Source organism: Cupriavidus sp. FW306-1B-F12B (assembly GCF_058781795.1).
In genome coordinates, this window is sequence record NZ_JBYSXC010000004.1 from 280,152 (window position 1) to 337,623 (window position 57,472).

The following is a 57,472-nucleotide window of genomic DNA, read 5'->3' on the forward strand; positions in this document are numbered from 1 at the left end:
GCCGACGCGCACGCGGAGCGTGTCAGTCATGGCGGTACCTCGGAATTCAGGAAAAGCAGGGAAATCGGGAAAGGGGGGCAGGCCGGCATCGGGCCGGCCTGCCGGAGCCGTCAGGTGATCACCGTCAGCTTGGCAGCGATCCACACCACCAGCCCGCCGACGACCAGCGCCACGTAGGGCAGTACGCCGGCGCGCGCATTGGGCAGCTCCATGTCGCGGCGCATCGACTCGGGGAAGCGGCCCTTGTCCTGGATGTAGTGGCGGTACACGAACACCGGCACGATCAGCAGCGCGGCGATCAGGCCGTTGCGCAGCGTGTGCTCGCCCTGGAAGTTGGCGCCGGCGCCGACGAAGGCCAGGTCGAAGAAGCCGAAGAACGCGCCCAGTGCCAGCAGCCAGTTCTTGCACTTGTACGGGCGGGCCCAGTCCGGGCGGTCCATGCGGTGGATCCAGCCCGACTGCAGGTTCAGGAACACGAAGATCATGTAGCAGACGTTGCTGATCGACAGCACCGCCATGTAGTTCGACATCAGCAGCAGGAACAGGTTGAACACCAGATCAGTCCACATCGCGCGCGTGGGCGAGCCGTGCTCGTTCACGTGCGAGAGGTAGCGCGGCAGCCAGCCGTCGACCGAGGCCTGGTACAGCGTGCGCGACGAACCCATCATCGAGGTCATCACGATCAGCAGGATCGCCAGCACCAGCATCACCACGATCACGTTGAACACCACCGCGCCGCCGCCGACGAACCTGGCCATGGCCGCGCCCACGCCGGAGCCGTCGACGATGGCCGGTTCCAGCATGCCCGACAGGCCCAGCGAGCCCTGGAAGGCGATCGGCACCGCGATGAACATGAACAGGCACAGCACGCCGGACCAGAAGATCGCCTTGAAGGTGTCCTTCTGCGGATCCTTGAACTCGCGCGTGTAGCAGACCGCGGTCTCGAAGCCGAAGGTCGACCAGCACGCCAGGAACATCGCGCCCATGGCGGTGCTGATGCCGGCGGCGTTCCAGCCGCCCAGCACCGGGGCGCCTGCGGCGTCATGGGTCAGCGGCAGCAGCGGCAGGAAGTTGGTGGACGGCATGTCGCCGGTGAACATCGGCACCAGCGCGATCAGCACCAGCGGCGTCAGCGAGGCAATGCCCAGGATCCGCTGCGTGGTGGCCGCGGCGGAAGCGCCGCTGTGCTGCAGCTTGAAGGTGACCAGCAGGAAGGCGGTGGCCAGGATGAAGGTGGAGTTCACCCGCAGCGTCAGGCCCTTGCTGACAAAGCCCAGGTCCACCAGCGTCAGTTGCCAGGTGTTGATGACCGAATCGGGCGGGAACAGCGCGCTCAGCATGTAGCCGGCGGCGAGGCTGGTGCCCAGCGCCAGCATCGGCGACCAGGCCACCCAGTTGCACCACACCGAGACCGGTGCGACAAACTTGCTGTAGCGCACCCAGCCGAGCGCGCCATACACCGAGGCGCCGCCGGACTTGTGCGGATACAGGCCCGAGATCTCGGCATAGACGAAGCACTGCGCAAAGCCGACCAGGATGGCGAGGATCCAGATCACCCAGGCCGGGTTGCCGATGGTGGCGGACACGCCGCCGATGGTGAAGAGCACGCCCGCGGGCACGCCGCTGGTGACCCAGAAGGCATCCTTCCAGGTCAGGGTGCGCTGCAGTTCATGCGATTGGGTTTGCTGCTGCGATTGGGCGGGGGCGATCGGCGCCTGCGCGCCGATCGACAGCACGTCTTTCTGTGAATACACGATGTCTCCTTGCTTCCCGGGTTGCCGTTTATCTGGAGCTGCGCTCCGTCACGGTCTGCCGTCTGCGGTCTGGGTGGGTACGTTGCGGTACTGCCTGCCGGGGTTACGACGGTCGGGAATGTCTGGCGGGGATTCTGGGGGCGTTTCTCATCCTTGTCTCCTGTTGTCATCCCGGGGTTGCCATGCGGCCCGTTACGGGTCTCAGGCATGCGGGTTTCTTGTCGATTCACCATAGGTTAATTAGATTACCAATGGTGTATCGGGGTGAGTATAGAAACGGCTGGGAGCCAAGGCAACGGAAGTTTTGTATCGTCGTTGCCAAGCGCCCTGGCCGCCTCTTCGTTACTGCTGCACGGGCTGTCCCGGGCGCGGTCCGCCCAGCGTTTCCACCACCGCATGCCCCGCCCGCCGGTTGCGCCACCAGCCCAGCAGCGTCAGCCCCAGCCAGAAGCACTGGGTCAGGAACGACGCCAGGTTGAAGGCGCCGGTCAGCGAGATCAGGATGCAGCTCGGCCCGATCACGTTGAGGACGACGGCCAGCCTGCCGGTCGGGGATTTGTGCAGGACCTGCACGGCAAAATGCGCGGCAACGTAGGCGGCAACGCCGACAAGTCCGGTCGCGTCGGTAAGACCCAGGGAGGCCATGGTGGTAGGAAGCGGTAAAACAGCGGTTGAAGATTGCCGTCAGAACGTCTTGGTCACCGAGACCAGGAACGTGCTTTTCAGCGGGTTGGAAACGGACGGGTTGCCGGACGAATCCAGCGCCCCGGTGGTGTACTTGTCGTAGACGTCGGTGCGTCCCCAGCCGCGGGTATAGGCGCCGGTCACGGTCCAGCCGCCCTCGAAGGCCTTGGACAGCGCCACGCGCACGTCGCGGAAGTTGTAGGCGGCAAAGTTGCGCACGCGCTCCTGGCCGTAGTGCAGCAGCAGCGTGACGCCATGGCCCAGGTCGAAGGTGCCGTTGATATCCAGATAGCCGGAGCCGCGGCTGTGCAGGTCATTGCCGGCGAGCAGCGAGGCGCTGTTGTAGCCGAAGTAGTCGGGCGTATAGGTCAGCCAGTACTTGACGTTGAACCACTTGTACGTCAGCGACGCGACGGCCTCGCCGTAGTTGTACTTGGTCTGCGCGTACTGCAGTTTCGCGCCCGGGTACAGGTAGTAGTAGACCTGCCCGGCATAGGTGAGATCGCCGACGGTGCCGGTGTAGCCGGCATACAGATCCCATTCGACGGTGCCGCCCTCGATGAACTTGTCGCTGATGCTCGACATCCACGTACCCGCGGAAAAGCCGCTCGGGTGGGCGTAGTCGATGCCGCCCTGCACCGCAGGCCTGCCCCAGGTCTGGCGGAAGCCGCGCGATACGTATTGCGATGTCAGGGTCAGGTTGGCGCTCAGCGGCGCTGGCGATGCAGCCTCGGCCGGCGGCACGGTTGCCGTGACCTGCGGCACCGGCGCCACGGCCAGCGTGGTTTCGGCCCCGGCACTGGTCTGCGCCTGCGCGCTCAGCGCCTGGCACAGCAGCAGGGGCAGGGCGCCTTGCAGGGCCCGTTTTGAAGCAAAGCATTTGCGCAGCATGGAAGTCTCCTCCTTGCAGCCGGTCTGGGTTTGTTCTGGGTAGCCGGCTTTGTGGTGTGGGTGCGCGGCGCGCCGACCGGACGCACGCTGCCCGCCGGGGACCGAAGTCCCGGCAGCACATGCGTCGGTCAGGGGTTCTGGCGGGAAGCCCGCGCGCCGCGCCGCCTGGTCAGGCGGGCATCGGCATCGGCATCGGCATTCGCGCAGTGGCTGGCGGATGCCGCACCGCGTCTGCCTGCGCCCCGCCACGCGCGGTGGCGGCCTTGTAGTAAGGCGCCGTCGAGCGTTGCAGCGGTGCGCGGCCGCGGATCACGTCGGCCAGCTTCTCGGCCATCATGATGGTGGGCGCGTTCAGGTTGCCGGTGATGATCTTCGGCATGATCGAGGCATCGACCACGCGCAGGCCCGACAGCCCGTGCACGCGGCCCTGGTTGTCGACCACCGCCATCGGGTCGGAAGCGTCGCCCATCTTGCAGGTGCAGGACGGGTGCAGCGCGGTCTCGGCATGCTCGCGCACGAAGGCGTCGATTTCGGCATCGCTCTGGATCATCATGCCGGGCTTGATCTCGCGGCCGCGGAACTGGTCCAGCGCCTGCTGACCGATGATCTCGCGCGTCAGGCGCACCGCGGCGCGGAACTCGCGCCAGTCGACGTCGTGCGCCATGTAGTTGAACAACAGGCGCGGCTTCACGCGCGGGTCGCGGCTGGCCAGCTTGACAAAGCCGGTGCTGGGCGAGCGCATCGAGCCCACATGGCACTGGAAGCCATGCGACTGCACCGGGTTGCTGCCGTCGTAGTTCATCGCCAGCGGGATGAAGTGGTACTGCAGGTTGGGCCAGGCAAAGTCATCGCTGCTGCGGATAAAGCCGCCCGCCTCGAAGTGGTTGGAGGCCGCGGTGCCGGTGCCGCGCAGGTACCATTCGATGCCGATCGCGGGCTTGTTCCACCACTTCAGCGCCGGGTACAGCGATACGGGCTTGGTGCATTCGTACTGCAGGTACATCTCGAGGTGGTCCTGCAGGTTCTCGCCGACGCCCTTCAGGTCTGCCACCGACTCGATGCCAAATGCGCGCAGCTCGTCCGCATTGCCCACGCCCGAGCGCAGCAGCAGTTGCGGCGAGGCGATCGCGCCGTTGCTGACGATCACTTCCCGGCGCGCACGCGCTTCGCGCACATGGTCGCCCTGGATGTACGAGACGCCGATGGCGCGCTGGCCGGAGAACAGGATGCGGTCCGCCAGCGCGCGCGTATGCACGGTCAGGTTGGGCCGGTCCTTGGCCTGGTCCAGATAGGCCAGCGAGGTGCTGCAGCGGCGCCCGCGCGCGGTGGTGGTGCGGTCCATCGGGCCGAAGCCTTCCTGCTTGTAGCCGTTCAGGTCATCGGTCTGGCCATAGCCGGCCTGCTCGCCGGCCTTGATAAAGGCGCGGAACAGCGGGCTGATATCGGCCTTGGGCGTGGTCACGTGCAGCGGGCCGTTGCCGCCGTGGTAGTCGTTGGCGCCCTTGTCATAGGTCTCGGCCTTGCGGAAGTAGGGCAGGCAGTCGGCGTAGCTCCAGTTCTCCAGCGACTTGTTTTCTGCCCAGCCGTCGTAGTCCATCGCGTTGCCGCGGATATAGACCATGCCGTTGATCAGCGACGAACCGCCCAGCCCCTTGCCGCGGCCCTGCGTCATGCGCCGGTTGTTCATATGCGGCTCGGGCTCGGTCACGTAGGCCCAGTTGTAGGTGGTGCCCTGCAGCGGATACGCCAGCGCGGCCGGCATCTGGGTGCGCCAGTCCAGGCGCCAGTCGGGGCCGCCGGCTTCCAGCAGCAGCACCGAGACATCGGCATCCTCGGTCAGCCGCGCGGCCAGCACGCAGCCGGCCGAGCCCGCGCCGACGATGATGTAGTCGTACTCATGGATTGCCTGCATGGTGCAATCTCCTTGTTTGCTTGACGCCGTGCGTGGCGCCCGGGGGCGGGCCTGCCGCGCACGCGATTGCGAAGTCAGCTGCGCTCAGGCGCCAAACCAGCCCATCGCCTTGGGGGCCAGGTTGATATAGCTGTGCTTGAGTTCGGTGTACTCGTCCAGGCCGACGCGGGCCAGCTCGCGGCCGATGCCGCTCGCCTTGTAGCCGCCCCACGGCGCTTCCGGGAAGTACGGGTGGTAGTCGTTGACCCACACCGTGCCGAAGCGCAGCCCGCGCGACATCCGGTTGGCCTTGTCCAGGTCGCGGGTCCAGACCGCGCCGGCCAGGCCGTACGGGGTGTCGTTGGCGGCATGCAGCACCTCTTCCTCGGAGCGGAAGCGCTCGGCCGTGATCACCGGCCCGAAAATCTCCTCCTTCGCAATCTTCATGTCGGCCGTCACGTCGGCCAGCAGCGTCGGTTCCAGCCAGTAGCCCTTCTTGAAGACGTCGCCCGCCGGCCGCTTGCCGCCGTGAACCAGCCGTGCGCCCTCGGCAATGCCGGCCTGCACCATGCCCAGGATCTTCTCGTGCTGTTGCGCCGACTGCACCGGGCCCATCTGGGTCTCGCCGTGGAAGCCGTTGCCGATCACGATGCGCGGCAGGCGCTCGGCCAGCCGGCTGATGAATGCATCATAGATGCTGTCCTCGATCATCAGGCGCGAGCCGGCGGAGCAGACCTGCCCGGCGTGGAAGAACGCGGCATTGAGCGCGTAATCCACCGCTGCGTCCAGGTCGGCATCGGCAAAGACGATGTTCGGGTTCTTGCCGCCCAGCTCCAGGCCGATGCGCTTGAAGTTGCCGGTGGCGGCCTTCATGATGCTTTCGCCGGCATAGGCGCCGCCGGTGAACGAGACCAGGTCCACGTCCAGGCTCTCGGCCAGCTCGGCGCCGACTTCGGCGCCGCCGGTCACCAGGTTGAACACACCGGGCGGCAGGTCCAGCTCGGCCACCAGTTGCGTGAAGTGGTGCGTGGTCAGCGGCGTCAGGTTGCTGGGCTTGATCACCACGGTATTGCCGGCGCCCAGCGCGGGCGCGATCTTCCATGCGGCCTGCAGCAGCGGGTAGTTCCACGGCGTGATCAGGCCGCACACGCCAACCGGCTCGCGCAGCGTGCGGCTGATCACATGGTGCGGGGCTTCGTTGACCGCGCCCGACTCGGATGCGACCAGCCCCGCGAAGTAGCGGAAGGTGGCGGCGATATCGCCCATGTCGGTCCGGCTCTCGGTCAGCGTCTTGCCGGTGTTGAGCGACTCCAGGTGGGCGAGCTTCCCGGCATCGCGGTCGATCAGTTCGGCGATCTTGTTCAGCAGCCTGGCGCGGTCACGGATCGTCGTCTGGCGCCACGGGCCGTCGAAGGCCTTGCGCGCAGCGGCGATGGCCAGGCGCGCGTCGGCGCGGGTGGCTTCGGCGGCCTGGGCGATCACGGACTCGTCGGCGGGGCTCAGGATGGCGCGCGTGCCTTGGTCGATGGGCGACTGCCACTGGCCGTCGATATAGAGCTGGGTCTGGATCATTGCTGCGGTTCCGGTTCGGTGGTTCGTTTCAGGCGGCCAGGGCGTCGAGCACCATCTGCTGGAAGTGCTGCACGCCGTGCTCGCCGATGGCGGAGGTCTTGTCGTCGGTGACCAGCAGCGGGCCCTGCCCGTTGCGGTAGCCGCGCGACTTCAGGCCGCGCTGCACCGATTCGACGATGCTCAGGTCTTCGGGCTTGAGCACGTTCTTGTAGTACTCGATCAGTTGCTCCTGCTCGGCCGTGGGCGTGCTGTCGCGGAAGTAGAACTCGAAGTGCTGGATGGTGGTGTCGGCATCCACCGGGAACATGTAGAACACGCCGTAGTTGCCATCTCCCGGCAGCACGTTCAGCGTCACGTTGGGCCACAGCCAGTAGGCGGCGAAGTCGGTGTTGGGGGCGTCGCTGTCATAGGTGAAGGCGTCGCTGCCCGAGCGCGTCTGGCCGACCTGGCTGGTGTAGAGGCCGCGCACTTCGTGCTTGTAGGTCTCCATCCTGATCGACTCGACCAGCGCCGGGTGCGCGGTCTGGCAGTGCAGGCATTCCAGGTAGTTGTCGACCACCACCTTCCAGTTGGCCTTCATCTCGTAGCTGAGCTTGTGCGCCGGCACCAGCTTGTCGACGTCCGGGCAGCGCGCGCGGATTTCGTGGTTGAGGCCGCCTGCCAGCTCGGCCAGCGGTTTCGCGTCCATGTCCAGGTTGACGAAGACCAGGCCGCAGAACTCTTCCACGCGCACCGGCGTCAGGCCGGCGTTGTCCTTGCAGAAGCCCGGCACGTTCTCGGCGTTGCGCACGTGGATCAGCTTGCCGTCCAGGCCGAACGACCAGGCGTGGTACGGGCAGGTGATGACGTTCTTGGCCTTGCCCGCGCCATCCGCAAACAGCTCATGGGCGCGGTGCGGGCAGACGTTGTAGAACGCGCGCAACACGCCGTCGCGGCCGCGCACCACGAACACGTTCTCGCCGGCCACTTTCACCGTGGCGTACTGGTTGTTCTCGGCCACCTGGCTCTTGTGCATCACGCACACCCAGCTGCGCGCGAAGATGGTCTTCTTCTCCTGCTCGAAGACTTCCTGCGAGGTGTAGTAGTGGGCCGGCAGCGTATAGGCCAGCGGCGGGGTGGTGCCGCAGGCGGGGGCAGTGGTCTCTTGCATGGGGTTGTCTCCTCGTTGGTCTCGGTGCTTTATCGATTCACTAGTAGTTAATTAAATTACTATTGGTGATGTGAGGTGAAGTCTAGTGAGGAGCGTAGGGGTACTGCAATTCAAAAAAACGATTAAATCTTCTAACTTGATGGTCTGTAGCTATCAATTCGCGCGATTTGCTGGGATGGTGTAAGGTTCGAGTAACTCAATTCACCATCGGTTGAAAAAAAGCAGAGGGGATGCCCATGACGGAAGACACTTTTGCCACGCGCCTGAAGGGGGTGCTGGAAGGCAAAAGGATCATGCTCAAGCAGGTGGCAGAGGCGCTGTCGGTATCGCCGTCGGCGGTGCACAAGTGGACCCGCGGCGGCGAGATCGAATACGAGCGGCTGCTCGCGCTGGCGCGCTTCCTGGGCGTCAACTGGCTGTGGCTGCGCTACGGCGAGCAGGCCATCGCCGACCTGGAGGCCAGCACCGCCTCTGACCCGCACATCAAGGAACTGCGCCAGAAGCACCTGGCGGAGATCATGGAGAGCGAGGCGCGCATGAAGTTCGCGCAGGAGGTCTCGGGCATCGTCACCTGGGAATGGAACGTGCTGACCGATGGCCTGACCTACTCGTCCAACGACGTCACGCTGTTCGGCCGCCATATCCGCAACATGGACGACTTCTGGGCCTGCGTGCATCCGGCCGACGTTGCGCGCCTGCGCGAGGTGCTGGCGCGCACGCTGGGCGCGCAGGAGATGCACGAGTGGGAGTTCCGCGTCGTGCACGGCGACACCACGCGCTGGATCTCGTCGCGGGCCACGCTGGTGCGCGACTTCGACCAGCGCCCGGTCAAGATGATCGGCGTCAGCCTGGACATCACCGAGCGGCGCCGCGCCGAGGCTGCGCTGCGCCAGAACGAGGCGCTGCTGGCCAAGGCGCAGGAGATTGCCCACCTGGGCGGCTGGTACTGGAATATCCAGACCGACGACTGCGCCTGGACCGACGAGGCCTACCGCATCTTCGGCTGGGCCCCGCAGGCGTTCAAGGTGACCATGGAGCGCTACCTGGCGTCGATCGTCGAGGAAGACCGCGCCCGCGTGCAGGCGGCCATCCGCGCGGCCATCGTCGACAAGGCGCCGTACAGTGTCGACTACCGCATCCAGCTGCCCGACGGCAGCCATCGCGACATCCATGAGGAAGGCGAGGTCACGCTGGACGAGCACGGCAACGCCCTGACCATGGTCGGCGCCTCGCAGGATGTCACCGAGCCGGCAGCGCCGCCGGCAAGAGGCGGCGGCAAGGCCCCGCGCAAGCGTGCGGCGGACAGGCCACGCACACCAGCCTGACAGCACCACAGGGCGGCATGCATTGCCGCCCTTTTTCTTGGGGCGGGTCTTCCGCGTCACTTGAAGGAATAAGACCGTTTGTTTCAGCGTAAACGTTAGTGGAACGTTTGTTTCATGTTCCGCTATGATGGCATCTCCATGGCGCCGGATCCCGCGCGCCTGTACAAGGAGGAGATCCATCATGTCCCTGGCCAAGCCAGCCATCCCGCAGTCCCCGGGCCACGCCGCCTTGCTGCCGGACGCCGCCGCCACGGCGTTCGCCAAGGTCACGCGCCGCATCGTGCCGTTTATCGTGCTGTGCTACTTCTTCAGCTACCTGGACCGGGTCAACGTCGGCTTCGCCAAGCTGCAGATGCAGCAGGCGCTGGGGCTGAGCGACGTGGTCTATGGCCTGGGCGCCGGCATCTTCTTCTGGGGCTACATGCTGTGCCAGGTGCCCAGCAGCCTGCTGATCTACCGGCTCGGCATGCGCCGCAGCATGGCGGCCATCATGATCCTGTGGGGGCTGGTATCCGCCGCGACCATGTTCGTGACCACGCCGATGGAGTTCTACGCCGCGCGCTTCCTGCTGGGCGTGACCGAGGCCGGCTTCTTCCCGGCCGCGGTGATGTACCTGAACAAGTGGTACCCGGCCGACCGGCAGTCGCGCATCATGTCGATCCTGTTCCTGGCGATGCCGCTGGGCATGGTGCTGGGCGGCCCGATCTCCGGCGCGCTGATGTCGGCCACGCATGACCTGCACGGGCTGCAAGGCTGGCAGTGGATGTTCCTGATCGAGGCGCTGCCGGCCATCGTGCTGGGCCTGCTGCTGTTGCGCATGCTGCCCGAGTCGCCGGAGGCCGCGCCGTGGCTCACGCCGGCCGAAGCGGGCGCCATCACGCGCACGCTGACCACCGAGAACGCGAAGAAGAACACCCGCTTCATCGCCGCGCTCAAGTCGCCGATCCTGTGGATGCTGATGGCGATCTGCCTGCTGTTCAATATTGGCAACTACGGCCTGGTGTTCTGGCTGCCCACCATCATCCAGTCGACCGGGATGTCGTCGCCGCTTGAGATCGCCATGCTGACGGCGATCCCGTATGCGGTCGCGTGCGTGGCGATGAACGTCAACGCCACGCACGCCGAGCGCACCGGCGAGCGCCGCCTGCACTCCGCGCTGCCGCTGCTGGTGGCCGCCGTTGGCATGTGGGCGAGCACGCTGTTTCCGCACAACACGGTGATGGCGATGGTGTTCCTGACTATCGGCATTTCCGGCCTGATGGCCACGCTGTCGATGTTCTGGGGCCTGCCGGGCCGCGTGCTGGCCGGCACCGCCGCGGCTGGCGGCATTGCCATGATCAACAGCGCGGCCAGCCTGGCCGGCCTGATCGGCCCGGTGCTGATGGGCGGCATCAAGCAGAGCACCGGCAGCATCTCGCTGGGCGTGCTGGCGCTGGCCGGGCTGATGCTGGCCGCGGCCGTGCTGATCCTGGCGATTCCGCGCCAGCTGATGCAATCGCGGAGCTGAGGGATGGCGCAAGCAACCATGGCACAAGCAAGCGACGACGCTCCCGCCGGCCTGGTGGCGCAAGCCGCCGCGAGCCTGCAGGTGCCGGTGGCACCTCAGGATTGCGAGCAGGCCGCCGCGCTGCTGGCCGGCATGGCGGCCATGGTGGCGGGCCTGCGCCAGGCGCTGGCGCAAGCGGAGGGGCAGCATGGCTGCTGACACGCTGATCGCCGCCGCCATGGCCGCGCAGGTACGCAGCGGCGAGCGGCTTGCCCTCGACCTGGTGCAAGACGCCCTGCAGCGCGCCGAAGCCGCCGCGCCGCTCAATGCCTGCTCGGCGCTGCTGGCGGACAGTGCACTGGCGCAGGCCGCCGCGCTGGACCGGCTGCGCGCGCAGGGCCGGCCGCTGCCGCCGCTGGCGGGCGTGCCGTTCGTGGTGAAGAACCTGCTGGACGTGCGCGGCCACGCCACGCTGGCCGGCGCCGCGCCACGCGCGCAGGAGCCGCCGGCACCGCGCCATGCCGATACGGTCGAGGCGCTGGTCGCCGCGGGCGCGGTGCCCGTTGCGCTGGCGGCGATGGACGAATACGCGTGCGGCGCCACCGGCGAGAACGTGATCGGCGGTCCGGTGCGCAATCCGCTCGATCCGTCGCGCATCACCGGCGGCTCGTCGGCCGGCACCGCGGCGCTGGTGGCTGCCGGGGTGGTGCCGTTCGGGCTGGGTTCGGATACCAATGGGTCGATCCGCGCCCCGGCAGCGTTCTGCGGCATCTGGGGGCTGCGCCCGACCACGGGGCGGTTGTCCCTGGCCGGATGCGTGCCGTATGCGCAGAGCCTGGATACGGTCGGCCCGATGGCCGGCAGCGCCGGTGACCTCGCGCTTGCCTATGCGGCCATGCTCGGCGTGGACGCGCCTGCTGATCCGCAAGGCCGTGGTGCCGCGACGCTGCGCGTCGGCGTGCTCGGCCGCGGCTTCTCTGATTTTGCCGAGCCCGCGGTGCAGGCGGCAGTGCTGCGCGTGGCTTCGGCCTTTGGCGCGGTGCGCACCATAGACCTGCCCGACGCCGACACGGCGCGCGACGCCGCCTCGGTGATCTCCGCCTACGAAGTCGGGCGCAACCACCAGGCCATGGGGTTCTCCGAGCGCCATGGCGGCTACAGCGCCTTCGTGCGCCAGCGCATCCTGGCCGGGCTGGCGATGCCGCGCGGCTGGTATGACATCGCGCGCCAGCACCAGTCGGCGTGGCGGCAGCGGCTGCTGGCGCTGTTCGATGACGTCGACCTGCTGCTGGCCCCTTCAACCCCCTATGCGGCCACGCCGATCGGCGCCGACACCGTCAACGGCACCGGCCGCATCTATCGCCCGCGTGCCGATGCCGGGCACCTGACCCGGCCGTTGTCGCTGGCGGGCCTGCCCGTGGTGGCCGCGCCGTGCGCGGGCGAGGGCTTGCCCGCAGGCATCCAGATCGTGGCCGCGCCATGGCTGGAGAACCAGGCACTGGCGGCGGCGCGCTTCCTTGAGGCGCAGGGGCTGTGCCGCAGTGCGACGCCCCGATGGCTGTAACGACTGTTTCATGGAGTTCGGGGCCGTTGCGGCAAAGGCATTCGCGCCGGCGTCGCATCGTTGTTGTTTCATAATAATGATTAAGGAAACAAATGTTGCATTGACTCGGGCCATGCCCCTATACTGCAAACGCGTAGCCGGGTCCAACCCAGGTACTGAACGGGATAACGAGATGCAAGAGCAAAGGCAGCAGCAAAAGCGACGGCTCATGGCCACCCTGTTGTGGCTGGGCGCCGCGGGCCTGGCTGGCCCGGCAGTGGCGGACAGCTATCCGTCGCGCCCGATCCGCCTGGTGGTGCCGTCAGCCGCCGGCGGCAGTCCTGACGTGCTGATGCGCGCATTGGGCGCCGAAGTCGGCAAGTCGCTGGGCCAGTCGTTCGTGATCGACAACAAGCCCGGCGCCTCGGGCGTGATCGGCATCTCCGAACTGGAGCGTGCCGCGCCTGACGGCTACACGCTCGGCTATGCCAACAACGTGACGCTGTCGATCAACAAGAGCACCTTCCGCAAGCTGCCGTACCGGCCCGATGCCTTCGTGCCGGTGGTGCTGCTGTTCAAGGTGCCGAATGTGATCGCGGTCAGGCCGGAGATGCCGGTGAAGACCTTTGCCGAGCTGGTGGCCTACGTCAAGGCCAACCCGGACAAGGTCACCTATGCCTCGCCGGGCCAGGGCACGTCCGGCCACCTGACCGGCCAGCTGCTCGCGGACAAGGCGGGGCTGGCCTGGACGCACGTCGGCTACAAGGGCAGCCCGCAGGCCGCCACCGATGTGATGGGCGGCCAGGTCAATGTGCTGATCGACAACATGCCGACCATCCTGCCGCTGATCAAGGCCGGCAAGCTCAAGCCGCTGGCAGTGACCAGCCTGGCGCGCTCGCCGCTGCTGCCGGCGCTGCCCACCATCGCGGAGTCCGGCGTGCCGGGTTTCGAAGGGGTGGCCTGGGGCGGCCTGGTCGCGCCGCAAGGCACGCCCGCCGGGGTGGTGGGCAAGCTCAACGGCGCCTTCAACCGCGCGCTGGCGGATCCGGCCATCAAGGACAAGTTCGCCGCGCTGGGCGCCGAGACGGTCGGCGGCACGCCGCAGGCGCTGGCCGGCTATGCCGCGCGTGAAACCGACAAATGGGCGGCCGTGGTCAGGCAGGCCGGCATCACGCCGCAATAACACCGCCGACGAGACAAGGATTGACGATGGCATCGCAACCAGCCGCGCCCCGGCGCGCCGACCTGATCTTCCGCAACGCCACGGTCGTGGACGGCACGGGCGCAGCCCGCCGCGTGGCCAATGTGGCAGTCGCGGGCGACCGCATCGTCGCCGTGGGCGACTGCGCTGACATGACTGCGGAACATACCGTGGACGCAGCCGGCCGCGTGCTGGCACCGGGCTTTATCGATGCCCACACGCACGACGACGGCTACCTGCTGGTGCATCGGGACATGACGCCCAAGGTGTCGCAGGGCATCACCACCGTGGTCACCGGCAACTGCGGCATCAGCGTGGCACCGCTGGTCAGCAGCGCGCCGCCGCAGCCGCTGGACCTGCTGGGGCCGCCCGCGCTGTTCCGCTTCGATACCTTCGCGCAGTGGCTCGACGCGCTGCGCGCGACGCCGGCCAATGTCAACGTGGTGCCGCTGCTCGGGCATTCGACGTTGCGCGTGCGCGCGATGCCGGAACTGGACCGGGCCGCCAATGCAGAAGAAATCGCTGCGATGCGCGACGAGGTCAGGCTGGCGATGGAGGCGGGCGCCTTCGGTGTCTCGACCGGCACGTTCTATCCGCCCGCGGCAGCCGCCACCGAAGCCGAGATCATCGCCGTGAGCGAGCCGGTCCGCACCCACGGCGGCGTCTATTCCACCCACCTGCGCGACGAGACCGACGACATCGTGCCGTCGATCGAAGAAGCGCTGCGCATTGGCCGCGCGCTTGGCTGCCCGGTGGTGTTTTCCCACCACAAGGTCGCGGGCAAGCGCAATCATGGCCGCTCGGTCGAAACCCTCGGGCTGCTGGCCGACGCCGCGCGCCTGCAGCCGCTGTGCCTGGACTGCCATCCCTATCCCGCGACCTCGACCATGCTGCGGCTGGACCGCGTGCGCCAGTCCACGCGCACCATGGTCACCTGGTCCACCGGCTACCCGCCCGCGGGCGGCCGCGACTTCCACGAGCTGATGCAGGAGCTTGGCCTGGACGAAGACGCGCTCTTGGCAAAGCTGCGCCCCGCGGCGGCGATCTATTTCATCATGGATGAGCGCGACGTCGAGCGCATTGCGCAGTTTCCGCTGACCATCTTCGGCTCGGACGGCCTGCCCTTCGATCCGCGCCCGCATCCGCGCCAGTGGGGCACCTTCCCGCGCATCCTGGCGCGCATGGTGCGCGAAGACCAGCTGATGACGCTGGAAACCGCAATCCACAAGATGTCCGGCCTGGCTGCGCAGCAATACGGGCTGGCGGACCGCGGCCGGATCGTGCCGGGCGCGTTTGCCGACCTGGTGCTGTTCGATGCGGACCGGGTGCAGGACCGTGCCACCTTTGAAGACCCGCTGCAACTGAGCACCGGCATCCACGGCGTCTGGGTCAACGGCGCCAGGGTCTGGGAACAGTCCACGCAGACGGACAGCGAAGGCAGCGCACTGCCCGCGTTTTCCGGCCGCGTGCTGGAGCGCTGCCCCGCCGACACCGATTCCGCTTTGCCCCGCTGACGCGCGGCCCCACCACCACATCATCATGACCCACGTATTCCATCGCAATCCGCGCCAGAAGCTGCCCGTTGCCGTTGCCGGGCAGGGCATCGAACTGATCGACAGCGAAGGCCGGCGCTATCTCGACGCCTCCGGCGGCGCCGCCGTGTCGTGCCTGGGGCACGGCCATCCGCGCGTGATCGAGGCGATCAAGGCGCAGCTCGACACCATCGCCTACGCGCATACCTCGTTCTTCACCACCGAGGTGTCGGAAACGCTGGCCGAGACGCTGGCGCAGGCCGCGCCTGGCGATCTCGACCATGTCTACTTTGTCTCCGGCGGTTCCGAAGCGGTGGAGTCGGCGCTGAAGCTGGCGCGCCAGTATTTCGTCGAAGTAGGGCAGCCCAGCCGCCGCCACTTCATCGCGCGTCGCCAGAGCTACCACGGCAACACCCTGGGCGCGTTGGCCATCGGCGGCAACGCCTGGCGGCGCGAGCCCTTCCTGCCGCTGCTGGTGCCGGCGCACCACGTGTCGCCGTGCTATGCCTACCGCGACCAGCAGGCCGGCGAGACCGACCCGCAGTACGCACAGCGCCTGGCCGACGAGCTGGAAGCGAAGATCCTGGAACTCGGCCCGGACACCGTGGCCGCCTTCGTCGCCGAAACCGTGGTGGGCGCCACCGCCGGCGCGGTGCCGCCGGTGGGCGACTACCTGAAGCGCATCCGCGCCGTGTGCGACAAGTACGGTGTGCTGCTGATCCTGGATGAGGTGATGTCAGGCATGGGCCGCACCGGCTACCTGTTCGCGTGCGAAGAGGATGGCGTGGTGCCCGATATCGTCACCATTGCCAAGGGCCTGGGCGCGGGCTACCAGCCGATCGGCGCGATGCTGTCGACGCGCAGGATCTACGACGCCATCGTCGGCGGCAGCGGCTTCTTCCAGCATGGCCATACCTATATCGGCCATGCCACGGCCTGCGCCGCGGCGCTGGCGGTACAGCGCACCATCGCCGAAGACAATTTGCTGGCCAACGTGCTGGCCCGCGGCGAGCAACTGCGCGCGCGGCTGCGCGAGGTGCTGGGTGACCATCCCAACCTGGGTGATGTCCGTGGACGCGGCTTGTTCGTTGGCGTGGAGTTCGTGGCCGACCGCGACAGCAAGGCCACGCTCGATCCGGCGCTGAAGACGCATGCGCGGTTGAAATCCGCCGCGATGCAGAATGGCTTGCTGGTCTATCCGATGGGGGGCACGGTCGACGGCGTGCGCGGCGACCACGTGCTGTTCGCACCGCCGTTTATTTGCACGCCGCAGGATATTGACCGCATCGTCGAGCGCTTTGCGGCGGCGGTGCAGGCGGTGCTGCCGGCTTGCGTGACGGCTTGAATTGCTGAAGGCTCCTGCCTCCCGCGGGTTTGCCCCCCTCTCCCGCTTGCGGGAGAGGGGGGCAAACAAGCGGTCAGCGGGCCATGGCCGCAGCTGCAGCGCTGCCCACATCAGCCGAACGCAGCAACCTGCCTGAATGCGCCATGCCCCGGCGCCTGTGCTGACGCCGGTTCCGCATCCAGCTTGAATTCGCCCACCACGCGCTGCAGCTCAGTGGCCTGGCCCGCCAGTTCGTGCGAGGCACTGGCCGCCTGCTCCACCAGCGCCGCATTCTGCTGCGTCACGGTGTCCATCTGCGCCACCGCCTCGTTGACCTGCGCAATCCCGGCACTCTGCTGTTCAGAGGCCGCAGTGATCTCGCCCAGCAGCCCGGTCACGCTGGCCACTGCCTGAACGATCTCCTGCATGGTCTCGCCGGCCTGGCCCACCAGTGCCGAGCCGCTGTCCACCTGCTGCACCGAATCGTCGATCAGCTGCTTGATCTCCCGCGCCGCCGACGCACTGCGCTGCGCCAGCGTGCGCACCTCGCCGGCCACCACGGCAAAGCCGCGCCCCTGCTCACCCGCGCGCGCGGCTTCCACCGCCGCGTTCAGCGCCAGGATATTGGTCTGGAAGGCAATACCTTCGATCACTTCGATGATGTCCGTGACCTTGCGCGAGCTGGCGCTGATCGCCGACATGGTCTGCACCACGTTGCCCACCACTTCGCCACCGCGCGCGGCGATGCCCGATGCGGTTGCCGCCAGCCCGTTGGCGGCGCGCGCGCGTTCGGTGTTCTGCTGCACCATCGAGGTCAGCTCGCCCATGCTCGACGCGGTCTCTTCCAGCGCCGCTGCCTGCTCTTCCGTGCGCTGCGACAGGTCGGTATTGCCCGCGGCAATCTGGTGCGAAGCGGCGGTGATCGAATCGGTGGAAGCTCGGATGCGTGTCACCAGGTCGGTGAGCATGTCTTCCATCTCTCCCAGGCCGCCCAGCAGCCGCCCAAACTCGCCGCCCCGCTCGGTGTCGAACTCCTGGCTGAGGTCGCCCGCCGCCACGGTTTCGGCAATGTAGACGGCCTCGGACAACGGCGCCTCGATGCTGCGCGCCAGCGCCCAGACCGCGCCCACCGCCAGGCATAGCCCACCCACGCCCAACGCGATCAGCAGGCGGCGCGCATCGGCCGCATCCTGCATCCGCGGCAAGGCCACCGCGATCCCGATCGCCATCAGCGACCACATGGCGCCAAACGCCGCGCCCAGGCGTATGCGAATCCCCAGGTTTTGCATGTCTGTCCCCCGTTTCCACCCCAGAAGTGCAGGCGCCGGCGTGCCGGCTGCCTGTCTTGCCAATGTCTTCGCTGGCCAACTCTTGCTTAACGGCGGGAACGGTGCAGTCTTTAGCGGCTTGCAGGACAGGCAGACCTGCGCCGCCGCTGGTGGTGCCGGGCGGCAGCAATATGTCGCGGCATCGACTTACAATTGCAATTGAGTTGCGTTAATATGGCGCCGGTCGACACAGCCAGCGCCTCCATCAATGCGTAAGCATGCGAACATCGTTCGTCTCATCTGGGCCGTGCTTCTGCTCTTGCTAGTGCAGGCGTGGGCCGCGGTGACGCACGTGCATGCGGTACCGGGAACGCGGTTGGAGGCTGTCGTGGCGAACACAAGCGCAGGCGCAATCCCCGATACGGCCGCCACGCCGGACACGTCCGACACGGACCGCGTGCCTGCCGATGGCACGACGGAATGCGATTGCCTGTGGTGCTCGCCCCGGTTGCATCTCTTCATCAGCGCCGCCATCGCGGTGCAATTGCTCTGCGTCATCCTGCGCCTGTTGTCACGGGTACGGCAGGTCGATGTCGCCGCGCCGACATGGCGTACCCGCTTCCTCTCTCCGCCCGCCTTGCGCGCGCCACCGGCGCTGGCCCGCGCCGCCGGCTAACCCCCGGCCGCATCCCTTTCCCTTACATCTGATTGCGCGTCCGCTGCGTCATGCCAGGCGGGCGGCATCCTCACGTCTGAATTTTGTACGGCAAGCCCGGTGCCCTTAGCGGATACCGCCGGGCTGCCGCGAGGCCTCATGAACAAGAACGAAAACACGGGTGCCGCGCGCCCCCTGGCCTGGACACTGCTCGCGCTCTCGTCGGGCGTCTTCAGCCAGGCCGCATTTGCCGAAGGCCAGCATACGGTGCTGCCGGAAGTCAGCGTGGTGGCGACGCAGGACACCAGCCTGCAAGGCAAGCGCAAGCTCGTGACCACGGACAGCACCGGCCTGCCGGCCGCGGTCTCGGTCGTCACCGCCGACGAGTTGGGCACCATCAATATCGGCCGGGACATCTCCAACATGTTCCGTCGTGTACCTGGGGTGGTGGCCAACAACATCGACCAGGGCGACACGGGCAACGGTTTCCGCATGCGCGGCTTCGCCACCCAGGGCACGCACGGCGCCGACACCGCAGTCTATGTGGACGGGGTGCCGCAGAACATGCCGTCCAGCCAGGCCGGCGCCGGACATGGGCCTGCATTCCTGGAATGGCTGACCCCGGACATGATCGGCCAGATCGACGTCGTCAAGGGGCCGGTGTCCGCGTTGTATGGCGACCAGAACCGGGCGGGTGCCGTGCCGATCAGCACGCAGTCGGGCGACGTGCCCTCCAGTATCGGCATCGGCTTCGACCGGTACAACGGCAAGCGCGCAACACTGGTCCTGTCAGGCAGCCATGCCTTGCGGCCCGGGTCCGAGTCGATCCGGTCGCTGTTCGTGGCCGATATCTACCGCACCCATAGCTACCGGTACGACGGCAGCACCGACCGCGACAACTTCTTCTGGAAGCTGTCGACCAGGATCGGCGATGGCGTCTACAGCCTGCGGCTCAACCACTATCGCTCCGAATCGACAGCCGCCGGCTACCTGCTGCTGAGCGACCTGCAATCCGGCAAGGTGGACCCGCGCTCCACGCAATACGGGCTGCCGGGCTTCGGCAGCGGCAAGCGTTCGATGTTCGCGCTGAATCGCGCCCCGGCGCATGGCGAGGACGGCTGGCATGCGACGTTGTACGGGGAAGCCTTCGAGCGCGAGCGCGGCATTGCCACCAGCAGCGTGCAGCACACCGTGGGTTCGGATGACCGGAATATCTTCGGCGGCCGGCTGGCCAACAATTTCACGTTCGGAGACCGGGCCGCGCTCATGGTCGGCGCGGAAGTGCGCCGCGACCGCGGCGACGCGCAGCGCCGGATCTGGGTGCGTGGCGTGCCCACTGCGAACTATATCAACGCGCAGCAGCTCGACCTGCTCACCTACGGGCTGTTCGTGCAGGGGCAGTTCAAGCCGGTCGAAGCGGTCAAGCTGACCGCGGGCCTGCGGCGCGACTGGTTCGACTACGACATCGTCAACCGCAAGCTGCCGGCAGCGAGCACCGACTACTTCTCGGGCGTCACCACGCCCAAGCTCGGCGCGGTCTGGTCGGTGCTGCCCCGGCTCGACCTGTTCGCCAACGTCGCGCAGGGCTTCCGTTCGCCCGCCGCGGAGCAGATCAGCAGCAGCGGGGCCACGGGCCCGCTGGGCGCGCCCGGCGGCACGGTCTATGACGTGTCGCCGTCGAAGGTGAAATCCTACGACGTGGGCTTTACCGCGACGCCGGCCAACAACCTGACCGTGACCGCAGCAGCCTACTACACGCTGAATGAGGACGAGATCGTGGGGCAGCCGGACGGATCGTTCAAGTCGGTCGGCGACACGACGCGCAAGGGATATGAGCTGGAGGCCCGCTGGCGGCCCATCCGCCCGGTGTCGGTCTACGCCAGCTACGGGCAGATCATCCAGGCCGAAGCGAACAACCCGCTGCCCAACACGGGGGCCAGGCTGTCGGTTCCCCGGCACCAGCTCAAGCTGGGCGCCGAGTACCGCCAGCGGCTGCAGGGCGCGCAGCTGACCGTCAATGCCGATGCCTATCTGACTACCGGTATTCCCTACTACATGGGAACGCCGCAGACCCAGCTGCGCTTCATGCCGGCCTACACGCGCTTCGACCTGCGCGCGGTGCTCGACTGGAAGCAATACCAGTTGTCGCTGTTCGCGGTGCTGCAGCCGCACCGGTTCTCGACCGAGGCCGCGTATGGGTCCGCAGCGGGGCTGCTGGTAGCGCCGCAGCCGAAATGGCAAGCCGGCATGGCGGCACGCTATTTCTTCTGACGTATTCGACGGAGACACGACATGCTTGAAATTCGTGACCTGGTCGTCCATCGCGACGGGCGTCGCGTTGTGGACGGCCTGAATATTACCGTGCCGAAGGGCTGCGTCTACGCCTTGCTGGGCGGCAACGGCGCGGGCAAGACCACCACCATCGATGTGACGCTGGGGTTTGTCCCGCCGGCCGGTGGCACGGTGCTGGTCGACGGACTGTCGCCCGTTGCCGATCCGGCTGCGGTCAGGCGGCGCGTCGCCTACCTGCCCGAGAACGTCGCGCTGTATCCCTACTTGTCCGGCGCGGAAAACCTGGATTACTTCTGTGCGATTGCCGGCATCGGCCTGTCGCGCGCCGAGGCTACGGCGCTGCTGGACGGCGCGGGGCTGGCCCGCGACGCGCACGGCCGGCGCGTAGCGAAATACTCGAAAGGCATGCGCCAGAAGGTGGGCCTGGCCATTGCCCAGGCCAAATCCGCGTCATTGCTGCTGCTTGACGAGCCGACTTCGGGGCTGGACCCGGCCGCGGCCGATGACATGGCAAACCGTGTCCGGCAAGCGGCGGACGCGGGCATGGCGGTGCTGATGGCCACGCATGACCTGTTCAACGCCAGGCAGCTCGCCGACCGCATCGGCATCCTGCGTGCCGGCGTGCTGGTGGCCGAGTTCGACGCGGCCACCGTCGGCCACGAGGCACTGGCCTCAACCTACCTGGCCCATGCGCGCGCGCAGGGTGTTGCGCCATGATCAGGACCGTGGTTGTGAAGGAATTCAGGGCGATGGCCAGGGAGGGGCGCTTCGCAGCACTGCTTGCGATCGGCGCCGCGGTATTGGCCGTCGCCATCCTGGCCTCGCTGCAGCGGCATGCCGCCGTCGCCAGCGAGGTGGCGCAGGTTGCCGCCGCGACGCGGCAGCAGTGGGACGACCAGGGTGACAAGCATCCGCATCGCGGCGCGCACTTCGGCCTGTACGTGTTCCGGCCGGCCTCCGCGCTGACGGTGATCGAGCCGGGGCTGGGCGACTACTTCGGCCAGGCGCTGTGGCTGGAGCCGCACCGGCGCAATGTGGCGCGCTTCGAGCCCGCGCAGGATGCGCTGCCATCCACCCGCTTCGGCGACCTGAGCGCCGGCTTCGTATTCGCGGTGCTATTGCCGCTGCTGGTGATCGCCGTCACTTTCGATGCCGTCAGCGGCGAGCGGCAGCGCGGCACACTGCGCATGATGCACGGCGCCGGCGTGGCGCCGGCCAGGCTCGTGGCCGGCAAATTCCTGGCGCTGGGCGCGGGCTTTGCCGTGTTTGCGCTGGCCGTGGCGCTGGCCCCGGTCATCGCGGCCAGCGCCGGCGGCACGCTGGATGGTGCGGTCTGGTGGCGGGCCGCGGGCCTGGGTGCCGCCTATCTGCTATACACCGCGATCCTGGTGGGACTGGGCCTGGCGGTGTCGGCCTGGGTGGCCGACGGCAGGAGCGCGTTGTTCGTGCTGGTGGGCCTGTGGCTGGCCTTTGTCTTCGTGATCCCGGGCATTGGCGCGGCGGTTGCGCGGCATGCCGTGCCGCTGCCGTCGGCGCAAGCGTTCTGGGCGGCGATCCAGCGCGACTACACGGAGGGATTGCCGGGCGACGGCAGCCTGGCGGCCCGCACCGAACGCCATGACGCGGCGCTGCTGTCGCGCTATGGCGTCACGCGCCTCGAGGACCTGCCCGTGGGCGCGGCGCCGCTGCGGCGGCTGGAGCGCGACGCCTACGCCGACCGGGTCCATGCGCTGCATTTCGATGCGCTGTGGCAGCGCTATGCGGCGCAGGAGAACGTGATGCGCGCCGCCGCGCTGCTGAGCCCCACGCTGGCGGTCCGCAACTTCGCCATGAAGATGGCAGGAACGGATCTCTCGCACCAGCGCGACTACGAGGCCGCCGCGGAGCGCTATCGGCGCAGCGTCAACACGGTCATCGATGAATGGGATGCCGGCCACACGCGCGGCATGACTTCGTTCGATGCCAGGTACGCCGGCGCCGCGCTTTGGCGCGCAATCCGGCCCTTTGCCTACACCATGCCGCCGGCGCTCTTCGCGCTGCGGGCAGCGTTGCCGGAGATCGCGATCATGTTCTGGTGGTGCGGGCTGGCCGTGGCCGGCCTGTTCTTCTCTCTTCGCAGGATACAGCCATGAGCCCCATTAGACAGACCAGGCAGGCGCTTGCCGCGCAATGCCGCCGCTTCTGCGCGGCGGGCAGTGCCCGTTGGGCGCTGCTGCTGTTCGCTGCCGCCCTGTGCGCGTGCGCGCTGGCATCGGGTCTCAGTGCGCGCGCATGGCATGAAAAGCTGCAGCAGCTGGAAGCAAACGGGCAGGCGGCATTGCGCCTTGCCCAGGCCAAGGCATCGCCGGCATCTCCGGAGCAGGCCGCCATGGCGGCATTCCGGTTCGCAAGGTCGGATGCCCCGGTGGCGCAGTTGCGGCCAGGTGGCGGGTTGGCGCTGGCGAGCAGCGTGCTGGACCTCCTGCCGCCGTCGATTCGCGTCACTGTCGAGATCCGCCACACCGACGCGCGCAACGAGGAGCGGCTGGCCAACCCGCTGTTGCAGCGCTACGGCACCTTCGACCTGGCGACGGCGATCGCGCTGCTGGCGCCGCTCTTGCTGGTGTGCCTGTGCGCAGGCATGGTCCAGGGCGAGCGCGAACACGGCACGTGGCGGATGTCGATGGCGCAGGGTGCGGCCGGCGGGCGTGTGCTGTTCGCCGCCATCGCGGTTCGGGCGGGCGCGGTCTGGCTGATTGCCGTGCTCGCTTCCGCGCTGGCATTCCTGCTGGACCCCGCGGCAACGCTGTCGGCGTATCTCGCATGGCTGTTTTGCGTGACGGCGTTCATCGCGTTCTGGAGTGCGGCCAGCGCTGCGCTCAACCTGCTGCCCGGTTCCGGCGCCACGGCGGTGCTGGCCGGGCTTGGCCTGTGGGCCATCGCCACCTTCGGCACGCCTGCGATGGTCGCGGCGCTGGCGGATCGCACGATGCCGATGCCGTCACGGCTGGCGGCAATCGTCCAGATCCGCGCGGCGCAGCAGAGCGCGGAAGCCAGGATGTCGGAGCTGGTGGAAGAGTGGTATCAGGCCAATCCACAGTGGGCCCCGGCCACGGCACGGCAGCACGCATGGCCGGTCAGCTTCATGCCGCGCTACCTCGACCAGGCAGCGCGGATCCGGCCGGTCGCGTCCGCGTTCGACCACGCGCGTGCGGTGCGCTTCACGCAGGCGGAGCGATGGGCCTGGCTCTCGCCGCCGCTGTCGCTGCTGCTTGCCGCCGACCGGCTGGCGGGCAGCGACGCGCCGCGGTACGCCAGCTTCATGGCACGGGTGGACCGCTTCGAAGTGCAGTGGCGCGCGTACTTCGTCCCGCGCATCATGAGCTATCGCGGTGTGTCGACGGATGAATATCGGAACGCGCCGCGGTTCGAGTGGGTTGAACGAGAGCGCGGGGCGGTGGGGATTGGCGGACTGCAGCAACTCGGACTGGCAGCGGCGATGCTGGGCTTGCTCTTTGTGTTCCGGGCGCGGTTGGCGCGCCCTTGACCGCCGTGGTATGTTCTGCCCGTCGCGCGGCCGACGAGGCCGCTTCCCGCCCATCGGACCGCATGAACCAGCCCATCGACACCGCCGACGACGATTTCGTCGACAACTACACCCCGGCCCTGCTGGCCCAGGCCAGCCAGCTGATCTCGGGGGAATTCCACGTGATCGTGCAAGCCAATGGTTTCACCATCTCAGACTGGCGCGTCCTGTCCACGCTGTCCGGCGGCAAGCCAATCAGCATCGGGGAACTGGCGCAGATCTCGGTGACCAAGCAGCCCACGGTGACGCGCCTGCTCGACCGCATGGAGGCGCAGGGTTACGTCAAGCGCATCCCGCACGGGACCGACCGGCGCATCACGCTGGTGCGCATCACGCCGCGCGGGCAGAAGCTGACCTCCACCCTGATCGCACAGGCCCGGGCCCACGAGGACCATGTGCTGGCGCCGCTCGGCAAGAAGAAGGCCGACGAGCTGCGCGCCACGCTGAAGCTGCTGATCCACCTGCACCGCCCTGCCAACTGAGGGCAGGGCCGCGCCTCAGGCCGGCCGGCACATCTGGAACAGCATCGATTTGCTGACCTCATAGTAGTCGGCCGGACCGCCGCCGCGCAGGATCGGGCGTGCGGCGGCGGTGTCATAGACCCCGTCCGGCAGGAAGGCCCGGTCGATATGCACGCCGACCACCTCGCCCAGCACCATCCAGGTATCGAGCATGGCGCCGTCGGCCCGGTTCAGTTGCATGACTTTGGTAGCGCGGCACTCGAACGATACCGGGCTCTCCTGCACGCGCGGCGCCGACACCAGCCGCGACGGTACCGGCGTCAGGCCAGCCAGGCCAAACTCATCGACTTCCGGCGCCACGCCCGCGCTGGTGGCGTTCATGCGCTCGGCCAGCGGGCGCGTCACCAGGTTCCAGACAAAGTCGCCGGTGTTCTCGACGTTGCGCACGGTGTCCTTGTAGCCGATGCTGGAGAATGCCACCACCGGCGGCGTGTAGTTGAAGACGTTGAAGAATGCGTAGGGCGCCAGGTTGGCGCGCCCGGCCTGGTCCACCGTCGAAATCCAGCCGATCGGGCGCGGGCCGACAATGGCTGCCAGCGGATCGTGCCTGAGCCCATGGCCGCGCGTGGGCTCGTAGAAATGAATGTCGTCCATGTGCGTGTGCGAAACGTCGTCCCTGCACGGGCAGGGGCGACCAAAGCGTGGGATGGCGCTCAGTATTTGCCGCTCAGCAGTTCACCGCAGCCGGCGACCTCGGCGCGCAGGTTCAGCTTGCGCAGCATCTGCCAGGTGGTGGCCACCGCCGCCGACACCGTCGGGATGCCCGATTCGTCCTGTACCTTCTGGATCGACGGCAGCGACTGCATCTGCACGCAGGCCGACAGCACGATGGCGTCGACGCCGGTGGTGTCGATGCGCTTGTAGATCTCCAGCAGGTTGGCCGGATCCTGCGCGGCGACCTGCAGGTTGTCGGGGATCTCCAGCGCGGTGTAGTCCTTGACCTCGATGCCTTCGCTCTCGATGTACTCGACCACCATCTTCGTCAGCGGCTTCATGTACGGGCACACCACCGAGACGCGCTTCGCGCCCATGGCGTGCAGGCCGTCCACCAGCGCGCCGGCGCTGGTCACCACCGGCGCAGGGTTGCCGTTGTCGACGGTGCGCTGCGTCAGGCGCGCCTCGGAGACGCGGTGATAGCCCTTGCCCATGCTCATGATGGCCACCAGGCAGGCGTAGCCCAGCACGTCCACGCGTGCGTCGGACAGCTCGATGGCGCAGCGGTCGCTGTCGCGGTCCATCGCCTCCAGCTCTTCCTTCACCACCTTCTTCATGCGCATGCGGCTGGAGTGGAAGGTGAAGCGCTCGGCGAAATCCTTCTCGCGCTCGCGCAACATGGCGGGGATTTCCGTCTCCATGGTGGTGTTGGAGGAAGGCACGATCTGCCCGATGCGCAGCGGCTTCTGGGGCGTCAGCAGGAAAGACATTTACTTGCTCTCGAAAAGGTCGAATGCGTTGAGTTCCGCTTCCTCGGCGTCGAGGTCGAAGGCCTGGCTGGCGCCGTCCAGGAACTGGGCGGGCTGCAGCGGGCGGCGGTCGACGCGCAGGTCGAAGATGTCGAAGCGGTTGTAGTGGCCGGTGATGTCGTGCATCTGGCGCGGCTGGATGCAGCGGGACAGGTCGATGTCGGCGTAGACGATGCCTTCCGCGTCGATCAGCGGCTCGCCGATGACGCGGCCGTCCGGCCCGAGGAAGCCGGAGAAGGCGCTGTTGCGCCGCGACAGCAGCTCGCGCGCCTTCGGGTTCAGCGGGCTCATGGCCTCGATGATCTCCTCCGACACGGTCGAGCACGACACCGCGGTGAACACCTTGCCCTCGAAGCAGTGGGCGGCGGCGCGCACCTTGATGGCCTCGGCCATGTCGTAGTCGGCCGGGGCCACCGGCAGCGCGATATAGCTGGCCACGTGCATCATCTCGCCCTGCGACAGCAGCGAGAAGCGCGCCAGCGTGTTGGTGTTCTCGCCGCAGGCCAGCGAGCCGAGCGGGCCGACGCTGGTCTGGTGCACGCGCAGTGCCGAGGCGTCGCCATTGGCCCAGGTCAGCTTCTCGGCCCAGGTCGGCACCAGCTTGCGGTGGCGGCCCAGGATGCGGCCTTCGTCGCTGATGGTCACCAGCGTATTGAAGAGGGTGCCGACGCCGGTGCGGCTGCGTTCGTTCACGCCAACGATTACGTTGATGTGGTTGGCCTGCGCCGCCTGCGCGATCTTGCGGATCTCCGGGCCGGGGATCTCGATGGACGCCTTGACCAGCTTCTCGAACCAGGGGCTGGCGTCGACCGGGTTGGTCAGCCAGCTCCAGTACGGGTAGCCGGCCACGAACACTTCCGGAAAGGCGACCAGCTTCGCACCGTTGTCGGCGGCTTCCTTGATCAGGCGGCAGACCTTGTCGACCGTGGCGTCGGCATCGAGGAAGACCGGAGCCGCCTGGACGGCCGCAGCCTTGAATTTGGGCAGATTGAGCATATGTGTGCCTCGCTTGCAGCGGTCATCCCCGCTTGCGCGGGGATGACGGGATTTAGACAGCTACCACCGGGTGGCGCAGCTCGCCGATGCCTTCCACCGTGGCTACCACGGTGTCGCCCGGCCACAGCCACTCCTGCGGGGTTCGGCCCGCGCCCACGCCGTCGGGCGTGCCGGTGGCGATGATGTCGCCGGGTTCCAGCGCCATGCCCTTGCTGATGTCCGCGATCAGCGCCGGCACCTTGAACAGCATGTGGCGGGTGTTGGAGCTCTGCTTGGTCACGCCGTTGACGGTCAGCGACAGGTCCAGCGTGTGCGGGTCGGCGATTTCGTCGGCGGTGACGATGACCGGGCCGAACGGGGCATAGGTGTCCTGGCCCTTGGAGTAGATCCACTGGCCGGCGCGGCGGCAGTCGCGCGCCGAGATGTCGATCATCACGCTGTAGCCGAACACGTAGTTGAGCGCGTCGGCCTCCTTCACACCCTTGCCGCGCGTGCCGATGATGACGGCCAGCTCAACTTCCCAGTCCATCTGCTGCGTGATTTCCTTGTTGTGCTCGATCGCGTCGCCCGGGCCAATCACGGTGGTGGGCGGCTTGGAGAAGATCACCGGCTCCTTCGGCAGTTCCTTCGAGGTGTCCAGGCTGCGGCTGGATTCGGCGACGTGCTCGACGTAGTTCAGGCCGATGCCCCAGATGTTCTTGCGTGGGCGCGGGATCGGCGCCAGCAGCTTGACGTTCGAGGCCGGCACGGCCACGCCGAACGGCAGCTTGCCGCGGTATTCGTCCAGCAGCGCGCTGGTCGAGCGGACTGCCTCGGGGCCCAGGTCGATGAACTCGAGCATGGTGGAGGGAATGCTCACGCCGACGGCGGCGCCGAAGCGGGCGAGGTCAACGACATTGCCGTCGACGATGGCACCCAGGCGGGCGGCGGCAGCGACTTCAGCGCGATAGGTTACGAGACGCATGGTTTGATAACTCCGGAAAAGGCCGCAATCGGTGCGGCTGCACAATTTGGAAAATAGGTACTGCTGAGGTTCAAAGGACCACCTGATGCCCGCCGTTCTCCGCCAGCGCTTGCTCGCGGTAAAGCCCGAGCGAATGCATTACCGGCAGGTCGTTGAAGCAGAACAGCACGGCGTCATCGCTGGCCGACGCGTTTGCGTGCTCATGGAAGGCCCACGACGGCACGCAGAAGATGTCGCGCTCAGTCCAGTCGAAGCGCTGGCCGTTGATGACCGAGTAGCCACTGCCCTTGGCTACCTGGTAGACAAAGCTGCCCGTGTGGCGGTGGGCCTTGGTGGCTTCGCCCGGACGCAGCAGCTGCATGCTGGCGCCGATGGTCGGCATCACCGGGCCGCCGGTGACCGGGTTGACGTAGTGCATCAGCACGCCGTCGAACGGGCTGCCGTCGGTGACCTTGCTGTGGCGCACCAGCGCCTCGCAGGTCGGGGCCCATTCGTACTTGTAGAGCGGCGAATACGGCTTGCTCCAGTTGCCCTCATGCGGGCGCAGGCCCTTGCCGCCCCAGATCGCCGGCATGTCGTCGACCGGGTGCGTCACGGCCTGCTGCAGATCCGGGTGCACGGCGTAGAAGCCGGCTTCCATCGCATTGACCAGCGGGATGTCCAGCCCGTCCTGCCAGATACAGGTGGTGCCTTCGGCCGCCACGCCATGCTCGTGCCAGGTGCCGTTGGGCGTGAGCACGAAGTCGTTGGCGTTCAGTGTCATCTTGTGGCCGTCGACGATGGTGTAGGCGCCGCTGCCTTCCATGATGAAGCGCAGCGCCGACGACGAGTGCGCGTGTGCCGAGGCGGCCTCGCCGGGATGCATCACCTGCAGGCCCGAGTAGAGCCAGCCCACCGCCGCCGAAACGTCCTGGCGGCCCGGGTTGTTCAGGTAGATCACGCGGCGGCCGGCTTTCTCCGGCGTCACCAGGTCGACCGAGCGCAGCACGTGGTCACGCAGGTCGCGGTAGCGCCACAGCACCGGCACCGATTCGGACTTCGGCTGCCACGGCTCGATCTTGTTGGCCACGGTCCAGAGCGCGCCGGTCTTGAGCGCATCGAGCTCCTTGTAGTAAGAAACCAGCTCGGGCGTGTCTTCCACGTCGGCGCGGCCGGCTACGTTTTCGCGGTAGGTGTCATACGAGGTATTCGACATCGTCTTCCTCTCTGGTGAGTTCATAGGGAAGCCATCAGGCCCCCGCGGCCACGCGCCCGAGGTTGCGCTCAAGCTGGTCCTTGGCTAGCAGGTACTGCTTCGGCCATTCGACGCGGCGGTAGCCAAGCTTCGCGGTTTCGCGCAGCAACCAGGACGGGTCGGCCAGATGCGGGCGAGAGATGGCGCACAGATCGGCACGGCCCGACGCGATGATTCCGTTGACCTGGTCGGCTTCGGTAATGGCGCCGACGGCGATCGTCGGCACGCCCGCCTCGTTGCGCACGCGATCGGCGAAGGGGGTCTGGAACATGCGTCCGTACACCGGCTTCTGCTCGGGGCTGACCTCCCCCGAAGAGCAGTCGATCACGTCCGCACCGGCTTCCTTGAACAGGCGTGCCATGGCCACCGCGTCGTCGGCGCTGTTGCCGCCCTCGACCCAGTCAGTGGCGGAAATACGCACCGACACCGGCTTGTCCTGCGGCCATGCCGCACGCACCGCGCGCAGCACTTCCAGCGGGAAGGCCATGCGGCTTTCCAGCGCGCCGCCATATTCGTCGGTGCGCTGGTTGGTCACCGGCGAGATAAAGCCCGACAGCAGGTAGCCATGGCCCGCCTGCAGCTCCAGCCAGTCGAAGCCGGCAGCCGCCGCGCGCCGGGTGGCGGCGACAAAGTCATCGCGTACGCGGTCCATGTCTGCGCGGGTCATGGCGCGCGGTGTCTGCGAAACGCCCGGCAGGTACGGCAGGGCGGAGGCCGCGATCAGCGACCAGTTGCCCTCGGCCAACGGGTGGTCCATCTGCTCCCAGCCGAGCTGGGTCGAGCCGCGGCGGCCGGCGTGGCCAATCTGCACGCCGATGCGCGCGCTGGTGTGCTCGTGCACGAAACCGACGATGCCGGCAAACGCCGCCGCCTGCTGGTCGCTCCACAGGCCCGGGCAGCCCGGCGTGATGCGGCCGTCCGGCGACACTGCCGTCATTTCCACCATCACGAGGCCGGCGCCACCCAGTGCCCGGCTGCCAAGGTGCACCATGTGGAAGTTGCCCGGCACGCCGTCCTGGCAGGAATACATGGCGGTGGGCGACACCACTACGCGGTTCTTCAACTCCACGCCGCGCACGGTGTACGGCGTCAGCAGCGGCGGTACGGCGGCGGCCTCCGTGCCGGCACGTTCGGCCAGCCACGATTCGTAGCCTTCCAGCCAGGCCTTGTCGCGCACGCGCAGGTTCTCGTGCGAAATGCGCTGCGAGCGGGTCAACAGCGAATAGGCAAACTGCTCGGGCTCCAGGTCTTCATAGCGCTTGACGTTCTCGAACCATTCGGTGGAGTTGCGCGCGGCGTTCTGGATCTTGAGCACTTCCACCGAGCGCACGGCTTCGTAGTGCTTCAGCGCATCTTCCAGCGAGCCGTCGATGTTGCGCAGGGTGCGCGCCAGCTCGATGGCATCTTCCAGCGCCAGCTTGGTGCCGGAGCCGATCGAGAAGTGCGCGGTGTGGGCGGCATCGCCCATCAGCACCACGGGCACCTTCTTCTCCACGCCGCTGTCGCCGGCCAGGGTGTTCCAGTGCACCCACTTCTCGCAGATCACGCGCGGGAACTGGATCCAGATCGCCGAGCCGCGCAGGTGGCCGGCGTTGCTGATCAGCGGGTTGCCGTCCAGGTACGGGGCGAACAGCTTCTCGCAGTAGGCGATGCCTTCTTCCTGGCTCATCTGGTCGATGCCGGCGGCCTTCCAGGTTTCTTCCGGGGTCTCGACGATGAAGGTCGAGGTGCCGTCTTCGAAACGGTAGGCATGTGCCTGGAACCAGCCATGCTCGGTCGGCACGAAGATAAAGTTGAAGGCGTCGAACACCTTCTTCGTGCCCAGCCAGACAAAGCGGCAGTTGCGCGTGTCGATGTCGGGGCGGAAGGTGTCGGCATAGCGCTTGCGCACCACGCTGTTGAGGCCGTCGGAAGCCAGCACCAGGTCGGCGTTGTACTTGCGCGCGATGGCCTGGTCGTCCTCGACGTAGTTCTCGAACACCAGTTCCACACCGACTTCCTCGCAGCGCGCCTGCAGGATGTTCAGCAGCTTCTTGCGGCCGATGCCGATAAAGCCGTGGCCGCCGCTGCGCACCGCGCGGCCCTTGAAGTGGACTTCGACATCGTCCCAGCGGTTGAACGCATCGCCGATGGTCTCAGCCGAGACCGGGTCGGCCTCGCGCAGGTTGTCCATGGTGGCGTCGGAGAACACCACGCCCCAGCCGAAGGTGTCATAGGGACGGTTGCGCTCGACCACCACGACCTTGTTGGCGGGATCCTGGAGTTTCATCAACAGGCCGAAATACAGGCCGGCGGGGCCACCGCCGATACATACAATGTTCATGGCTGCTTCCAATCAGGTTACTACCGGAGCCCTTGGAACCCGCGCTGCGGGTCCGTCGGCATTCAGACGGTGATTTCGGGATAAGGCTGGTCTGCGGGGGCAGGGCCGTGTTCGATGGCGCCCCGCAGGTCATCGGGCACCGGGAGCGCCAGGTGCGTGTCCAGCGAAGTCATCACGATGGTCTGCGTGGCCGACATGCGCAGCTCGCCGTCTGCGCCCGTGCAGCGCCAGTTCAGCGTGATCGACTTGCCGCCGACCCGCACCACTTCCAGCTCGAGCCAGACCTGGTCGCCAAAGCGGCTGATCGCCTTGAAGTCCACCTCCAGGTGCACGGTCGGCATGCCCAGCCGGCGTGCGCCGATCACGCCGTGATAGCCAGCCGGCAACAGGCAGTCGACCCAGCGTTCGATGAGGTCGTTGAACAGCACGAAGTACTGCGGGTAGAAGACGATGCCGGCCGGATCGCATTCCGAGAAATGGATCTTGTGCTGGCGCCGGAAGGTATGCGTAGTGCTCATGGTCTGCGGTTCCTGCTAGGGGTTGGCCCGTGTGGGTCACGCCAGCGCGTGGCGGGCGAGGGCTTCCTTCAGCTTCTTGCCGTGCTCGTCGGCCAGCGCGGCCTCGCGCAACTCGCGCAGCGTGGCCGGGGCCAGGCGGGCGCCGGCCCGCATCACGGCGTTCATCAGGGTCTGGTAGTTGGTCAGGCCGCGCACATGGGTGTCGCTGTAGCCTTTCACCAGCCGCTGGCACTGCACCACTTCCAGCGCCAGCGCCGGATTGAGGCGCGCGGCGGCCAGTACCTGGGCCAGCCAGCCCTCGATGCGCTCGGTTTCCAGCGCATAGCGCAGCGTGCTGCGGCGGATGCCGCGCAGGCGCGACACCGCCCACAGCATCAGGTAGCCGCGCAACGAACTGGTGGTGACCACGCGGCCGGAGGTGGTGAAGTGGCGCACCAGGCGGTGCACGAAATGCGGCTGCATCAGCCAGCGGCCGATTCCGGCCGGCAAGGTCTCGCAGATTTCTTCCAGGCGCGGGTGCATGAACTCGTTGATCGCCAGCAATTGCTTGTCGCCGGCGCGCACCTCGCCCCGCACCCGCGCGAAGCGCGAGTCGCGGGTCTTGATGTCGGCCACGCGAATGGTGTCCTCGTACGACATCCACAGCGCCAGGTGGCGCGCGGTTTCGCGCAGCAGGGCGCTGTCGTCCTTGCCGACGGCCTGGCGCACGGCGGCCAGCCGATCCAGATACAGGCCGGCATAGGCCACGTCCTGGTAGTCGATCATGCGGCGCACGCCTTCGACCACGACTGGCCAGTTTTCGGCCGGCTGTTCGGCGCGGGCGCGATGCAGCAACTGCGCAACCCTGGGATCCTGCGGCTTGAGTTCGCCCAGCGGCTTTGCGGCTTCCGCGGCGGGCGTCTCGGCGGCCTCGGCCGTGGCGAACGCCGCGCCGAAGGCGCGCAGGCTGGGCTTCACGCCCACGCCGCCGCGCTCGATGGTGGCTTCGAACTGCGCGCGGCTGAACGGCAGCACGCCGGTGCCGGCCAGCGCGCCGAACAGCACGGCGCTGATGACGCTGCCGCTGGCTTCGGCGGCCTGCGCCATGTCGAAGCGCACAAAGCGTTTGGCGGCCTTGCCGGCGTGGGCGATCAGCTCGTTGCTGTCGACGCGGCCATCGCCCATCGCGGACTTCTCGGCAATGGAGTACACGCGGTGGGTGGAAGACACCAGCGTGGTGCGCTCCGGCGTCACCAGTCCGCGCTGCACGGCGCGGCCGGCTTCCATCAGCTCGGAGGCGAGTACCACATCGACATCGCCAGGGGTGGGCATCAGCGCCAGCACCGGCTGGCGGCCAGCCTGCTCGGCCAGGTCGCGCGGGAACAGCTCGACGTAGTAGATGGTAGCGCCGGTGCGCTGCGCCACGCCGGGCACCGACGTGGTTTGCGCGATATAGCCGTTGTGCTCGCCCAGATCCACGATCCAGTCGGCCAGCACGCCGCCGCCCTCGCCACCCATGGCGAGGATGGCGACCTTGATCGGCTTGGCGCTGAGGTTGTTGGGTGCGTTCACGATTGAACCTCTCGAAACTTGGTGTTCAGAATGCAAGGCGGGTGCGGCGCGCGGCATCGCGGCGCTGCAGGAAGCCGATCACGGCGTCGCGCAGGCGCTGGCGCAGCTTGTCGATGCGGGTCGGGTTGGTGACGATCTGCGCGCGGTAGAACGACGGGCAAAGGACCGCAGCGTGCGACACCTCGCCGCACAGGCCGCAGCCCACGCAGCTGTCCAGCACGGAGGCGACCGGATCGGTGCGCAGCGGGTCCGGGTTGGGCTTGATCGTCAGCGAAGGGCAGCCGGACAGCCGGATGCACGAGTGATCGCCGGTGCAGGTGTCTGAATCCACGCCAAAGCGCTCGCGTACCACGCGCTGGCCGTCTGCGATCGCCTTGCGCGTCTTCGGCTTCTCGCGGCGCTGCTTGTTCAGCATGCATTCGCTCTGCGCGATCAGCACCTTCGGACCCTTGGCACCGGTGGTCAGCGCTTCCTTGAGGGTGGCCTTCATCGCCTTCAGGTCATAGGTGCGGCGGATGGTGCGTACCCACTTTACGCCCACGCCCTTGACCGCGTCCTCGATGGCGTGGCCGGTGCTACGGGTGTCGTTCAGCGCGGTCGAGGACAGGATGTCCTGCCCGCCGGTGGCCGACGTGTAGCTGTTGTCGACCACGATGGTCAGGTTATCGCTCTTGTTGAAGACCGCGTTGGCGATGCCGCTGGTCAGGCCGTTGTGCCAGAAGCCGCCATCGCCCATCACGGAGATGGCGCGCTTGCCGCCGGGCGCGTTCAGCGCCGCAGCGCTGGCGCCGCCCAGGCCGTAGCCCATGGTGGTGTTGCCCAGGTTGAACGGCGGCAGGATCGAGAACAGGTGGCAGCCGATGTCGGCGCTGACGTGGTGCTCGCCGATCTCGCGCTCGACCAGCTTCATCGCGGTGAAGATCGGGCGCTCCGGGCAGCCGGTGCAGAAACCGGGCGGGCGCGCATGCACGCTCTCGTCGACCAGCTTCTGCGGTTCCAGCACCTCGGCAGCCACGGCGTCGACGGTGGCGGCCGGCGCCTGAACCAGCGGGATCACCTTGCGGGCCGGCTTCGGCTCAGGCAGCGGTTCAAGCTTGCCGTACTGCTCCAGGAAGGCGCGCAAGCCCTTGAGCACGGTCGCGGTGTTGTACTCGCCGGCCAGCGGCAGCAGGTCCTTGCCATGCAGCGTCGCGGTGGTGCCGGCCATGCGCAGGATGTTGGCGGCGTTCTGCTCGATAAAGTTGGGCTGGCCTTCTTCCAGCACCAGCACGGCGCGCTTGCCCGCGCAGAAGCGTTCCCACTCCGAATCGATCAGCGGGTAGGCCACGTTCATCACGTACAGCGGGATCTTCGACTCGCCGAACACATCGGCCAGGCCGAGCTGCTCCAGTGCGCGGACCAGCGTGTTGTAGCTGCCGCCCTGCACGGCGATGCCGATGTCATCCATCTCGCCCTGGAAGAACTCATTGAGCTGGCGTTCCTCGATGAACTTCACGGCGGCGGGCCAGCGCTGCTTGATCTTCTCGTGCTCGTGCACGAAGCTCGCCGGGGGCAGCACGATGCGGCTGAGGTCGCGCGTGGGGTGGTCCAGCGCGTCCTGGATCGAGAAGCGGCTGCGGCGGTTGTCGGAAGCGACGAACTGGCCGTGTACGTGGCACGAGCGCACGCGCAGCTGGAGCATCACCGGTGTATTGGAAGCTTCGGACAGGTCGAAGCCGTCCTTCACCGCCTGCACGATGCACGGCAGGTTGGGGCGCGGATCGAGCAGCCACATCTGCGACTTCATCGCGAACGCGTGGCTGCGCTCCTGCATGATCGAGGAACCTTCGCCGTAGTCTTCGCCGACGATGATCAGCGTGCCGCCGGTGACCCCGCCCGATGCCAGGTTGGCCAGCGCGTCCGAGGCCACGTTGGTGCCCACGGTGGCCTTGAACGTGACCGCGCCGCGCAGCGGGTAGTTGACCGAGGCGGCCAGCGACGCGGCCGCGGTGGCTTCACTCGCGCTGTTCTCGAAGCGGATGCCATGCTCGGCAAGGATGTCCTGCGCATCGGCCAGCACGTCCATCAGGTGCGAGATCGGCGAGCCCTGGTAGCCGGCGACGTAGGCGACACCGGACTCCAGCAGCGCCTTGGTGACCGCGAGGATGCCCTCGCCGCTGAATACCTCGCCGGAACCCAGGCGCAACTTCTTGACTTCTTCGGCAAACGAACGCTCAGCCATGGCTTCTCTTCCTGACGCCCACGTTGTGGCGAGATGAATATAGTTTGAACATAAATATTTGCATAATCATATATATGCGCGGAACTCGAGGTCACGTGGACGGCTTCCGTGGAAGCCGAATTCCCTTTTCAGGCGCTTTATGCGTTGCTTTGCTGGGCGGCGCGGGCCACGACTGGTTGCCGTGTCGATGGCAGCAGCGCCACAGCCAGTGCAGCGACAAGGCCCGCAATGGAGAACGTGATGAAGTTCCAGCCGAAACTCAGGCCTGAGCCGGCCACGTAACCGCCGACGAGCGGGCCGCTCATGGCGCCGATTCGCGCGAAGCTCAGGGCCCATCCTGTTGCCGCGGCCCGTGCGTGTGCCGGGTAGTAGCCGGCCAGATAGCCTGTAAGGATCAGGGATGCCGAGACGCTGCCAACGCCAGCCAGCGCGACCAGCAGGTAGTTGACGACAACGGAGTTGCGGAACATCAGCGCGCCGATGGCGAGAGCGCCGATCAGGTAGAAGACCGCGACGGTGCCACGCGCACCCATCTTGTCGGCCGCGCTGCCCAGGAACAGGCCGCCCACCGCGGAAGCGAGGCTGAAGATAACCAGGAAGGAAAGGCTGGAGCCGAGGTCGTAGCCATTCTTGCGCATGATGGTCGGCAGCCACGTATTGAGGCCATAAACCAGCAGCAAGCCGAAGAACAGTGCGATCCAGAAGCACGCCGTCGCGCGCAGCTGCTTGCGGGCGAACATGCTCGACATCACGTCGCGCCAGGTGGCGCGGGCGGCGCTGCTGGCGGGCCGGACTTGTGACGGCAGCCGGCCATGACCGGTGCGATCGGCCAATGCCTGCGCTTCATCGATTCGCCCTTGCCCCACCAGGTACTCCAGCGATTCGGGCAGCATCCACGCCATCAGGGGTATCAACACCATCGGCACGGCACCCAGGCCAATCACGCCACGCCAGCCAAGGCTGGGCAACAGCCACATCGCAATGAGTGCGGCGCAAAGGATGCCCACGGAATACCCCGAGTACATCAGCCCATAGTTGAAGCTGCGGCGGTGCGGCGGCGAGTACTCGATGGTCAAGGCGGCGGCTACGGGAATGACGCCACCAAGGCCGAGCCCGCCGATGAAGCGCAAGACGCCGAAGATGGCCGGCGTCGGCGCATAGGACGCGCCCAGCATGGTCAGCGAGAACAGGGAAACACAGAGCAGCAGCATGCGGCGGCGCCCGATCATCTCGCTCAGCGTGCCGATCAGGAAGGCGCCAAAGAACATGCCGACCAGGGCATAGCTGCTGAGGGCACCGAGTTCCAGCGGCGTCAGGTTCCAGTTGCGGTCGTCGGCGAGTGCGGGCAATACCGCTCCCATGACGCCGACGTCATAGCCTTCAAAGAGAATCGCAAGGAAGCATACGAAAAGTACGGTATGGGTCGCGCGAGAAGCGGGGTGCCAGGGCTGAATGGTGCCAGCTGGGGTCATTGTCTGTCTCCTGATGGGTGGCGGATAGGGAACCGGAGAGGCCGCCAGGGAACCTGTTTCGCGCGATCGTCGCCACGCGTTTGTTGTCGTTCCACATAGTTTAGGCATAAACATATGATTGTGGAAATATTTTTTTGGAGCGACGAAGGAAATCTGGTCGGCGCCTCGACCGGAGGCGCCGAGGCTGCCACTAGAACTTGTGGCGCAGGCCCAGCCCGAAGGTGTTGCCCGGATTCAGGTCGGTCACCTTGTCATAGCGCCAGGCGGCGTAAAGGTCGGTGCGCTTGGAGAACGGGTAGTCGTAGGCCAGCGTGGTGGTATCGCGGCGGGCCGAGCCCAGCGTCTCGTTGCCGCCCTGCCAGGTACGCACCCACGTTGCCATCAGCGAGCCCGGTCCCAGCGGGGCGCTGGCGCCCACCTGCATGGTGCGGTTGCGTTGCCGGCTCAGCGTGCTGAAGCTGTTGTCCGACTGCGCGTACTGGCCGAACAGCTTGACCACCTTGAAGTCGTAGGACACGCCCGCCAGGTAGGCCATCTGGTAGCTGGCGCCGCTGGCAGCGAACTCCGGTGCATTGACCCCCACGCGCTGCACCGCCAGCGTGGCGCCAAAGTTGCCATTGAAATAGGTGGCATTGCCGCCGTAGTTCTGCTTGCCCTGGTGGCCGGTGCTCTCCCCGGTGGCGTAGATCGCATTGAAGCGCAGCCCGCCGAAGCCCGGACTCTGGTACAGCACCGAATTGTCCCAGGCGGTGTCACCTGCGACCGAGTTGCCGACCGGCGCGCCCGGCGGCGTGGTGTAGGCATGCAGGAACATCGGCGAGAACACGGCCGAATCCGCCAGCGGGTTGAACAGCAACATCGACACGAACCACGGCGTGGTGTTGCGGCCGAGCTTGATCGCGCCGAAACCTCCGTTCAGGCCAACATAGGCATTGCGCCCGAACATGACGTCGCCGTCGAAGCGGCCGACCTTGCCGTTGTCGGTACGGAAAAAGCTCTCCAGCGTGAACTCGGCGTTCAGGCCGTTGCCGAGCGCTTCCTGCCCGCCAATGCCCCAGTAGGAGGTGGTCAGGCCGGAACTGTCGACGACCGCGGTGCTGTGGGCATCGCCACTGGCACGCACGGAGCCGGCAAAGGCGTCAATCGTGCCATAGAGCTGCACGGTGCTCTGGGCCTGCGCGGCGCCGGAGGCGAGGCTGCCGGCGGCCGCCACGGCGGCCAGCAGGATCCTGCGTTGGTGTTTCATTGTCTCCCTTCCTTTCTCATTTCTTGTGGACGTCTGCGGCTCTGTCAGGTGGCCGCGATCGCCAGTACCCGCAACGGACTGCCCGACCCGTTCTGGATCTTCAGCGGTGCCGCCACGATCAGCGTGCCGGTGGGCGGAAGCTGGTCCAGGTTCTTCAGGCATTGCAGGCCGTACTTGTTCGCGCCGTGCATCAGCGTGTGGCACGGGTAGGGCAGCGGCCAGGCGTAGGACTGGCCGGCATCGGTGTTGATGGTTTCAACGCCGAAGCCGTGGACATTGCGTTCATGGATCAGCCACTCGACGGCTTCTTGCGTTGGCCCAGGCGTGTGAGCGCCGTCGTCGCGCAGCCCCAGGAACTCCGCCGGATCCGTCTTCTTGCTCCAGTCGGTGCGCAGCAGCACCCAGGCGCCGGCGGGAATGCGGCTGTGGTCGGCTTCCCAGCGCTGCAGGTGCGCCACCGTCAGCACCCAGTCGGGGTTCTCCGCCACTTCGGCGCTGGCATCGACCACTACCGCGGGGGCGATGAAGTTGGCCGGGTCGATGGTGTCCACGGTGTTGTTGGCGTGGTCCTTGCCCGAGATCCAGTGCACCGGCGCGTCGAAATGCGTGCCGGTATGCTCGCCGCAGGAGAAGTTGTTCCAGTACCAGCCCGGTCCCTTGTCGTCATATTGGCTGATGCGTTCCATCTTGAACGCCCACACCTGCCCGAACTCGGGGGGTAGCACCAGCGCGGGGAAGTCCGGCGACAGGGTCTGCGTCAGGTCGATGATCCTTGCCTTGCCGCCGGAAAGGTCCGCGGCAAGCTGTTGCACGGTGTTGCTCATGGGGTTTCCTTGTTGTGTGCGCCGTATCAGGCCGAAGCGTGCGCCAGCCGCGTGTACCGTCCCTGCCAGTAGAGCAGCGGCGCCGGGGCCTGTTCGGCCACATGGACCGCCCGCACGCGCCCGATGATCAGGATGTGCCCGTGGCGCTCCAGCAGTTCCTCGGCCTCGCAATCCATTGCCACCACGGCATCGGCCAGCACCGGGGCGCCATCGGGGGTCAGCTGGGTCCAGGCGTCGCTGCCGTAGCGCGCGGCGCCGGCCTCGCCGCCAAAGCCGGTGAAGCGCTGCGCGATCGCCTGCTGCTCCACGCGCAGCAGGTTCACGCCGAAGCGCCGCGTGCTCTGCAGCAGCCCGGCCGAAGAACTCCTCGCCTTCATCGACGCCACCACCATCGGCGGCTCGGCCGAGAACGACGACACCGAGGTTGCGGTGAAGCCGCTGCGCTCTTCGCCTTCGGCCACCGTCACCACGGTCACCGCGCCGGCGAAGCCGCGCATTGCCTGCTTGAACTGTTGCTGCAGCGCCGCCAGCCGGTCGTGCTTACTGGCCGCCATTTTTCGACCCTCCGGGCTGGCGCAGGCCGCGTGCCTCCAGGATCGGCAGCACCGTGTCGCGGAAGTACGGGAACTCCTTCACGTAGTCGACGAACGACAGCGTGGTGCCCTTGAAGCCGGCTTCGGCCAGCGCGCAGATGCCATCGGCCACTTGCTCGGGCGTGCCCACCAGCGGGAAGCCGCCGTGGCCCGCCGCCATGCGGTCGCGGATCAGCGCCAGCAGGTCGTGCGGGAACGACTGCGCGTTGGCGAACTGCAGCGCCACCAGGTTGTCCACCGCGGCCCAGTCGGCGTTGTCCTGCGCAAAGTGGCGCAGGTAGTCGCGCGCTTCCTGCTCGGTCGGGCGGCACACCACGTGCGAGAAGGTCAGCACTTGCACCGGCTTGTCCGCCGCACGGGCCTTGGCTTTCAGCTCGGCCACTTCCACTTTGGAACGCTCCAGGTCGATCGCCGGCGTGAACAGGAAGTTGGCGTTCTGGATGGCGAAGTCGCGGCCTTCGCCGGAGCCGGCGGCGTTCAGGATCGGCGGGCGCTCGCCGTGCCACGGCTTGGGCAGGCCGTAGATGCCCTTCAGGTGGAAGTTCTCGCCGTCATAGTTGAAGGCGCCGTCGCGCTCCCAGATCTGCTTGATGACGTCGAACCACTCCTGCGCATAGCTGTAGCGCTTGTCGTGGCCGGCGGCCAGCGGCAGGCCCAGGGCTTCGTACTCGGGGCGGTTCCAGCCCGCCACGATGTTCAGGCCCGCGCGGCCCTGGCCGATCTGGTCCAGCGTCGCGATCTGCTTGGCCACCACCGCCGGGTGGTTGGCCGCGGTGTGGATGGTGGCGAATACGGTCAGGTTCTTGGTCTGCGCCAGCAACCCGGCCGCCCACGTGATCGTTTCCAGCACCGAGCCGTGGAAGTCGGTCTCGCCGCCGTAGCCGATCCAGCGCGCGATCGGCAGCATGAAGTCGATGCCGGCATCGTCCAGCATCCGGGCCAGCTTCGCGTTGTTTTCCCACGAGTTGTCCCAGCGCTCGCCGATCTTGGTCACCGACATGCCACCCGAGCAATTGGTCGCAAACGTGCCCAGTACAAAGTCCTTCGTGTTCAGAATTTTTCTCATGCGTATCTCCCGGCCAAGTAGAATCCCTAGCATGCGCCGCACGCGGATAATGCGGCGCCCGTACTGCCCTGAAAAACCCACGCACGCAACGTGCGTCGAGCTGACAATGCCCAAGACCTCGAGTAACTCCACGCCATCCGCGAAAATCGACCGTACTGCCGAACAACATCGCTGGCACCTGGCGACGGATGATTTCAGCGTCGAGATCACCGACCTCGAATACGCCGTCATGCGGGTTTATCAGTCGTTCCTGCGGTGGCAGTCCGAATGCCTGGCGGCCGTGACCGGGATTACGCTGAGCGGGCAGGAAAATACCCTGCTGCACATCATCCGGATGCACGAGCGGCCCAAGACCATCAAGGACCTGCTGCACATGACCAATCGCCAGGACGTGCCCAACATGCAATATGAGTTGCGCAAGCTGCTCAAGGCCGAACTGGTCGACAAATACGGCAGCGCACGCACGGGCATTTACTACTTCGCCACTGACGAAGGCATAAGGGTGTGCGACGAATTTGCCCGCTTGCGGCGCGAGACACTGCTCGAGACCGCGCAAGGCGAATTCGGCCCTAAGCCCGGCGCGCTGAGGGCGGCCGGACAGCTGGAACAACTGGAGAAGGTCTACGAGATCGCTACGCGTGAAATCGCGACCTATCACCGCCGTCGCTAGAAGGAGTGGTTTTGGAAACTCATCGGGGGGGCGCTGTCTCCTGGTGGCGCGTGACGTATCGCGCGCATCAAATAAATAATCAAATAAAAGATTTATTTGATGCAAATGTAGCGCACTCCCGCAGGCTTCGCCAAGGCATTTTGAGTTAGGGGAAACACCAAGAGGGATGGCCCTGATGGTTCGCCGTCGTGGGGCTGTCTGGCCCGACGATTAGCCGAAGGCAGGAACTACCTCTTGAGGAAAGCTGCTGGAAGGGGTCTTGTCGCGATAATTTCGCGACCGGTGGGTGCTGGAGCTGGCGGCGCTCGTTGCCCGATAGGGTTGGGGGTGTGCGGGAGTGGCGGCATGCCCGCTGGCGTGCCGCCTGGGTGTCCGTTTTGCGCTTAGTCCACCTGCGCGCCCGATGCCTTCACGATGCGGGCCCACTTGTCCATGTCGGACGCCAGCATCTTGCTGAACTGCTGCGGCGTGCCCGTCATCACTTCGGCGCCCTGTGCCGCCAGCTTGTCGCGCAGGGTCTTGTCCGCCAGGATCTCCTGCATGGCCTGGCCGAGCTTTTGGGTCACGTCCTTCGGCGTATTCTTTACCGCGAACAGGCCGACCCAGAGGTCGCCGCTATACCCGGGCACGGTTTCGTTGATCGCGGGAATGTCCGGCGCGAACGGCGAGCGCTTGGCGGAGCTGACGCCGAGCGCGCGCACCTTGCCCGCCTTGATATGGGCCAGCACCGACGGCAGGCTGGCGAAGGCCAGCGGCACCTGGTTGCCCAGCACATCGTTCAGCGCCGGCGCGACGCCCTTGTAGGGCACGTGTTCGAGCTTGATGCCGGCCATGCTGTTGAGCATCTCGCCCAGCAGGTGGTTCAGCGTGCCATTGCCGGCGGAGGCATAGCGGTAGTAGTCCGGCCTGGCCTTGGCCATCGCGATCAGTTCGGGCAGCGACTTGGCGGGGAAGGCGGGATTGGCCACCAGCACGTTCGGCACGCTTGCCACCGGGGCGATCGGCTCGAAATCCTTGACCGGGTCGAACGGGATGCTGCGGTACAGCGACGGGTTGATGGCCTGCGTGCTGCTGATGGTCATCAGCAGCGTGTAGCCGTCCGGCGTGGCGCGGGCCGCTGCCTGGGTGCCGATATTGCCGCCGGCGCCCGGGCGGTTTTCCACCACCACTTGCTGGCCGAGCCGTTGCGACAGGGTCGCGGCGACCAGGCGCGCGACGATGTCATTGGTGCCGCCCGGCGCCTGCGGCACGATCATCTGGATGGGCTTGGACGGATAGGGGGCGGCGGCGAGGGCCCTGGCGCTGAACAGCGGCAGGCATGCGGCCAGGGCAGCGGCGGCTGCCAGGGCGCGGCGGGTGCGTTGCATGGTGTCTCCTGGAATTGCGGGGCCGTGAATGCCGGCCCAGGCTGGTGGCAACTCTAGCCGACTGCCGCGCCGGCGTGAAATTCAATCGCCGACTACGGGCATAAGTTTTATTGATCGGCCGCAGGCGGCGGAATGAGCGGCTTGAGCGACCCGCCTGCCGCAATGCGCTCGGCCACCAGTTCACGCAGCACCTCCGCCACGGCCTCGGCCGCGCTGGTGCGCGGCAGCGCGCGTGGCCAGCACAGCGACAGCGTGCGGCGCAGTTCCGGCACGATCAGGTGCCGCGGCACTTCGCTGTCCGCGTCGGACAGCGACGACGCGGGCAGGATGGTGCACGCCAGGCCCTCGCGCGCGGTCGCCAGCAGGAAGGGCAGCGAATCCAGGTCGGCCACCACGTTCAGCGACACGCCGGCCTGCGCGAAGGCAAGCTCGACCACTTCGCGCAGGCCCTGCGAGCCGCTTGGCAGCACGAGTGGCAGCTCGCCCAGTGCCTTGATCGCGACCGTGGCGCCTTCCGCACCGGCCTGCACCCGGGACTTCGCTTGCGCCGTTGCGCGCCCGCGCGTCACGGGAGGCGTCCCGACCAGGTATAGCGATTCGCTCGCCAGCCGCTCCAGTTCCACCGCGCGCGACGGCACATCGCGGAACAGGATGGCGAAGTCCAGCCGGTTGTGGTCCAGCAGCTCCGAGATATAACCGCTCATGCTCTCGAACAGCTGCAGCCGGATTTGCGGATAGCGGGCGCGCACCGCGCGGATCAGCGGCATGCCGAATGCCGCTGCCGCCGTGGTGGGCAGGCCGATGGCAACCATGCCGGTAACATCCGTGCCGGCCACCCGGGCCTCGGCGCCTGCGATCTCCACCTGCCGCAGGATATTGCGGGCGTGGCGATAGAGCGTGCGGCCGGCTTCCGTGGGTTTGACACCTTTGGCGCCGCGGTGGACCAGCGGCACGCCCAGCTCTTTTTCCAGTGCCGCCAGCTGCTGGCTGAGTGCGGGCTGCGCCACGCAGACCACTTCGGCTGCCCGCGTCAGGCTGCCCTGGTCGACGATGGCGATGAAATAGCGCATGGCGCGCAGGTCCATGGCAGGCTCCGGGAGAATTCCAAGGTATTCATTCTACTTATGATCCCCTCGGCAATCGGTATTTCCCAGGTGCGGCCCGCTCCGGTAGATTGCCGTCAGGACATTGCGCAAAACCGGATACCACCATGCCCCATCCCCTCGAAGGCATCACCGTCGTTTCCCTGGAGCAGGCGATCGCGGCCCCGTTCTGCACCCGCCAGCTGGCGGATCTGGGCGCGCGCATCATCAAGATCGAGCGGCCTGGCAGCGGCGACTTTGCCCGCGCCTACGACACGCGCGTGCGCGGCTTGTCTTCGCACTTCGTCTGGACCAACCGCTCCAAGGAGAGCCTGACGCTCGACGTCAAGCACGCCGGGGCCGCCCCCGTGCTGGCCGGACTGCTCGAACGCGCGGACGTGCTGGTGCAGAACCTCGCGCCCGGCGCGGCCGCGCGCCTGGGCCTGGACTTCGATAGCCTGAGCGAAAAGTACCCGCGCCTGATCGTGTGCGATATCTCGGGCTATGGCAGCGACGGCCCGTACCGCGACAAGAAAGCCTACGACCTGCTGGTCCAGAGCGAGTCCGGCTTTGTCTCCGTGACCGGCACGCCGGACGACGGCGTCAAGGCAGGTGCCTCGGTGGCCGATATTGCGGCCGGCATGTACGCCTATACCAATATCCTGGCCGCGCTGCTGGAACGCGGCAAGACCGGGCGCGGCAAGCGCATCGATATCTCGATGCTGGAATCGATGGTGGAGTGGATGGGCTTCCCGCTCTACTACGCCTTCGATGGCGCCGAGCCGCCGCCGCGCGCGGGCGCGGCACATGCCACCATCTATCCCTATGGCCCGTTTCCGACCGGCGATGGCAAGACCGTGATGCTGGGACTGCAGAACGAGCGCGAGTGGGTCGTGTTCTGCCAGGCAGTGCTGGGCGAACCCGATCTCGCCACGCATCCCGACTTTGCCAGCAACAGCCTGCGCAACCAGAACCGCGCTGCGCTGCGCGCGCGCATCGTCGACAGCTTCTCGGGCCTGACCGCCACCGAAGTGGTCGACCGGCTGGAGGCCGCCAGGATTGCCAATGCGCGGGTCAATACCATCGCTGACGTTTGGGACCACCCCCAGCTGGCGGCGCGCCAGCGCTGGCGCCAGGTCGACACGCCGGTGGGCCCGGTGCCGGCGTTGCTGCCGCCGGGCATGACCGAGGCACGCATGGACCCGATTCCGGCGCTCGGCGCGAGCACCGATGCCATCCTGGCCGAACTGGGCCAGACCGCGGCGCAGATTGCCGCGTTGCGCTCGGCCGGCGCAGTCTGAAAGGAGCAGCCATGCCGATCGCCAATCCTCGCAGCTACCTGTTTGTCCCGGCCTCGCGCCCGGAGCGCATCGCCAAGGCGATCGGCTCCGGCGCCGATGCCGTCATTGTCGATTTCGAGGATGCGGTCGCGCCCGCCGACAAGGGGCAGGCCCGCGACGGGCTTGGCGCCCCATGGGCGGCGCTGGGCCAGCAGGCAGCGGCAGCCGGCGTCGCCATGCTGGTGCGCATCAACGGCGCCGATACCGCGTACTACGAAGACGACCTCGCCTGGTGCCGCGCACAGGGTGTCGCGGAAATCGTGCTGCCGAAGGCCGATCCGGCCGGCGTCCATGCGCTGGCTGCGGCATTGCCCGGTGTGCGCTGTTTCCCGCTGGTCGAGAACGCCGCCGGCTTCGCCGGCTTGCGCGAGCTGGCCCGTGCCGGCGGCGTGGTCCGGCTGCTGTTCGGCAGCATCGACCTGATGTTCGATCTCGACGTGCAGGACGACGGTGAAGCGTTGCACTACTTTCGCAGCCGGCTGGTGCTTCATTCCCGCGCGGCCGGTTTGCCCGCGCCCGTGGATGGCGTTTGCACCGCAATCGGCGATGACGCTGCACTTGCCGCGGAAACGCGCCGCGCCCGGACCTTCGGCTTTGGCGCCAAGCTGGTGATCCACCCGGGCCAGGTCCGCGGCGTGCACGACGGCCTGGCGCCGTCGGCCGATGAGCGGCACTGGGCCGGGCGCGTCATGGCCGCGGCCGCCGCTGCCGACGGCGCCGCGGTGGCGGTCGACGGCAAGATGGTGGACCGCCCGGTGCTGGAGCGCGCGCGCCGGATCTTGTCCGGAGCGTAGTCCACCACAGTCAGTCCAGCCGCTTGCCCGCCGTCTCCGGCACCATCGCCAGCCCGACCAGCGAAATCAGGCCGCAGCCGATCACATACAGCGCCGGCGCGCCGGCATTGCCGGTCAGTTCGATCAGCCAGGTGGCGATCAGCTGCGCGAAGCCGCCGAACACCAGCACGCCGATGCAATAGACCACCGACAACCCGCTCGCGCGGATGCGGCGCGGGAACAACTCAGTGATCAGCACCACGGACGGCACCACGTTCAGCACCAGCGGCAGGGCCAGCATCGCGACCACGGCCAGCAGCGTGCCGAGCGACGGCCGTGCGTTGAGCAGCAGGAAGGCGGGATAGACCAGCACCAGCATCGCCACGCGCGACCACAGGATGGCGGGCTTGCGGCCGATGCGGTCGGACAGCCTGCCGGCATACGCAGACAGGGCCACCTGCACCAGCGCGGCGACGCAGCCGGCGGCCATGCTGAGCCCGAGCGGGATCTTCAGCACCGTCACCGCGTAGCTGGTCATGTAGTGCAGCACGATATAGGTCGCGGAGGTGCCGCCGATCGTCACCAGCACGCCGGCAACCACCACGCGGCCGTGCCCACGGAAGATTTCAGCCAGGCCGGCGCGTTCATGGCCCCGAGCGCAGGCGGCCGGCACTTCGGCGGTTTCTTCCAGGTGGCGGCGGATATAGAGACCGAGCGGGATCACCAGGATGCCGATGGCGAACGGCACGCGCCAGCCCCAGCTTTGCAGGGCATCAGGCGAGAGGCCGTTGGTCAGCGACAGTCCGACTACCGCCCCCAGCAGCACGCTCACGCCCTGGCTGAACAACTGCCAGCTGCCGTAGTAGCCGCGGGAATGGTCGTCGGCGTACTCCATCAGCAGCGCCGTGGAGGCCCCGACCTCGCCGCCCAGCGCAAAGCCCTGCAGCAGCCGCGCGAGCACGATCAGCAGCGGCGCGGCCAGGCCGGCCTGCGCATAGGTGGGCGTGACCACGAACAGCAGCGAGCCCAGCCCCATCAGCCACAGCGTCAGCGCCATGGCCGGCTTGCGCCCCACGCGGTCGGCGTAGAGTCCGATCAGCAGGCCGCCGAGCGGGCGCGCGACAAAGCCCACGCCAAACGTGGCCAGCGACAGCATCAGCTGGCCGAAGCTGCCGCTCACGGGAAAGAACAGCTGGCCGATCAGTACCGCGAAGAAGCTGTAGACGGTGAAATCGTAGAACTCCAGGCCGTTGCCAATGGTGATGGCTGCGATCACGCGACGGCGCGGTGCGGCGCGGCTGGCCGGGGGCACGGCATAAGCGCCGTCCAGCGGCTGCGCGGGCAGGGAAGTGGGCATTCGGTGTCTCCGTGGGGGGGGTGGCGCCGGCCTCGGGGCCGGTCATTGTCGATGGGAGCGTGGCTCAGCGCAGGTAGCGCTCGACCAGCTTGACCCAGTAGGTGGCCGCAAGCGGCAGGCAGGCGTCGTTGAAGTCGTAGCCGGGGTTGTGCACCATGCAGCCGCCCTCGCCATCGCCGTTGCCGACGATCAGGTAGCAGCCCGGGCACTCTTCCAGCATGAAAGAGAAGTCCTCGCTGCCGGTCAGCGGCACCATGCTGTCGATCAGGCCGTCCTCGCCCAGCCATTCACGGGCGACCTCGCGCGCCATCCCGGTGGTGGCCGGGTCGTTGACCAGCACCGGGTAGCGGCGGTCGTAGTGCACCTCGGCGCTGGCGCCGAAGCTTTCGGCCTGGGCATGCGCCAGCGCGGTGATGCGTGCCTGCAGCAGGTCGCGCACCTCGGCCTTCAGCGCGCGCACCGACAGGCGCAGCTCGGCGCTCTCGGGGATCACGTTGGCCGCCTTGCCGGCTTCGATCGCGCCGACGGTCACGATGGCCATGTCGAGCGGGTTCACGTTGCGCGCCACCACCGACTGCAGCGCCATCACCATCGACGCGCAGGCCACCACCGGATCGACCGCCCGGTGCGGCACCGCACCGTGGCCACCGCGGCCGGTGACGCGGATCGTGACGGTATCGGACGAGGCCATGAACGGCCCGCCCAGGAAGCCGAACTTGCCGGTCGGGTGGCCGGGCATGTTGTGCAGCGCGAACACCGCATCGCAGGGAAACAGGCGGAACAGGCCGTCCCGGATCATCTCGCGCGCGCCGCCCATGCCTTCCTCGGCCGGCTGGAAGATGACGTGCAGCGTGCCGCGGAAAGGCTTGTGCTCGGCCAGGTAGCGGGCCGCGGCCAGCAGCGTGGCGGTGTGGCCGTCATGGCCGCACGCATGCATCTTGCCGTCGATCTTGCTGGCATACGGCAGGCCCGTGGCTTCGCGGATCGGCAGCGCATCCATGTCGGCGCGCAGGCCGATGGCGCGGCCTTCGCTGTGACGCAGCGTGCCCACCACGCCGGTGCCGCCCAGGCCGCGATGCACGGCATAGCCCCAGGCCTGCAGGCATTCCGCCACCAGGTCGCTGGTGGCGAATTCCTCGAAGCCGAGCTCGGGATGGGCGTGGATACGGTGACGCAGGTCCACCATCTCGGCTTCGATGGCGCGGATGCCGGGCAGGACGGGATCTGGATGCATGGGGTCTCCGGAGGCTTGGTCGGGGGATTGCGTGGGGCGATCTTATGCAGGGCCCGTGCGTGCCGATAGCCGCAATACTGTTATCCTGACAACCATTGGTTGTCACCATCCCGAACCGCCATGACGATGAAACTCCACCAGATCCAGGCGCTGGTAGCCGTTGCCGATGCCGGCAGCATCCGCGCCGCCGCCCGACTGGTCGGGCTGTCGCAGGCGGCGGTCACCAAGGCGCTGCGCGAGCTGGAAAGCGAGGCGCGGCTGCCCTTGCTGTCGCGTACCGCCAGCGGCGTGGCGCTGACCGACGCGGGGCAGCGCATGCTGGGCCACGCCCGGCTGGTGGTCGGGCAGCTCGCCCGCGCCGGTGAAGAACTGGCCACGCTGCGCGGCGAGGGGGTGGGGCGGCTGAGCATCAGCGTCACGCCCTGGGTCATGCTGACTTTCCTGCCGCGTGTGCTGCTGCGCTTTCGCGAGCGCATGCCGGGCGTGCAGGTGGAGATCTTCGAAGGCCTGACCGCGGTGGCCTTGCCCCGCCTGCGCGAAGGCACGCTGGACTTCGCCGTGGGGCCGTTCACGGCGGCGATGTCCACGCAGGAATTCGAGTGCGAGCCGCTGCTTGCCTACACCTCGTGCGTGATCGCGCGGCGCGGGCATCCGTGCGCGGATGCGCGGTCGCTGCACGGACTGCTGGAGCAGGACTGGGTCGTCAACTACACCGCGGCCAGCTACGAGTCCTTTATGCGCAACCTGTTCTGGCAGCATGAAGCGCGCATCGACCCGGCGCGGCTGCATTGCGCGCACTCCACCGCGCTGCTGCTGGAGCTGATCCGCAATGCCGGCATGATCAGCTATTGCCCGCGGCCGCTGCTGCTGACCGAGTCGATGCGCGGCTGGGTCCAAGGCTTTGCGCTGGCCGAGCAGTTCGAGACCAGCCGGCTCGGCATCATCACGCGCCACAATGCGGTAGGCAGCCCCGCGGCGCAGTGCTTCACCGATTGCCTGCTGCAGGAAATCCGGCGCCGCGCGCGCTCGGCGGCGCAGAAGGACAGCGAGTTGTTCGACGCGCTGGAAGTCTTGTACTGACCGCTCAGGCTCGCGACTGCCCGGAAAAGAAAATCGGCCCCATGCGGGGCCGATGCGTCTGGGTGCGGCCGGATCAGGCAGCTTCTTTCAGTTCCGCCAGCGCGCGCCGGCCCGCGACCAGTTGCTGCGCCACTTCGGCCACGCGGGCACCCAGGTGCTCGGCGGTGCGCAGATCGGCCAGCGGCGGCACCACGTCGGCGCTTTCATCGGCGTTGGACTGAGCGGCGGCGCCCAGGAAGAAGCCGTGGCGGTTCAGCGAGTCTTCGGTCGACTTGGAGTTGTTGTGGCCCGGGGGCAGGCCCAGGTTGACCCAGTGCATGCCGTGCTGCGCCGCGAAGATCGCGATCTGCTGCAGCGTGGCCAGCTTGTCGCCGGAGCGCGAAGCCGCGTTGGTGAAGCCGGCTGCGACCTTGTTGGCCCACTTGCCGCCCTTGGCAAAGACATTGCGCGAGGTGGCGTCCATAAAACCCTTGAACTGTGCCGAGGCGCTGCCCATGTAGGTCGGCGCGCCGAAGATGATGGCGTCCACCTGTTCCAGCGTGTCCCAGTGCTGGTCGATGTCCTCGACCGGGATCAGCAGGCTTTCGGTGCCTGCGACATTGCCGGCGCCGCGCGCAACGGCCTGGGCTTGCTTGGCGGTGTGGCCGTAGCCGCTGTGGTAGACGATGGCGACGCGGGTTTGTGCGGTGGTCATGATGGCGGATCCCCTTGATAGTAGCGAAAATCTGAATACCCTTATGCTGCATCGCGTGATGGACTGGTGCGGTTGCGGCGGGTGGTGAAAGCAGTGTAGGGAGCCGTGGGGCGGGCTGCGTGAGCGTCCATGCAATCAGTTGTTGAATTTTTCTGAACAACCAGAATCCGGTGCCGGCTCCATCTCCGCGGGTTTTCCCCGCAGCCAAGCGCGTGGCAATAGTGCTGTGGACACGATAAAGTTGCGACACATTCACCTGTGCCCGGCGCCTCCACATCCGCGCCAGAACCCGCAACCGCTTTCCGATCCCATGAAACCAGGCGGCAGGCAGATTTTGGCGGTCCGGCAGCAGCGCCGTTCCGGTAACCCCGGCATCCCGTTCGCGAACCGCTCCGCGCTGGCGTTCGCCGCGCTGGTCCTGGCCAGCGCCGGCGCGCGTGCCGCCGACCCGCCCGGCACGGCAGTGGCCGCCGCCACCGCCGAAACCCTGCCCGACGTGGTGGTCAGCGCCACCCGCAGCGAACAGCGCCGCTTTGATGCGCCGGCGGCGGTGGACAGCGTGCCGGTCGATCCGCTGCGCAGCGCCACGCCGCTGGTGAACCTGTCCGAGGTGCTGGCCGGCGTGCCGGGCGTGGCGGTGCGCGACCGGCAGAACTACTCGCAGGACCTGCAACTGGCGGTGCGTGGCTTTGGCACGCGCTCCACCTTCGGCGTGCGCGGCGTGCGCCTGTATGTCGACGGCATCCCGGCCACCATGCCGGACGGGCAGGGCCAGGCTTCCACTGCCGACCTTGCCAACGCCAGCCGCGTCGAGGTGCTGCGCGGCCCGTTTGCACAGATGTATGGCAATGCGTCGGGCGGCGTGGTGCAGGTGTTCACGCCCGATCCGCCCAGGGATGGCTTTAGCGGGCGCGCGTCGACCGGCTTCGGCTCGGATGGCCAGTGGCAGGCGGGCATCGCGCTGGCCGGCGGCAACGACCGGCTTGGCGGTTCGCTCGACGCCTGGACCTACCAGACCGACGGCTACCGCGACCACAGCGCGGCGCGCCGCTACCAGCTCAATGCCAAGGTAGTGGCGCAGCCGGCGAGCGGCACGCGCGTGACCGGCCAGTTCAACTATTTCAACCAGCCGCTGGCGCAGGACCCGCTGGGGCTCACGCGCGCGCAGGCCGATGCCAACCCGCGCCAGGCGGTGCCCGCAGCGACCCAGTTCGATACCGGCAAGAATGTCGAGCAGGCCCAGGCCGGCGTGGTGGTGGACCACCAGCTGACCGGGACCGACAGCCTGTCGGCACGCCTGTACGGCGGCACGCGCAACCTGTACCAGCGGCTGGGCTTCAGCGGTGCCGCGCCGAATTCGGCCGGCGGCATCGTCGACCTGGACCGCACCTACGGCGGCGCCGCGCTGTCATGGAGCCGGCGCACCACCACCGCCGCCGGCCTGCCGCTGCTGTGGAGCGCCGGGCTCGAAGCCAACGGCATGCGCGATGGCCGCAACGGCTACGTCAACCAGAACGGCACGCAAGGCGCGCTGCGCCGCGACGAGACCAATACCGCGACCGACCTCGGCGCCTTTGCACAGTTCGACTGGACCTTCCACCCGTCCTGGCAACTGGTGGGCGGCGTGCGCGCCAGCCGGGTGCGGCTTGGCATTGATGACCACTTCATCAATGCGGCCAGCCCCGATGACAGTGGCAACGCAACCTACAGCAACCTCAGCCCCGTGCTTGGCGTGGTGTGGCACGCGCTCGACTCACTCAACCTCTACGCCAACCTCGGCCGCGGCTTCGAGACGCCGACGCTGACCGAAGTCGCCTACGGCCCCGGCGGCGTCGGCAGCAACCTGGGGCTGCAGGCCTCCACCAGCCGCCAGGGCGAGATCGGCATCAAGTGGCAGGCGGCGGGGCAGCGGCTGGAGGCGGCGCTGTTCGATGCCGACAGCCACGACGAGGTGGTGCCCCAATCGAACAATGCCGGGCGCACCGTCTACCAGAATGTCAGCGGCGTGCACCGGCGCGGCTTCGAACTGGGCTGGCGCGGTGGCTTTCTCGGTGAGGTGGGCACGCCAGGCAAGGGCGGCGGCAGCCGTATCGAGGCAGGACTGGCCTATACCTGGCTCGATGCTTACTTCGGCGACAGCTTCGTCAACGCGCAGGGCCAGACCGTGGCGGCCGGCAAGCGCCTGCCCGGCACCGCGCGCCACAGCCTGGGCGCGGACCTGTCATGGCGGCCGGCAGCGCCGCTGACGCTGGGGGCCGAGCTGCGCGTGGACAGCCGCGTCTACGCCGACGACCTCAACACGCAGGCCGCGCCAGGCTATGCGGTGTTCAACCTACGCGCCGGCTATGAGTTCCGCATCGGCCCGACCCGGCTCTACGTCTTCGGCCGCATCGACAACCTCACCGACCGGCGCTATATCGGCTCTGTGATCGTCAACGAGGCCAACGGGCGGTATTTCGAACCCGCGCCCGGGCGGCGCTTCTTCCTGGGGCTGCGCGCTGCCCTGTGAGATGCGCCGGGTGGCGCTCTGCTGTGGCTAGCTCCTGACCAGCAGCACCGGGCAGTGCGCGTGCGCAAGCACCCGCCTGGCCACCGAGCCGATGATGGCATCCAGGAATCCGCCGCGGCCGTGCGAACCCATCACGATCAGGCTGGCGCCGATACTGCTCGCATACTCGACGATGCGGGCCGGTGCGAAGCCGACGAAGCCATGGCACTCGCAAGCGATACCGGCCTCGCCCAGGATGCTGGCCACGGACTGCATCGCCTTCTCGTTCTGTTCGCGATGCCAGGCATCCAGGGTGGACCGGTCGATGAAGGTCTTGATGTCGCCAGCCACATCCGGTTCGCAGTGCACCACGTGTACCACGAAGTCGCGGCTGAACAGGGGATTCTGTACCAGGTAGCGGGCGGCCGCGTCGCTATAGGCCGACCCGTCGGTCGCAAGCAGGATCTTGTTCATGGAATCGCTCCTTATGTGCGCCGGTTCCCCGCCCTGCGCTCACGCGGGGCGCAGTGGCCGCCCAGTTCGTCCCCGGCGTGCGCAAGCGTGCGCCTGGCCCTGGCCCGGCTGACCAGGACGGACACGAACAACGTCATGGCGACGGCGCCGAGAGACCAGTGCACCGGCACATGGAACCACGGCTCGGCCAGCATCTTGGCGCCGATAAAGGCCAGCACGATGGCCAGGCCGTACTTCAGGTAATGGAAATGCTGCGCCAGGTTGGCCAGCAGGAAATACAGCGCCCGCAGCCCCATGATGGCGAAGATGTTCGAGGTGAAGACAATGAAGGGATCGGTGGTGACAGCGAAGATGGCCGGAATGCTGTCGACGGCAAACACCAGGTCGGTCGCCTCGACCAGCAGCACCACCAGGAACATCGGCGTCGCATGGCGCAAGCCGTCGATGCGCACGAAGAAGTGCTCGCCGCGATAGTCCGCGGTGATCCGCATATGCGCGCACAGGAAGCGAACGATGGGATTGCGCGAGAGATCGGGGGTACGCCTGGAAACGAACAGCATCTTGATGCCGGTGAACAGCAGGAACACGCCGAACACATAAAGGATCCACGAGAATTCGCTGATCAGCCAAACGCCGAGCAGGATCATGACGGCGCGCATCACGATCGCGCCGACCACGCCGAACAGCAGCACCCTGCGCTGCAACTCCGGCGGCACCGCAAAGTAGCCGAAGATCATCGCGAACACGAACATATTGTCGACCGACAGCGACAGCTCGATCAGGTAGCCGGTATAGAACTCCAGCACCTTGCGGTCTGCGGCCTCGCGTCCGGCGCTCCCGGCCAGCAGCCACCACAGCGCGATGCCGAAGAGCACGGCCAGCGTCGACCAGGCCAGGGTCCAGCCCAGCGCCTCGCGCGTCGAAACGCGGTGCGCGTGCCGGCCGCCAAGGACGAACACGTCGATGACCAGCGTTCCCAGCACCAGGACCAGGAAGCCGGCCCACATCGGCGCGGTGGCAAAGGTATCCATGCCGCTAGTGTCCTGCTCCGTCGGCAGATGTCATGGCAAGTTCCTCGCGGCGCGGCACACTAGGCCCGCCTCGCATCCCGGTGCGTCGTGCGCCGCGCATCCGGTTCGCCGCAGTAGTGCAGGATCTCGGCGCGGGCAGTGTTGCGCAGGCGCATGGCGGCGGGCCAGTCTGCGCCGTCCGGCCAGAGCGGGCTGCCGATGACCACGCCGATCGGCCCGCGGCGCGGCAGCCACTGGCCGTCGCGCAGCACCGAGCGGGTGCCGCGGATGGCGACCGGCACCACCGGCGCGCCGGCCCGCGCGGCCGCCAGGAAGGCGCCCGAGCGGAATGCCTGCAGCCCCGGCGCGCGGCCGAAGGTGCCTTCGGGGAAGAACAGCGCCGAATGCCCGGCGCGCACCGCGGCCACCACGCGCTCCACGTCCTCGTGCTCGCGCACGTTATCGAAGCGGTCGATGAAGTCGGCGCCGATGCTGGCCAGGTAGGTGCCGGGAATGCGCTGGCCCTGCAGCTCGCGCTTGGCGACCATGCATACCGGCGTGGGCAGCGCCGCCACCAGCACGATTCCGTCCAGGTAGCTGGCATGGTTCGAGACCAGGATGCAGGGCCGGTCGCGCGGCAGGTGCTCAAGCCCTTGCACGAACCAGGGCACCGCGCCCAGCCTGAGAAACAGCCGGGCAACGTGGTGGCTGAGCGTCCAGCCCAGTGCCGGCCGGTGCAGCGCAACCGATGCCAGCCAGGTCGCCGGCGCCAGCGTTGCGAACAGGAGCCAGGCATAGAGGGCGTAGGACAGGCCCGCGGCGGTCTGCCGGCCGCGCCGCAGCTCCGGCCGCAGCGCGCGCCAGCCAAAGCGCGCGATCTGCAGCCAGGGCGCTTCCACGCCGCGGCCGGGGCGCCCGTGCTCGAAGCGCTCGCGGCAGGCGGCGCGCCGGATCTTGCCGCTCGATGTCTTCAGGATGCTGTGCGGCGGCACCAGGGCGATGTGGTCGGGCGGCATGCCCAGCACGTCGAGGGCGGTCTTCAGCGCCTGCCGGTGCAGCGCCCGGCGCGCCTGCACATCCTTCTCTGCGGTCTCCGCCATCACCACGATGCGTTCGGTGCCGCTATCCGGATCGGGGCTGCCGAACACGGCCACGCAGCCCTTGCGTATGCCGGGGATGGCGCCGACCGCCTGCTCCAGTTCGTAGGGATAGATATTGCGGCCGCCGCGCACGATGGTTTCCTTGGCGCGCCCGGTGATATAGACCTCATCGGCCGCCATATAGGCATAGTCGCCGGTGTTCAGCCAGCCGCGGTCGAACAGCTGGCGGGTCTGCACGGGATTGCGGAAATAGCCGCTGGTGGCCGAAGGGCCGCGGAACTGCAGCAGGCCCTCATGCCGCTCGCCCAGTTCGCGTCCGGTGGCGTCGACGATGCGGACTTCGTGGCCGGACAGCGGCCGGCCGCAGGACGGGAATTCCAGGGTCTCGCGCTCGCCAGTGGGCGCGTGTTCGCCCGCGGGCACGGCCACGGCAGTGCGCGTGAATTCGTCGCGGTCGATGCGGTCGGCCGCCAGCCCTCGGCCAAGCGGCGGAAAGGTCAGGCCCAGCGAGGCCTCCGCCAGCCCGTACACCGGCGCGGCAGCCTGCGGGCGCAGGCCGTAGCGGGCAAAGCGCTCCATGAAGGCGCGCATGGTCTGCAGGCTTACCGGCTCCGCGCCATTGAAGACGAAGCGCCAGCTGGACAGGTCGAGCCCGGCCAGGTCGGCATTGGCCAGCTTGCGCAGGCACAGCTCGAAGGCGAAATTGGGCCCGCCCGAGAGCGTGCCGCGGTACTTGTGGATCGCCCAGAGCCAGCGCTCGGGCCGCGCCAGGAAGGCAAGCGGCGACATCACCACCAGCGGGTAGGCGTAGTACAGGCTGCCCAGCCAGGCGCCGATCAGGCCCATGTCGTGATAGAGCGGCAGCCAGCTGACAAAGACGTCTTGCGAGCCGACGGCCAGGGTCTTGCCCATGGCGCGCAGGTTGGCCAGCAGGTTGGCATGGCTGAGCACGACCCCCTTGGGCGAGCCGGTGCTGCCCGAGGTGTATTGCAGCAGGGCGATGTCGTGCGTGCGCAGCATCGGATGGACCGGGGCGCCGCCGCCGTCCGCCAGCTCCTGCGGCGTGAGCACGCTATGCAGCGTTCCCGTGCTGGCCTTGAGCAGGGCCGCCAGCGGCCGCGCCTGTGCCACCGTGATCAGGACCGGCGCCTGCGCGTTGGCCAGGATGCCGGCGTGGCGCTGCAGGTGGTCGCCGATCTGCGCCAGCCGCGCCGGCGGGTAGAGCGGTACCGGAATCCCGCCCGCCAGCAGCACGCCGCAGAAGCTGTAGAAGTAGTCGGGGCTGGTAGGCAGCATGATGGCCACCGCCGTGCCCGCGCTCACGCCGCGGGACACCAGCCCGGCGGCGATGGCCGCGGCGCCGCGGTGCAGTTGAGCAAAGCTGATCTGCGTGTCTGCGCCGTCGCCGTCCTGCAGGATGATGTGGGTGCGCTCCGGGTGGCTGCGCAAGTGCCAGCGCAGCACGTCCGGCAAGGTGGCGGCGCTGTCGGGCGCCTGTGCCGCCGGGGCAGGGCGGGCCTGGCGCAGGTGCGTGCCGCTCGCGCCGGGCGGCAGGTCCTGGGCGGCGAGCAAGGCGCGCAGCAGCGCGCGCGGGGTGTCGGCCTGGGCCAGCACCTGCTCCGGCAGGCTGACGCCGAAGCGGTGTTCAAGGCGGGTCAGCAGCTCGGCGCGCGTCAGG

General features: G+C 67.6%; 48 protein-coding genes (2 of these 48 only partly in view). 18 read left to right on the forward strand and 30 right to left on the reverse strand.

The features are described from left to right. From AC3WLE_RS09495 to AC3WLE_RS09525, 7 genes are all read right to left on the reverse strand, one after another. Positions 1-30 carry the beginning of a PDR/VanB family oxidoreductase gene (locus AC3WLE_RS09495; protein ID WP_492356069.1) on the reverse strand. Its footprint begins 924 nt before the window's first position, so the window shows 30 of its 954 coding nt (coding positions 1-30); its start codon is at positions 28-30; its stop codon lies beyond the left edge, outside the window. An 80-nt stretch (positions 31-110) separates the two neighbouring features. Beyond that, positions 111-1,733 carry a trimethylamine N-oxide permease gene (locus AC3WLE_RS09500; protein WP_492317433.1) on the reverse strand — a complete coding sequence of 541 codons (1,623 nt, stop codon included), beginning with the start codon at positions 1,731-1,733 and terminating at the stop codon, positions 111-113. A 363-nt stretch (positions 1,734-2,096) separates the two neighbouring features. Next, positions 2,097-2,399 (reverse strand): CBU_0592 family membrane protein, encoded by a 303-nt coding sequence (locus tag AC3WLE_RS09505; protein WP_010811003.1) that lies wholly within the window; start codon positions 2,397-2,399, stop codon positions 2,097-2,099. A gap of 39 nt (positions 2,400-2,438) precedes the next feature. Beyond that, positions 2,439-3,329 (reverse strand): TorF family putative porin, encoded by an 891-nt coding sequence (locus AC3WLE_RS09510; protein ID WP_492317225.1) that lies wholly within the window; start codon positions 3,327-3,329, stop codon positions 2,439-2,441. A 169-nt stretch (positions 3,330-3,498) separates the two neighbouring features. Then, positions 3,499-5,241 carry a choline dehydrogenase gene (betA, locus tag AC3WLE_RS09515; RefSeq protein ID WP_492356068.1) on the reverse strand — a complete coding sequence of 581 codons (1,743 nt, stop codon included), beginning with the start codon at positions 5,239-5,241 and terminating at the stop codon, positions 3,499-3,501. An 84-nt stretch (positions 5,242-5,325) separates the two neighbouring features. Next, complete coding sequence (locus AC3WLE_RS09520) at positions 5,326-6,792, reverse strand: aldehyde dehydrogenase family protein (RefSeq protein ID WP_492356067.1); 1,467 nt, start codon at positions 6,790-6,792, stop codon at positions 5,326-5,328. 28 nt (positions 6,793-6,820) lie between these two features. After that, positions 6,821-7,942: an aromatic ring-hydroxylating oxygenase subunit alpha gene (locus tag AC3WLE_RS09525; RefSeq protein WP_492356066.1), complete on the reverse strand. Its 1,122-nt coding sequence runs from the start codon at positions 7,940-7,942 to the stop codon at positions 6,821-6,823. A gap of 236 nt (positions 7,943-8,178) precedes the next feature. On the opposite strand from AC3WLE_RS09525, the gene AC3WLE_RS09530 reads away from it, so the two are divergent. The 7 genes from AC3WLE_RS09530 (at position 8,179) to AC3WLE_RS09560 (ending at position 16,374) form a co-directional block, all read left to right on the forward strand. After that, the gene (locus AC3WLE_RS09530; RefSeq protein WP_492356065.1) at positions 8,179-9,267 is read left to right on the forward strand and encodes a helix-turn-helix domain-containing protein; all 1,089 of its coding nucleotides are present in this window, start codon (positions 8,179-8,181) and stop codon (positions 9,265-9,267) included. Between the two features lie 181 nt (positions 9,268-9,448). Beyond that, positions 9,449-10,774 carry an MFS transporter gene (locus tag AC3WLE_RS09535; RefSeq protein WP_492363571.1) on the forward strand — a complete coding sequence of 442 codons (1,326 nt, stop codon included), beginning with the start codon at positions 9,449-9,451 and terminating at the stop codon, positions 10,772-10,774. An 18-nt stretch (positions 10,775-10,792) separates the two neighbouring features. Further along, positions 10,793-10,972, forward strand: a complete 180-nt coding sequence (locus AC3WLE_RS09540) for a hypothetical protein (RefSeq protein WP_492317231.1) — start codon at positions 10,793-10,795, stop codon at positions 10,970-10,972. Further along, a complete protein-coding gene (locus AC3WLE_RS09545) occupies positions 10,962-12,317 on the forward strand; it encodes an AtzE family amidohydrolase (protein ID WP_492356063.1) in 1,356 nt (451 codons plus the stop codon). The genes AC3WLE_RS09540 and AC3WLE_RS09545 overlap by 11 nt, the downstream gene beginning before the upstream one ends. A gap of 208 nt (positions 12,318-12,525) precedes the next feature. After that, positions 12,526-13,479, forward strand: coding sequence for a Bug family tripartite tricarboxylate transporter substrate binding protein (locus tag AC3WLE_RS09550; protein WP_439672094.1), 954 nt, complete (start codon positions 12,526-12,528; stop codon positions 13,477-13,479). Positions 13,480-13,505: 26 nt separating this feature from the next. Then, positions 13,506-15,011 (forward strand): N-acyl-D-amino-acid deacylase family protein, encoded by a 1,506-nt coding sequence (locus AC3WLE_RS09555; RefSeq protein WP_492317234.1) that lies wholly within the window; start codon positions 13,506-13,508, stop codon positions 15,009-15,011. Positions 15,012-15,036: 25 nt separating this feature from the next. Further along, a complete protein-coding gene (locus AC3WLE_RS09560) occupies positions 15,037-16,374 on the forward strand; it encodes an aspartate aminotransferase family protein (protein WP_492356062.1) in 1,338 nt (445 codons plus the stop codon). A 110-nt stretch (positions 16,375-16,484) separates the two neighbouring features. On the opposite strand, the gene AC3WLE_RS09565 is transcribed toward AC3WLE_RS09560, so the two are convergent. Continuing rightward, entirely contained in the window at positions 16,485-17,642 is a 1,158-nt protein-coding gene (locus AC3WLE_RS09565) for a methyl-accepting chemotaxis protein (RefSeq protein ID WP_492317236.1), read from the reverse strand. A gap of 247 nt (positions 17,643-17,889) precedes the next feature. Here AC3WLE_RS09565 and AC3WLE_RS09570 point away from each other — a divergent pair, with 247 nt between their 5' ends. From AC3WLE_RS09570 to AC3WLE_RS09595, 6 genes are all read left to right on the forward strand, one after another. After that, a complete protein-coding gene (locus tag AC3WLE_RS09570; protein WP_492356061.1) occupies positions 17,890-18,297 on the forward strand; it encodes a DUF2946 family protein in 408 nt (135 codons plus the stop codon). 138 nt (positions 18,298-18,435) lie between these two features. After that, complete coding sequence (locus AC3WLE_RS09575; protein ID WP_492356060.1) at positions 18,436-20,547, forward strand: TonB-dependent receptor; 2,112 nt, start codon at positions 18,436-18,438, stop codon at positions 20,545-20,547. 21 nt (positions 20,548-20,568) lie between these two features. Further along, positions 20,569-21,285, forward strand: a complete 717-nt coding sequence (locus AC3WLE_RS09580; protein WP_492317239.1) for an ABC transporter ATP-binding protein — start codon at positions 20,569-20,571, stop codon at positions 21,283-21,285. A 14-nt stretch (positions 21,286-21,299) separates the two neighbouring features. Further along, positions 21,300-22,700, forward strand: coding sequence for an ABC transporter permease (locus AC3WLE_RS09585; RefSeq protein WP_492356059.1), 1,401 nt, complete (start codon positions 21,300-21,302; stop codon positions 22,698-22,700). A gap of 842 nt (positions 22,701-23,542) precedes the next feature. After that, complete coding sequence (locus AC3WLE_RS09590; protein WP_492352392.1) at positions 23,543-24,094, forward strand: DUF3526 domain-containing protein; 552 nt, start codon at positions 23,543-23,545, stop codon at positions 24,092-24,094. 62 nt (positions 24,095-24,156) lie between these two features. After that, positions 24,157-24,615, forward strand: coding sequence for a MarR family winged helix-turn-helix transcriptional regulator (locus AC3WLE_RS09595; RefSeq protein ID WP_492356058.1), 459 nt, complete (start codon positions 24,157-24,159; stop codon positions 24,613-24,615). A 15-nt stretch (positions 24,616-24,630) separates the two neighbouring features. Here the strand turns inward: AC3WLE_RS09595 and AC3WLE_RS09600 are convergent, their stop codons facing one another. The 14 genes from AC3WLE_RS09600 to AC3WLE_RS09665 form a co-directional block, all read right to left on the reverse strand. Further along, positions 24,631-25,248 carry a flavin reductase family protein gene (locus AC3WLE_RS09600; RefSeq protein ID WP_492352371.1) on the reverse strand — a complete coding sequence of 206 codons (618 nt, stop codon included), beginning with the start codon at positions 25,246-25,248 and terminating at the stop codon, positions 24,631-24,633. A 59-nt stretch (positions 25,249-25,307) separates the two neighbouring features. Beyond that, on the reverse strand, positions 25,308-26,078 hold the full coding sequence (locus AC3WLE_RS09605; RefSeq protein WP_340520341.1) for a maleate cis-trans isomerase family protein: 771 nt from the start codon (positions 26,076-26,078) through the stop codon (positions 25,308-25,310). Next, the gene (locus AC3WLE_RS09610; protein WP_492356057.1) at positions 26,079-27,113 is read right to left on the reverse strand and encodes a carbon-nitrogen hydrolase family protein; all 1,035 of its coding nucleotides are present in this window, start codon (positions 27,111-27,113) and stop codon (positions 26,079-26,081) included. It lies immediately after the preceding gene. 52 nt (positions 27,114-27,165) lie between these two features. Further along, on the reverse strand, positions 27,166-28,077 hold the full coding sequence (locus AC3WLE_RS09615; RefSeq protein ID WP_492317244.1) for a fumarylacetoacetate hydrolase family protein: 912 nt from the start codon (positions 28,075-28,077) through the stop codon (positions 27,166-27,168). A 70-nt stretch (positions 28,078-28,147) separates the two neighbouring features. Then, a complete protein-coding gene (locus AC3WLE_RS09620) occupies positions 28,148-29,272 on the reverse strand; it encodes a cupin domain-containing protein (RefSeq protein ID WP_492356056.1) in 1,125 nt (374 codons plus the stop codon). 34 nt (positions 29,273-29,306) lie between these two features. Further along, on the reverse strand, positions 29,307-31,634 hold the full coding sequence (locus AC3WLE_RS09625) for a bifunctional salicylyl-CoA 5-hydroxylase/oxidoreductase (protein WP_492356055.1): 2,328 nt from the start codon (positions 31,632-31,634) through the stop codon (positions 29,307-29,309). Between the two features lie 62 nt (positions 31,635-31,696). Beyond that, the gene (locus tag AC3WLE_RS09630; RefSeq protein ID WP_492317247.1) at positions 31,697-32,152 is read right to left on the reverse strand and encodes an acyl-CoA thioesterase; all 456 of its coding nucleotides are present in this window, start codon (positions 32,150-32,152) and stop codon (positions 31,697-31,699) included. A 36-nt stretch (positions 32,153-32,188) separates the two neighbouring features. Next, a complete protein-coding gene (locus AC3WLE_RS09635) occupies positions 32,189-33,649 on the reverse strand; it encodes an indolepyruvate oxidoreductase subunit beta family protein (protein ID WP_492356075.1) in 1,461 nt (486 codons plus the stop codon). Between the two features lie 79 nt (positions 33,650-33,728). Then, complete coding sequence (locus AC3WLE_RS09640) at positions 33,729-35,924, reverse strand: thiamine pyrophosphate-dependent enzyme (protein ID WP_492356054.1); 2,196 nt, start codon at positions 35,922-35,924, stop codon at positions 33,729-33,731. Between the two features lie 137 nt (positions 35,925-36,061). After that, positions 36,062-37,396, reverse strand: coding sequence for an MFS transporter (locus tag AC3WLE_RS09645; protein WP_492356074.1), 1,335 nt, complete (start codon positions 37,394-37,396; stop codon positions 36,062-36,064). Positions 37,397-37,586: 190 nt separating this feature from the next. Beyond that, a complete protein-coding gene (locus tag AC3WLE_RS09650) occupies positions 37,587-38,642 on the reverse strand; it encodes a porin (RefSeq protein WP_492356053.1) in 1,056 nt (351 codons plus the stop codon). Positions 38,643-38,686: 44 nt separating this feature from the next. Beyond that, complete coding sequence (locus AC3WLE_RS09655; RefSeq protein WP_492317251.1) at positions 38,687-39,466, reverse strand: cyclase family protein; 780 nt, start codon at positions 39,464-39,466, stop codon at positions 38,687-38,689. A gap of 26 nt (positions 39,467-39,492) precedes the next feature. Further along, complete coding sequence (locus tag AC3WLE_RS09660; protein ID WP_492352377.1) at positions 39,493-40,020, reverse strand: flavin reductase family protein; 528 nt, start codon at positions 40,018-40,020, stop codon at positions 39,493-39,495. Continuing rightward, positions 40,007-41,125: an LLM class flavin-dependent oxidoreductase gene (locus AC3WLE_RS09665; RefSeq protein ID WP_492356052.1), complete on the reverse strand. Its 1,119-nt coding sequence runs from the start codon at positions 41,123-41,125 to the stop codon at positions 40,007-40,009. The genes AC3WLE_RS09660 and AC3WLE_RS09665 overlap by 14 nt, the downstream gene beginning before the upstream one ends. A 106-nt stretch (positions 41,126-41,231) precedes the next feature. Here AC3WLE_RS09665 and AC3WLE_RS09670 point away from each other — a divergent pair, with 106 nt between their 5' ends. Continuing rightward, complete coding sequence (locus tag AC3WLE_RS09670; RefSeq protein ID WP_492352379.1) at positions 41,232-41,795, forward strand: winged helix DNA-binding protein; 564 nt, start codon at positions 41,232-41,234, stop codon at positions 41,793-41,795. A gap of 383 nt (positions 41,796-42,178) precedes the next feature. Here AC3WLE_RS09670 and AC3WLE_RS09675 read toward each other — a convergent pair whose 3' ends face one another. Both AC3WLE_RS09675 and AC3WLE_RS09680 read right to left on the reverse strand, forming a co-directional pair. Then, positions 42,179-43,162 (reverse strand): Bug family tripartite tricarboxylate transporter substrate binding protein, encoded by a 984-nt coding sequence (locus tag AC3WLE_RS09675; protein ID WP_011617655.1) that lies wholly within the window; start codon positions 43,160-43,162, stop codon positions 42,179-42,181. Positions 43,163-43,269: 107 nt separating this feature from the next. Next, positions 43,270-44,247, reverse strand: a complete 978-nt coding sequence (locus AC3WLE_RS09680) for a LysR substrate-binding domain-containing protein (protein ID WP_492356051.1) — start codon at positions 44,245-44,247, stop codon at positions 43,270-43,272. A 125-nt stretch (positions 44,248-44,372) separates the two neighbouring features. On the opposite strand from AC3WLE_RS09680, the gene AC3WLE_RS09685 reads away from it, so the two are divergent. Beyond that, positions 44,373-45,545: a CaiB/BaiF CoA transferase family protein gene (locus AC3WLE_RS09685; RefSeq protein ID WP_492317255.1), complete on the forward strand. Its 1,173-nt coding sequence runs from the start codon at positions 44,373-44,375 to the stop codon at positions 45,543-45,545. 11 nt (positions 45,546-45,556) lie between these two features. Continuing rightward, positions 45,557-46,378 carry an HpcH/HpaI aldolase/citrate lyase family protein gene (locus AC3WLE_RS09690; protein ID WP_492356050.1) on the forward strand — a complete coding sequence of 274 codons (822 nt, stop codon included), beginning with the start codon at positions 45,557-45,559 and terminating at the stop codon, positions 46,376-46,378. 10 nt (positions 46,379-46,388) lie between these two features. Here the strand turns inward: AC3WLE_RS09690 and AC3WLE_RS09695 are convergent, their stop codons facing one another. Both AC3WLE_RS09695 and AC3WLE_RS09700 read right to left on the reverse strand, forming a co-directional pair. Next, positions 46,389-47,714, reverse strand: a complete 1,326-nt coding sequence (locus tag AC3WLE_RS09695) for an MFS transporter (protein ID WP_492317257.1) — start codon at positions 47,712-47,714, stop codon at positions 46,389-46,391. Positions 47,715-47,778: 64 nt separating this feature from the next. Continuing rightward, a complete protein-coding gene (locus AC3WLE_RS09700; protein WP_492317258.1) occupies positions 47,779-48,948 on the reverse strand; it encodes a M20 aminoacylase family protein in 1,170 nt (389 codons plus the stop codon). 120 nt (positions 48,949-49,068) lie between these two features. On the opposite strand from AC3WLE_RS09700, the gene AC3WLE_RS09705 reads away from it, so the two are divergent. Then, positions 49,069-50,028: a LysR family transcriptional regulator gene (locus tag AC3WLE_RS09705; protein WP_492356049.1), complete on the forward strand. Its 960-nt coding sequence runs from the start codon at positions 49,069-49,071 to the stop codon at positions 50,026-50,028. A 73-nt stretch (positions 50,029-50,101) separates the two neighbouring features. Here the strand turns inward: AC3WLE_RS09705 and AC3WLE_RS09710 are convergent, their stop codons facing one another. Beyond that, positions 50,102-50,722, reverse strand: coding sequence for a flavodoxin family protein (locus AC3WLE_RS09710; protein WP_010811027.1), 621 nt, complete (start codon positions 50,720-50,722; stop codon positions 50,102-50,104). Between the two features lie 310 nt (positions 50,723-51,032). Here AC3WLE_RS09710 and AC3WLE_RS09715 point away from each other — a divergent pair, with 310 nt between their 5' ends. Then, the gene (locus AC3WLE_RS09715; RefSeq protein WP_492317259.1) at positions 51,033-53,231 is read left to right on the forward strand and encodes a TonB-dependent receptor family protein; all 2,199 of its coding nucleotides are present in this window, start codon (positions 51,033-51,035) and stop codon (positions 53,229-53,231) included. A gap of 27 nt (positions 53,232-53,258) precedes the next feature. On the opposite strand, the gene AC3WLE_RS09720 is transcribed toward AC3WLE_RS09715, so the two are convergent. The 3 genes in view from AC3WLE_RS09720 to AC3WLE_RS09730 are tightly spaced (at most 59 nt apart) and all read right to left on the reverse strand, a layout consistent with a single transcriptional unit that may run on beyond the window. Then, positions 53,259-53,684 (reverse strand): universal stress protein, encoded by a 426-nt coding sequence (locus tag AC3WLE_RS09720; protein ID WP_492317263.1) that lies wholly within the window; start codon positions 53,682-53,684, stop codon positions 53,259-53,261. A gap of 11 nt (positions 53,685-53,695) precedes the next feature. After that, a complete protein-coding gene (locus AC3WLE_RS09725; RefSeq protein ID WP_492352386.1) occupies positions 53,696-54,715 on the reverse strand; it encodes a TerC family protein in 1,020 nt (339 codons plus the stop codon). Between the two features lie 59 nt (positions 54,716-54,774). Further along, positions 54,775-57,472: the 3' portion of an AMP-binding protein gene (locus AC3WLE_RS09730; protein WP_492317265.1), read on the reverse strand. The gene runs 149 nt beyond the window's last position; 2,698 of the gene's 2,847 nt are visible here — the last part of the coding sequence; the start codon falls outside the window, past its right edge; it ends in the stop codon at positions 54,775-54,777.

Coding starts and splice junctions, on each gene's coding strand:
- AC3WLE_RS09520 (WP_492356067.1), bottom strand. CDS start 6,792: ATGATCCAGACCCAGCTCTATATCGACGGCCAGTGGCAGTCGCCCATC.
- AC3WLE_RS09605 (WP_340520341.1), bottom strand. CDS start 26,078: ATGTCTTTCCTGCTGACGCCCCAGAAGCCGCTGCGCATCGGGCAGATC.
- AC3WLE_RS09570 (WP_492356061.1), top strand. CDS start 17,890: ATGCGTAAGCATGCGAACATCGTTCGTCTCATCTGGGCCGTGCTTCTG.
- AC3WLE_RS09615 (WP_492317244.1), bottom strand. CDS start 28,077: ATGCGTCTCGTAACCTATCGCGCTGAAGTCGCTGCCGCCGCCCGCCTG.
- AC3WLE_RS09695 (WP_492317257.1), bottom strand. CDS start 47,714: ATGCCCACTTCCCTGCCCGCGCAGCCGCTGGACGGCGCTTATGCCGTG.
- AC3WLE_RS09540 (WP_492317231.1), top strand. CDS start 10,793: ATGGCACAAGCAAGCGACGACGCTCCCGCCGGCCTGGTGGCGCAAGCC.
- AC3WLE_RS09725 (WP_492352386.1), bottom strand. CDS start 54,715: ATGGATACCTTTGCCACCGCGCCGATGTGGGCCGGCTTCCTGGTCCTG.
- AC3WLE_RS09630 (WP_492317247.1), bottom strand. CDS start 32,152: ATGAGCACTACGCATACCTTCCGGCGCCAGCACAAGATCCATTTCTCG.
- AC3WLE_RS09580 (WP_492317239.1), top strand. CDS start 20,569: ATGCTTGAAATTCGTGACCTGGTCGTCCATCGCGACGGGCGTCGCGTT.
- AC3WLE_RS09700 (WP_492317258.1), bottom strand. CDS start 48,948: ATGCATCCAGATCCCGTCCTGCCCGGCATCCGCGCCATCGAAGCCGAG.
- AC3WLE_RS09675 (WP_011617655.1), bottom strand. CDS start 43,162: ATGCAACGCACCCGCCGCGCCCTGGCAGCCGCCGCTGCCCTGGCCGCA.
- AC3WLE_RS09595 (WP_492356058.1), top strand. CDS start 24,157: ATGAACCAGCCCATCGACACCGCCGACGACGATTTCGTCGACAACTAC.
- AC3WLE_RS09590 (WP_492352392.1), top strand. CDS start 23,543: ATGCCGTCACGGCTGGCGGCAATCGTCCAGATCCGCGCGGCGCAGCAG.
- AC3WLE_RS09510 (WP_492317225.1), bottom strand. CDS start 3,329: ATGCTGCGCAAATGCTTTGCTTCAAAACGGGCCCTGCAAGGCGCCCTG.
- AC3WLE_RS09720 (WP_492317263.1), bottom strand. CDS start 53,684: ATGAACAAGATCCTGCTTGCGACCGACGGGTCGGCCTATAGCGACGCG.
- AC3WLE_RS09645 (WP_492356074.1), bottom strand. CDS start 37,396: ATGACCCCAGCTGGCACCATTCAGCCCTGGCACCCCGCTTCTCGCGCG.
- AC3WLE_RS09610 (WP_492356057.1), bottom strand. CDS start 27,113: ATGCTCAATCTGCCCAAATTCAAGGCTGCGGCCGTCCAGGCGGCTCCG.
- AC3WLE_RS09575 (WP_492356060.1), top strand. CDS start 18,436: ATGAACAAGAACGAAAACACGGGTGCCGCGCGCCCCCTGGCCTGGACA.
- AC3WLE_RS09555 (WP_492317234.1), top strand. CDS start 13,506: ATGGCATCGCAACCAGCCGCGCCCCGGCGCGCCGACCTGATCTTCCGC.
- AC3WLE_RS09550 (WP_439672094.1), top strand. CDS start 12,526: ATGGCCACCCTGTTGTGGCTGGGCGCCGCGGGCCTGGCTGGCCCGGCA.
- AC3WLE_RS09565 (WP_492317236.1), bottom strand. CDS start 17,642: ATGCAAAACCTGGGGATTCGCATACGCCTGGGCGCGGCGTTTGGCGCC.
- AC3WLE_RS09620 (WP_492356056.1), bottom strand. CDS start 29,272: ATGTCGAATACCTCGTATGACACCTACCGCGAAAACGTAGCCGGCCGC.
- AC3WLE_RS09640 (WP_492356054.1), bottom strand. CDS start 35,924: ATGGCTGAGCGTTCGTTTGCCGAAGAAGTCAAGAAGTTGCGCCTGGGT.
- AC3WLE_RS09600 (WP_492352371.1), bottom strand. CDS start 25,248: ATGGACGACATTCATTTCTACGAGCCCACGCGCGGCCATGGGCTCAGG.
- AC3WLE_RS09535 (WP_492363571.1), top strand. CDS start 9,449: ATGTCCCTGGCCAAGCCAGCCATCCCGCAGTCCCCGGGCCACGCCGCC.
- AC3WLE_RS09705 (WP_492356049.1), top strand. CDS start 49,069: ATGACGATGAAACTCCACCAGATCCAGGCGCTGGTAGCCGTTGCCGAT.
- AC3WLE_RS09525 (WP_492356066.1), bottom strand. CDS start 7,942: ATGCAAGAGACCACTGCCCCCGCCTGCGGCACCACCCCGCCGCTGGCC.
- AC3WLE_RS09680 (WP_492356051.1), bottom strand. CDS start 44,247: ATGGACCTGCGCGCCATGCGCTATTTCATCGCCATCGTCGACCAGGGC.
- AC3WLE_RS09685 (WP_492317255.1), top strand. CDS start 44,373: ATGCCCCATCCCCTCGAAGGCATCACCGTCGTTTCCCTGGAGCAGGCG.
- AC3WLE_RS09625 (WP_492356055.1), bottom strand. CDS start 31,634: ATGAACATTGTATGTATCGGCGGTGGCCCCGCCGGCCTGTATTTCGGC.
- AC3WLE_RS09635 (WP_492356075.1), bottom strand. CDS start 33,649: ATGGGTGGCGAGGGCGGCGGCGTGCTGGCCGACTGGATCGTGGATCTG.
- betA (WP_492356068.1), bottom strand. CDS start 5,241: ATGCAGGCAATCCATGAGTACGACTACATCATCGTCGGCGCGGGCTCG.
- AC3WLE_RS09530 (WP_492356065.1), top strand. CDS start 8,179: ATGACGGAAGACACTTTTGCCACGCGCCTGAAGGGGGTGCTGGAAGGC.
- AC3WLE_RS09545 (WP_492356063.1), top strand. CDS start 10,962: ATGGCTGCTGACACGCTGATCGCCGCCGCCATGGCCGCGCAGGTACGC.
- AC3WLE_RS09655 (WP_492317251.1), bottom strand. CDS start 39,466: ATGAGCAACACCGTGCAACAGCTTGCCGCGGACCTTTCCGGCGGCAAG.
- AC3WLE_RS09715 (WP_492317259.1), top strand. CDS start 51,033: ATGAAACCAGGCGGCAGGCAGATTTTGGCGGTCCGGCAGCAGCGCCGT.
- AC3WLE_RS09670 (WP_492352379.1), top strand. CDS start 41,232: ATGCCCAAGACCTCGAGTAACTCCACGCCATCCGCGAAAATCGACCGT.
- AC3WLE_RS09505 (WP_010811003.1), bottom strand. CDS start 2,399: ATGGCCTCCCTGGGTCTTACCGACGCGACCGGACTTGTCGGCGTTGCC.
- AC3WLE_RS09560 (WP_492356062.1), top strand. CDS start 15,037: ATGACCCACGTATTCCATCGCAATCCGCGCCAGAAGCTGCCCGTTGCC.
- AC3WLE_RS09665 (WP_492356052.1), bottom strand. CDS start 41,125: ATGAGAAAAATTCTGAACACGAAGGACTTTGTACTGGGCACGTTTGCG.
- AC3WLE_RS09660 (WP_492352377.1), bottom strand. CDS start 40,020: ATGGCGGCCAGTAAGCACGACCGGCTGGCGGCGCTGCAGCAACAGTTC.
- AC3WLE_RS09650 (WP_492356053.1), bottom strand. CDS start 38,642: ATGAAACACCAACGCAGGATCCTGCTGGCCGCCGTGGCGGCCGCCGGC.
- AC3WLE_RS09710 (WP_010811027.1), bottom strand. CDS start 50,722: ATGACCACCGCACAAACCCGCGTCGCCATCGTCTACCACAGCGGCTAC.
- AC3WLE_RS09690 (WP_492356050.1), top strand. CDS start 45,557: ATGCCGATCGCCAATCCTCGCAGCTACCTGTTTGTCCCGGCCTCGCGC.